The organism is Sphaerobacter thermophilus DSM 20745 (assembly GCF_000024985.1).
Lineage (GTDB): Bacteria > Chloroflexota > Chloroflexia > Thermomicrobiales > Thermomicrobiaceae > Sphaerobacter > Sphaerobacter thermophilus.
In genome coordinates this window covers 1,090,569-1,148,239 of sequence record NC_013523.1, presented here as the reverse complement: position 1 = coordinate 1,148,239, position 57,671 = coordinate 1,090,569, and the positions used below count along the sequence as shown (strand labels likewise).

The 57,671-nt window shown below is 67.3% G+C and carries 45 protein-coding genes and 1 other RNA gene (2 of these 46 cut by a window edge); 23 read left to right on the top strand and 23 right to left on the bottom strand.

All coding sequences use genetic code 11. From position 1 onward, the window contains the following. The 5 genes from fusA to rpoB all read right to left on the bottom strand — a co-directional run. Positions 1-1,493: the 5' portion of an elongation factor G gene (gene fusA, locus STHE_RS05175; RefSeq protein WP_012871516.1), read on the bottom strand. It extends 613 nt beyond the left edge of the window; only the first 1,493 of its 2,106 coding nucleotides appear in the window; its start codon is at positions 1,491-1,493; the stop codon falls past the left edge of the window. A 55-nt stretch (positions 1,494-1,548) separates the two neighbouring features. Continuing rightward, positions 1,549-2,019, bottom strand: a complete 471-nt coding sequence (rpsG, locus tag STHE_RS05170; RefSeq protein WP_012871515.1) for a 30S ribosomal protein S7 — start codon at positions 2,017-2,019, stop codon at positions 1,549-1,551. A gap of 254 nt (positions 2,020-2,273) precedes the next feature. Then, positions 2,274-2,699: a 30S ribosomal protein S12 gene (rpsL, locus tag STHE_RS05165; RefSeq protein ID WP_012871514.1), complete on the bottom strand. Its 426-nt coding sequence runs from the start codon at positions 2,697-2,699 to the stop codon at positions 2,274-2,276. A 213-nt stretch (positions 2,700-2,912) separates the two neighbouring features. Next, on the bottom strand, positions 2,913-7,352 hold the full coding sequence (rpoC, locus tag STHE_RS05160) for a DNA-directed RNA polymerase subunit beta' (RefSeq protein ID WP_012871513.1): 4,440 nt from the start codon (positions 7,350-7,352) through the stop codon (positions 2,913-2,915). A 22-nt stretch (positions 7,353-7,374) separates the two neighbouring features. Next, on the bottom strand, positions 7,375-10,743 hold the full coding sequence (rpoB, locus tag STHE_RS05155) for a DNA-directed RNA polymerase subunit beta (protein WP_483475640.1): 3,369 nt from the start codon (positions 10,741-10,743) through the stop codon (positions 7,375-7,377). 628 nt (positions 10,744-11,371) lie between these two features. Between rpoB and STHE_RS05150 the strand changes: the two genes are divergently transcribed. From STHE_RS05150 to STHE_RS05130, 5 genes are all read left to right on the top strand, one after another. Next, positions 11,372-11,983 carry a DUF2085 domain-containing protein gene (locus STHE_RS05150; protein WP_012871511.1) on the top strand — a complete coding sequence of 204 codons (612 nt, stop codon included), beginning with the start codon at positions 11,372-11,374 and terminating at the stop codon, positions 11,981-11,983. Further along, positions 11,980-13,191 (top strand): bifunctional phosphopantothenoylcysteine decarboxylase/phosphopantothenate--cysteine ligase CoaBC, encoded by a 1,212-nt coding sequence (gene coaBC / locus STHE_RS05145; protein WP_012871510.1) that lies wholly within the window; start codon positions 11,980-11,982, stop codon positions 13,189-13,191. The genes STHE_RS05150 and coaBC overlap by 4 nt, the downstream gene beginning before the upstream one ends. 68 nt (positions 13,192-13,259) lie before the next feature. Then, positions 13,260-13,583, top strand: coding sequence for a YggT family protein (locus tag STHE_RS05140; RefSeq protein ID WP_169308177.1), 324 nt, complete (start codon positions 13,260-13,262; stop codon positions 13,581-13,583). 323 nt (positions 13,584-13,906) lie between these two features. Beyond that, the gene (locus tag STHE_RS05135) at positions 13,907-15,067 is read left to right on the top strand and encodes a baeRF10 domain-containing protein (RefSeq protein ID WP_012871507.1); all 1,161 of its coding nucleotides are present in this window, start codon (positions 13,907-13,909) and stop codon (positions 15,065-15,067) included. Then, complete coding sequence (locus STHE_RS05130; RefSeq protein ID WP_273029885.1) at positions 15,064-15,972, top strand: diacylglycerol/lipid kinase family protein; 909 nt, start codon at positions 15,064-15,066, stop codon at positions 15,970-15,972. Before STHE_RS05135 ends, STHE_RS05130 begins: the two co-directional genes overlap by 4 nt. A 61-nt stretch (positions 15,973-16,033) precedes the next feature. On the opposite strand, the gene STHE_RS05125 is transcribed toward STHE_RS05130, so the two are convergent. Further along, complete coding sequence (locus STHE_RS05125; RefSeq protein ID WP_012871505.1) at positions 16,034-16,858, bottom strand: helix-turn-helix domain-containing protein; 825 nt, start codon at positions 16,856-16,858, stop codon at positions 16,034-16,036. Between the two features lie 86 nt (positions 16,859-16,944). Beyond that, a complete protein-coding gene (locus STHE_RS18720; protein ID WP_148219911.1) occupies positions 16,945-17,127 on the bottom strand; it encodes a hypothetical protein in 183 nt (60 codons plus the stop codon). A gap of 1,525 nt (positions 17,128-18,652) precedes the next feature. Here STHE_RS18720 and miaB point away from each other — a divergent pair. Both miaB and STHE_RS05110 read left to right on the top strand, forming a co-directional pair. Then, positions 18,653-20,035 (top strand): tRNA (N6-isopentenyl adenosine(37)-C2)-methylthiotransferase MiaB, encoded by a 1,383-nt coding sequence (gene miaB, locus STHE_RS05115; protein WP_012871503.1) that lies wholly within the window; start codon positions 18,653-18,655, stop codon positions 20,033-20,035. A 4-nt stretch (positions 20,036-20,039) separates the two neighbouring features. After that, positions 20,040-20,897 carry a tetratricopeptide repeat protein gene (locus STHE_RS05110; RefSeq protein WP_012871502.1) on the top strand — a complete coding sequence of 286 codons (858 nt, stop codon included), beginning with the start codon at positions 20,040-20,042 and terminating at the stop codon, positions 20,895-20,897. 108 nt (positions 20,898-21,005) lie between these two features. Here the strand turns inward: STHE_RS05110 and STHE_RS05105 are convergent, their stop codons facing one another. The 3 genes from STHE_RS05105 to mobA form a co-directional block, all read right to left on the bottom strand. Then, positions 21,006-21,275 (bottom strand): hypothetical protein, encoded by a 270-nt coding sequence (locus STHE_RS05105; protein ID WP_012871501.1) that lies wholly within the window; start codon positions 21,273-21,275, stop codon positions 21,006-21,008. Between the two features lie 106 nt (positions 21,276-21,381). Next, positions 21,382-22,191, bottom strand: a complete 810-nt coding sequence (locus tag STHE_RS05100) for an SAM hydrolase/SAM-dependent halogenase family protein (RefSeq protein WP_012871500.1) — start codon at positions 22,189-22,191, stop codon at positions 21,382-21,384. Between the two features lie 18 nt (positions 22,192-22,209). After that, a complete protein-coding gene (gene mobA, locus STHE_RS05095) occupies positions 22,210-22,884 on the bottom strand; it encodes a molybdenum cofactor guanylyltransferase (protein WP_012871499.1) in 675 nt (224 codons plus the stop codon). 313 nt (positions 22,885-23,197) lie between these two features. On the opposite strand from mobA, the gene STHE_RS05090 reads away from it, so the two are divergent. Beyond that, entirely contained in the window at positions 23,198-23,470 is a 273-nt protein-coding gene (locus tag STHE_RS05090; protein WP_012871498.1) for an SWIM zinc finger family protein, read from the top strand. A gap of 381 nt (positions 23,471-23,851) precedes the next feature. Here STHE_RS05090 and STHE_RS05085 read toward each other — a convergent pair whose 3' ends face one another. Further along, on the bottom strand, positions 23,852-24,178 hold the full coding sequence (locus tag STHE_RS05085) for a cyclic-di-AMP receptor (protein ID WP_012871496.1): 327 nt from the start codon (positions 24,176-24,178) through the stop codon (positions 23,852-23,854). A 164-nt stretch (positions 24,179-24,342) separates the two neighbouring features. Between STHE_RS05085 and STHE_RS05080 the strand changes: the two genes are divergently transcribed. The 4 genes from STHE_RS05080 (at position 24,343) to STHE_RS05065 (ending at position 29,340) form a co-directional block, all read left to right on the top strand. Further along, a complete protein-coding gene (locus STHE_RS05080) occupies positions 24,343-25,146 on the top strand; it encodes a creatininase family protein (RefSeq protein ID WP_012871495.1) in 804 nt (267 codons plus the stop codon). Then, positions 25,146-25,805 carry an MBL fold metallo-hydrolase gene (locus STHE_RS05075; RefSeq protein WP_012871494.1) on the top strand — a complete coding sequence of 220 codons (660 nt, stop codon included), beginning with the start codon at positions 25,146-25,148 and terminating at the stop codon, positions 25,803-25,805. The genes STHE_RS05080 and STHE_RS05075 overlap by 1 nt, the downstream gene beginning before the upstream one ends. A 365-nt stretch (positions 25,806-26,170) precedes the next feature. Continuing rightward, positions 26,171-27,619, top strand: coding sequence for a CapA family protein (locus tag STHE_RS05070; protein ID WP_012871493.1), 1,449 nt, complete (start codon positions 26,171-26,173; stop codon positions 27,617-27,619). Between the two features lie 116 nt (positions 27,620-27,735). Continuing rightward, a complete protein-coding gene (locus STHE_RS05065; RefSeq protein ID WP_012871492.1) occupies positions 27,736-29,340 on the top strand; it encodes a thiamine pyrophosphate-binding protein in 1,605 nt (534 codons plus the stop codon). Positions 29,341-29,501: 161 nt separating this feature from the next. Here STHE_RS05065 and STHE_RS05060 read toward each other — a convergent pair whose 3' ends face one another. Next, the gene (locus STHE_RS05060; protein ID WP_012871491.1) at positions 29,502-30,485 is read right to left on the bottom strand and encodes a GNAT family N-acetyltransferase; all 984 of its coding nucleotides are present in this window, start codon (positions 30,483-30,485) and stop codon (positions 29,502-29,504) included. A 174-nt stretch (positions 30,486-30,659) separates the two neighbouring features. Here STHE_RS05060 and STHE_RS05055 point away from each other — a divergent pair, with 174 nt between their 5' ends. The 4 genes from STHE_RS05055 to STHE_RS05040 are packed head-to-tail and all read left to right on the top strand — an operon-like array spanning position 30,660 to position 34,350. After that, positions 30,660-31,433 carry a methyltransferase domain-containing protein gene (locus STHE_RS05055; protein WP_012871490.1) on the top strand — a complete coding sequence of 258 codons (774 nt, stop codon included), beginning with the start codon at positions 30,660-30,662 and terminating at the stop codon, positions 31,431-31,433. After that, complete coding sequence (locus STHE_RS05050) at positions 31,430-32,629, top strand: NAD(P)/FAD-dependent oxidoreductase (RefSeq protein WP_012871489.1); 1,200 nt, start codon at positions 31,430-31,432, stop codon at positions 32,627-32,629. Before STHE_RS05055 ends, STHE_RS05050 begins: the two co-directional genes overlap by 4 nt. 9 nt (positions 32,630-32,638) lie before the next feature. Next, positions 32,639-33,094: a type II toxin-antitoxin system RatA family toxin gene (locus STHE_RS05045; protein WP_012871488.1), complete on the top strand. Its 456-nt coding sequence runs from the start codon at positions 32,639-32,641 to the stop codon at positions 33,092-33,094. Further along, positions 33,091-34,350, top strand: coding sequence for a beta-ketoacyl-[acyl-carrier-protein] synthase family protein (locus tag STHE_RS05040; RefSeq protein WP_012871487.1), 1,260 nt, complete (start codon positions 33,091-33,093; stop codon positions 34,348-34,350). The genes STHE_RS05045 and STHE_RS05040 overlap by 4 nt, the downstream gene beginning before the upstream one ends. A gap of 187 nt (positions 34,351-34,537) precedes the next feature. Here the strand turns inward: STHE_RS05040 and rho are convergent, their stop codons facing one another. The 4 genes from rho to STHE_RS05020 form a co-directional block, all read right to left on the bottom strand. Further along, complete coding sequence (gene rho / locus STHE_RS05035) at positions 34,538-35,791, bottom strand: transcription termination factor Rho (RefSeq protein WP_012871486.1); 1,254 nt, start codon at positions 35,789-35,791, stop codon at positions 34,538-34,540. A gap of 531 nt (positions 35,792-36,322) precedes the next feature. Next, positions 36,323-37,309, bottom strand: coding sequence for a class II fructose-bisphosphatase (glpX, locus tag STHE_RS05030; protein WP_012871485.1), 987 nt, complete (start codon positions 37,307-37,309; stop codon positions 36,323-36,325). Positions 37,310-37,348: 39 nt separating this feature from the next. Continuing rightward, on the bottom strand, positions 37,349-40,249 hold the full coding sequence (locus tag STHE_RS05025; RefSeq protein ID WP_012871484.1) for a helicase C-terminal domain-containing protein: 2,901 nt from the start codon (positions 40,247-40,249) through the stop codon (positions 37,349-37,351). Beyond that, positions 40,246-41,424: a M20/M25/M40 family metallo-hydrolase gene (locus STHE_RS05020; protein WP_012871483.1), complete on the bottom strand. Its 1,179-nt coding sequence runs from the start codon at positions 41,422-41,424 to the stop codon at positions 40,246-40,248. Before STHE_RS05020 ends, STHE_RS05025 begins: the two co-directional genes overlap by 4 nt. 303 nt (positions 41,425-41,727) lie before the next feature. Between STHE_RS05020 and sdhC the strand changes: the two genes are divergently transcribed. The 5 genes from sdhC to STHE_RS04995 all read left to right on the top strand — a co-directional run bounded on the left by sdhC (position 41,728) and on the right by STHE_RS04995 (position 45,627). Then, the gene (sdhC, locus tag STHE_RS05015) at positions 41,728-42,093 is read left to right on the top strand and encodes a succinate dehydrogenase, cytochrome b556 subunit (protein ID WP_012871482.1); all 366 of its coding nucleotides are present in this window, start codon (positions 41,728-41,730) and stop codon (positions 42,091-42,093) included. A gap of 43 nt (positions 42,094-42,136) precedes the next feature. Continuing rightward, complete coding sequence (locus STHE_RS05010; RefSeq protein WP_012871481.1) at positions 42,137-42,604, top strand: succinate dehydrogenase hydrophobic membrane anchor subunit; 468 nt, start codon at positions 42,137-42,139, stop codon at positions 42,602-42,604. Between the two features lie 3 nt (positions 42,605-42,607). Then, positions 42,608-44,335: a succinate dehydrogenase flavoprotein subunit gene (gene sdhA / locus STHE_RS05005; protein WP_012871480.1), complete on the top strand. Its 1,728-nt coding sequence runs from the start codon at positions 42,608-42,610 to the stop codon at positions 44,333-44,335. Further along, entirely contained in the window at positions 44,335-45,036 is a 702-nt protein-coding gene (locus tag STHE_RS05000) for a succinate dehydrogenase iron-sulfur subunit (RefSeq protein ID WP_012871479.1), read from the top strand. Before sdhA ends, STHE_RS05000 begins: the two co-directional genes overlap by 1 nt. A gap of 111 nt (positions 45,037-45,147) precedes the next feature. Next, positions 45,148-45,627, top strand: coding sequence for a hypothetical protein (locus STHE_RS04995; RefSeq protein WP_012871478.1), 480 nt, complete (start codon positions 45,148-45,150; stop codon positions 45,625-45,627). A gap of 117 nt (positions 45,628-45,744) precedes the next feature. On the opposite strand, the gene STHE_RS04990 is transcribed toward STHE_RS04995, so the two are convergent. From STHE_RS04990 to STHE_RS04980, 4 genes are all read right to left on the bottom strand, one after another. Continuing rightward, positions 45,745-46,383 carry a dihydrofolate reductase family protein gene (locus STHE_RS04990; RefSeq protein ID WP_012871477.1) on the bottom strand — a complete coding sequence of 213 codons (639 nt, stop codon included), beginning with the start codon at positions 46,381-46,383 and terminating at the stop codon, positions 45,745-45,747. Positions 46,384-46,617: 234 nt separating this feature from the next. After that, positions 46,618-46,881, bottom strand: an RNA gene (ffs, locus tag STHE_RS18435) — signal recognition particle sRNA large type. Between the two features lie 766 nt (positions 46,882-47,647). Further along, positions 47,648-48,445: an enoyl-ACP reductase FabI gene (locus STHE_RS04985; RefSeq protein ID WP_012871476.1), complete on the bottom strand. Its 798-nt coding sequence runs from the start codon at positions 48,443-48,445 to the stop codon at positions 47,648-47,650. Between the two features lie 122 nt (positions 48,446-48,567). Then, on the bottom strand, positions 48,568-50,526 hold the full coding sequence (locus STHE_RS04980) for a sensor histidine kinase (RefSeq protein WP_012871475.1): 1,959 nt from the start codon (positions 50,524-50,526) through the stop codon (positions 48,568-48,570). 66 nt (positions 50,527-50,592) lie between these two features. On the opposite strand from STHE_RS04980, the gene STHE_RS04975 reads away from it, so the two are divergent. Together STHE_RS04975 and STHE_RS04970 are read left to right on the top strand one after the other, a co-directional pair. Then, the gene (locus STHE_RS04975; protein ID WP_012871474.1) at positions 50,593-52,200 is read left to right on the top strand and encodes a helicase HerA domain-containing protein; all 1,608 of its coding nucleotides are present in this window, start codon (positions 50,593-50,595) and stop codon (positions 52,198-52,200) included. 6 nt (positions 52,201-52,206) lie between these two features. Further along, on the top strand, positions 52,207-53,448 hold the full coding sequence (locus STHE_RS04970; RefSeq protein WP_012871473.1) for a metallophosphoesterase family protein: 1,242 nt from the start codon (positions 52,207-52,209) through the stop codon (positions 53,446-53,448). A 131-nt stretch (positions 53,449-53,579) separates the two neighbouring features. Here the strand turns inward: STHE_RS04970 and STHE_RS04965 are convergent, their stop codons facing one another. The 3 genes from STHE_RS04965 to STHE_RS04955 all read right to left on the bottom strand — a co-directional run. Then, on the bottom strand, positions 53,580-55,577 hold the full coding sequence (locus tag STHE_RS04965) for a S9 family peptidase (RefSeq protein ID WP_012871472.1): 1,998 nt from the start codon (positions 55,575-55,577) through the stop codon (positions 53,580-53,582). A gap of 123 nt (positions 55,578-55,700) precedes the next feature. Continuing rightward, entirely contained in the window at positions 55,701-56,969 is a 1,269-nt protein-coding gene (locus STHE_RS04960) for an SHOCT domain-containing protein (RefSeq protein WP_012871471.1), read from the bottom strand. A gap of 192 nt (positions 56,970-57,161) precedes the next feature. Beyond that, positions 57,162-57,671, bottom strand: partial view of a (Fe-S)-binding protein gene (locus STHE_RS04955; RefSeq protein WP_012871470.1) — the 3' portion only. Its footprint extends 813 nt past the window's final position; 510 of the gene's 1,323 nt are visible here — the last part of the coding sequence; the start codon falls outside the window, past its right edge; its stop codon occupies positions 57,162-57,164.

The window sequence follows — 57,671 nt, the reverse complement described above, 5'->3', positions numbered from 1 at the left end:
ACCGGCTTGGCGATGGTCTCCTTGTAGGCCACCTGCGGCTTCCCGATGTTCGCGCTGACACGGAACTCACGCAGCATCCGGTCGATGATCACCTCGAGGTGCAGCTCGCCCATACCCCGGATGATCGTCTGCCCGCTGTCAGGGTCGGTGTAGACCTGGAAGGTCGGATCCTCTTCGGCAAGGCGCGCCAGCGCGATCCCCATCTTGTCCTGGTCGGCGCGCGTCTTCGGCTCGACCGCCACGGCGATCACCGGCTCTGGGAACTGGATCGCCTCCAGCAGGATGGGGTGTGCCGGATCGCACAGCGTATCGCCAGTGAAGGTCTCCTTCAGGCCGATGACGGCGCAGATATCGCCAGCCGAGATCTCCGGCACTTCCTCTCGGTGGTTGGCGTGCATCCGGAGGAGACGCCCGACGCGCTCGCGGGTCCCCTTGGTGGAGTTGTAGACGTAGGTGCCCGCCTGAAGCTGACCGGAATAGACACGGACATAGGCCAGACGGCCGACGTGCGGGTCCGCCACGATCTTGAACGCGAGCGCCGCCAGCGGCTGATCCTCGCCCACCGTGCGCTCTTCCTCCTCGCCCGTCTTCGGGTTGGTGCCCCGCACCGGCGGGATGTCCGCCGGGGACGGGAGGTAGTCGACGATAGCGTCCAGCATGCGCTGCACGCCCTTGTTCTTGAGCGCGGAGCCACACAGCACCGGGACCAGTTCGCCGGAAATAGTGGCCGCGCGCAGCGCAGCGCGCAGCTCCTCGACGCTGAGCTCCTCACCCTCGAGGTAGCGCAGCGTGAGTTCCTCGTTGGTCTCGGCGATCTGCTCGATAAGCTCCTGCCGGGCCCGCTCGACTTCCTCCTGCATATCAGCCGGGACATCCACCACGTCGATCTGCTGGCCCAGGTCATCCCGGTAGATGTACGCCTGGAGGGTGAGCAGGTCGATGAGGCCGACAAAGTCCGCCTCACTGCCGATCGGCAACTGGACCACCGCCGGCTTCGCCTTGAGGCGGTCCTTGATCATCTCGACCGTCCGGGGGAAGTTCGCGCCCGTTCGGTCCATCTTGTTGACGAAGCAGATGCGCGGGACGTGGTACTTATCGGCCTGCCGCCACACCGTCTCCGACTGCGGCTCGACGCCCGCGACTGCGTCGAACACGACAACGCCGCCGTCGAGCACGCGCAGCGAGCGCTCCACCTCGACGGTGAAGTCCACGTGGCCGGGTGTGTCGATGATATTGATGCGGTGGTCCCGCCAGAAGCAGGTGGTCGCCGCCGAGGTAATGGTGATCCCCCGCTCGCGCTCCTGCTCCATCCAGTCCATGGTGGCGGAGCCCTCATGGGTCTCACCGGGCCGGTGTACGCGCCCGGTGTAGAAGAGGATGCGCTCGGTGGTGGTCGTCTTACCCGCGTCGATGTGCGCGATGATGCCGATGTTGCGGGTCCTCGCCAGCTCCAGGCGCTGCTGCTGAGCTGTCTGCGTTACAGTGGTACTCATAATCTACAGTGTCGTCTCTCTGTCCGCCCCGGCGTCCGGCGCCGAAACGAGGCTGTTACCAACGATAGTGCGAGAACGCTCGGTTCGCCTCCGCCATGCGGTGAGTATCGTCCCTCCGCTTGATGGTGGCACCGGTGTTGTTCGCCGCGTCCATCAACTCGGCGGCCAACTTCTCGGCCATCGAGCGCCCCGTGCGAGCACGTGCCGACTGCAGCAGCCAGCGGATCGCCAGCGATAGCCGCCGGGCAGGCTCAATCTGGATCGGGACCTGGTAGGTCGCGCCACCCACGCGCCGCGGCTTGACCTCGAGCACGGGGGTCGCATTGCGGATTGCCTGCTGGAACACCTCGACGGGATCACGCCCCGTGCGCTGCTGGATGATGTCCAGCGCGTCGTAGACGATGCGCTCGGCCGTGCCCTTCTTGCCGCGCTGCATCACCTTATTGATGAAGCGCTGCACCAGCTCGCTACCGTAGCGCGGATCAGGGGGGATCTCCCGTCGAACGACCTTGGCCCGTCTCGGCATCTGTCTGTCGCCTCCCGCGTACCCGTTGTGGCGCGCGCGCCACTCATCCATCGCCCGGACTCGCCAAACGGCGGCCCGTGGAGCACTCACCACCCCGGCACCACACGTGGCGCCAGAGGCTTTTCGGCTGCTGATCACACGAAAAAGCGGTCAGCACGCGTTACACGTCGTGAGGCCGCTTTCGTACCGAACGATCTAACCGAAGACCTCGGCAGCGTCGGATTCACCGCGCCGGAGCGCAGCTCCGCCGCTGCCTAGGACTTCTGCCTTTTGGCTCCGTACTTCGACCGCCCCTGCTTGCGGTTTTCGACACCGCGGGCATCCAGGGCACCGCGAATGATGTGGTACCGCACCCCGGGCAGGTCCTTCACACGACCACCCCGGATCAGCACCGTCGAGTGCTCCTGGAGGTTGTGCCCCTCGCCCGGAATGTACGCCGTCACTTCCATACCGTTGCTGAGGCGCACACGGGCGATCTTGCGGAGCGCCGAGTTGGGCTTCTTCGGAGTCATGGTGCGGACCTGGGTGCACACCCCACGCTTCTGGGGCGACCCCTTACCGCGCCGCAGACGACCGGCATACCGACCCAGCGCGTTGTTGGTGTAGCGCAGCGCCGGCGCCTTGGTCTTCTTGATGACCCGCTTCCGCCCTTTTCGGACCAACTGGTTGATCGTCGGCACGTCCGTTACCCCTTCTCAAGACAGCCGTTCTCATCGTGTCGCCGTGCTCTGAGGAGGTGGGCTCCTCAGCTGCGGCGTCGGCTGTCCTTGAGGAAGTCTCTTCCTCACTGGAGTGGCCGTCCGTGGACGGCCACAAGCACACAGTCTAGCAAGCAACCCGCGCCCTGTCAAGGAAACACGGGCGGGTTGCGCGGGTGCGGGGAGCGGGGAGGACTACTCCTCCCCGCCCTCGCCCTCAGCGGCTTCGCTCTCCGCCTCGGCCCCCGGCTCTGCGGATGCCGGGCTGGTGTCGTCGCCCGAACCGGCCGGCAACTGCGCCTCCGGCGCCTCAGCCACCGCCACGCCGGTCGATGCAGGCAGAGCCGACGCCTGGCCCTCAAGCTGCTCCTTGACCTCCTCGATCGAGGTCGGCTGGCGTAGCTGCTCCTCCTGCATCGCGGCCAGCGACGCCTCGTCGTGCGCCGTCAGACCTTCGGCCTTGCGCTTGCGCGCCCAGAACCCGGAGCCGGCCGGGATCAGCTTGCCGATGATGACGTTCTCCTTCAGGCCGCGCAGGTAGTCGACCTTGCCGTGGATCGCGGCCTCGGTCAGAACCCGCGTGGTCTCCTGGAAGGAGGCCGCCGACAGGAAGCTCTCGGTTGCCAGCGACGCCTTGGTGATGCCGAGCAGCACCTGCTGCGCCGTCGCCGGCTCGCCACCCTCGGCGATGATCTCCTCGTTGATCCGGTTGAAGGTGAACCGGTCGATCAGCTCCCCGACCAGCAGGTCGGTGTCGCCCGGATCCTCCACCGCGACCTTCCGCAGCATCTGGCGCACGATGACCTCGATGTGCTTGTCGTTGGTCACCACGCCCTGCGACTTGTAGACCTTCTGCACCTCGTCGACCAGGTAGCGCTGCACTGCGGCGCGCCCCATGGTCTGGAGGATCTGCTGCGGGTCGAGGTTCCCATCGGTCAACTGGGTGCCCGTTGTCACCGTGTCACCGTCGTTGACCCGGATATGGGCCGATGCCGGCACCTGGTACTCGGTGGTCTGCGTCTCCTCGTGCCGCAGGACGAACTCCTGCCCGTCAAGGAAGACGACACCGTCCATGCTGGCAACCACCGGGTCGCCCTCGACGCCCTCCGGCGGCGAGGCCAGCACCTGTCCGACCGCGACGGTCTCGCCGTCGGCCACCAGCACCTGGTAGCCCTCCGGCAGCGCCATCACGTCGGTCACGATCTCCTCGCGGCTGAGCAGGATGCGGCGGCCACTCTCGTCCTCGACGATGTGGACCACACCGTCGTGCTCCGCCAGGATCGCCTTCCCCTTCGGCTCGCGAGCCTCGAAGAGCTCCTCCACGCGCGGGAGACCCGTGGTGATGTCCTCACCCGCGACGCCACCGGTGTGGAAGGTCCGCATCGTCAACTGCGTACCGGGCTCACCGATGCTCTGGGCGGCGATGATGCCGACCGCCTCGCCCAGGTCGACGAGCTGGCCGCTGGCCAGGTTCCGCCCGTAACAGTAGCGGCAGACACCGTGCTCCGCCTCGCACTGCATCGGCGTGCGCACATCCACCCGCGGGACGCCGCGCGCCACCAGATCCCGTGCGATCGCCTCGGTGATTTCCCCGTTGCGCTCGACGAGGATCTCCCCGGTGTTCGGGTCGACTACCGGCTGAGCCGCCATCCGCCCGACGATCCGCCCGATGAAGGACTCGGTGTCCGGCATCGAGTCGACCTCGATGCGCATGCCCTCCTCGGTGCCGCAATCGTCCACCGTCACGATCACGTCCTGGGCGACATCGACCAGACGCCGCGTCAGGTAACCGGAGTCAGCCGTGCGCAGCGCGGTGTCGGCTAGACCCTTCCGGGCACCGTGCGTGGAGATGAAGTACTCCAGCACGCTGAGGCCCTCGCGGAAGTTCGACCGAATCGGGAGGTCGATGATCTTCCCACCCGGGTCGAGCATCAGACCGCGCATACCGGCCATCTGGCTGATCTGGTTGATGTTACCCTTCGCCCCGGAGGTACTCATCATGTACAGGGCGTTGTTGACGCCGAGCCCGGCCTCAACAGCCTTCGCCAGCTCGTCACGGGCATCGTTCCAGATGTTGACCACCTCGCGATGCCGCTCAGCGTCCGTGATCAGACCACGGCGATACTGGCGCTCGACCTCCTCGACCTTGGCGTCGGCCGCGGCAATGATGGCTTCCTTGCTCTCCGGGATGTGGACGTCCGTCAGGCCGATCGTCAGGCCACCCTTGGTCGCATAGTTGAAGCCGATCGTCTTGATGTTGTCCGCCATCTCGGCGGTGACCTCCGGCCCGAGCTCCCGGTAGCAGGCGGCGACCAGCCGGCGCAGCGCCTTCCGGTCCATCGTCTCGTTCCAGAAGCCGAGCTCGTCCGGGATAACCTCGTTCAGCAGCACCCGGCCGACCGTGGTGTCGACCAACTGCGGGCCGGAGCCGTTCAGCTCCAGGCGCACCTTGATCTGCGCCTGCAGGTCGACCACCCCGGTCCGATAGGCCAGCTCCACCTCGTGCGGCCCGGCGAAGACCTTGCCCTCGCCGCGCGCACCCGGCCGAGGCAGCGTCATGTAGTAGCAGCCCAGCACGATGTCCTGGGTCGGTGTGATCACCGGGTCGCCGTCCGACGGGTCGAGCAGGTTGCGGGTCGAGAGCATGCGCTCCCGCGCCTCCTGCTGCGCCGCCGCCGAGAGCGGCACGTGTACCGCCATCTGGTCACCGTCGAAGTCGGCGTTGAAGGCCGCGCAGACCAACGGGTGCAACTGGATGGCAGACCCCTCGATCAGCTTGACCTCGAACGCCTGGATACCGAGCCGGTGCAACGTCGGGGCCCGGTTCAGCAGGACCAGATAGTCGGCGATAACCTGCTCCAGCACGTCCCAGACGTGCGGATCGACCCGCTCGACCAGCCGCTTGGCGGCCTTGATGTTGTGAGCGTAGCCCTGGGCCACCAGCTTCTGCATCACGAACGGCTTGAACAGCTCCAGCGCCATCCGCTTGGGCAGACCGCACTGGTGCAGCTTGAGATCCGGGCCGACCACGATCACCGAGCGGCCCGAGTAGTCGACCCGCTTACCCAGCAGGTTCTGGCGGAACCGGCCCTGCTTGCCCTTGAGCATGTCGGACAGGCTCTTGAGCTTGTGCTTGCCGCTGCCCGACACCACACGGCCGCGCCGCCCGTTGTCGATCAGCGCGTCCACGGCCTCCTGGAGCATGCGCTTCTCGTTGCGCACGATGATGTCCGGCGCTCCCAGCTCCAGCAGCCGCTTCAGCCGGTTGTTCCGGTTAATGACGCGGCGGTACAGGTCGTTCAGGTCGGACGTCGCAAAGCGCCCACCGTCGAGCTGCACCATCGGGCGCAGATCCGGCGGGATCACCGGCAGGACGGTGAAGATCATCCACTCCGGCCGGTTGCCGCTCTTGCGCAGCGCCTCGACCACCCGCAGTCGCTTCGCAGCCTTCTTGCGCCGCTGGCCGCTGACCGAATGGATCTCCTGGCGCAGCTCCGCCGAGAGCTTGTCGAGGTCCATCTTGGACACGACCTCGTAGACGGCCTCGGCGCCCATCCCGGCCTTGAACACACCGGGCGCCAGCTCCATGGCCTCGCGGTACTGCGTCTCGGTCAGGACCTGCAGCGGCTTGAGGTCGCTGATCGCGCGGACCATCGCCTCGGCCTCGGCCCGCAGCGCCTGCTTCTGCTGCTCGTACTCCTGGACGATCTGGCGCGTCTTCTCGTCGGCGTCGTACCGGAGCTGGTCCTGCTCCGCCTCGGCCAGAGCCTGACCGCTAGTCACATCATGCTCGGCCTGGCGCTCCAGCTCCTCGCGCTCTTCGTTGACCGCCTCGGAGAGGGCCTGGAGCCGATCCTCGTTGACCGCCTCCCCTTCGCGCACGATGGTGCGCCCGCGGAAGACGATCTCCTCCGGCGCCGCCTCGCCGAGCAGGCTCTCCAGCCGCTCGCGAACCGCCGTCGCCTCCTGGTCCAGCTCCGCCTTCTGCTCCGCGAGGCGCTGCTCGACCGACTGGCCGAGGGACTCAGCCCCGGCCCGCAGGTGCGACAGCTCCGCCTCGATCGCCGACGTGATGTCAGCGGTCCGAGCCTCAAGCTCCCGGTCGAGCTCCGCCAGCTCGGCCTCGAGCTCCTCATAGATCTCGCGGATCAGCGCCTCGCGCTTCTCCTCGTCCACCTCGGTCACGAGGTAGGACGCGAAGTAGAGGACGCGCTCCAGGTTGCGCGGCGAAATGTCGAGGAGCAGGCCGAGACGGCTCGGCGTGCCCTTCACGTACCAGATGTGCGCGACCGGTGCGGCCAGCTCGATATGGCCCATGCGCTCGCGCCGGACCTTCGAGCGGGTCACCTCCACGCCGCACTTGTCGCAGATTGTGCCGGCGTGGCGAACCCGCTTGTACTTGCCGCAGTAGCACTCGAAGTCGCGGGTCGGTCCGAAGATCCGCTCACAGAACAGCCCGCCGTGCTCCGGCCGCAGCGTCCGGTAGTTGATCGTCTCGGGCTTGGTGACCTCGCCGTGCGACCAACTCCGGATCGCTTCCGGCGAGGCCAGGCTAATGCGAATCGCGTCGAAGTCGTTGACGTCCAGCCCCTGATGCGAGTCTCGCGACCGCCTGCCAATGCTCATCGTCTGCATGATTCGTCGCTCACCAGTCCCACTAATCCTCGGACCGCTCGAACCCGCTCAGATTGATCCGATCGAGATTCGTCAGCAAGTCGCGCGAGGTATCCTCGGCAAAGTCGATCGTCTCCTCGTCCTCGTTGATGACCTCGACCGAAAGGCCCAGGCTCCGCAGCTCCTTGACGAGGACCTTGAACGACTCGGGCACGCCGGCCTCCACGATCGGCTCGCCCTTCACGATCGCCTCGTACGTCTTGACGCGGCCCACAACGTCGTCCGACTTGACCGTGAGCATCTCCTGGAGCGTGTAGGCCGCGCCGTACGCCTCCAGCGCCCAGACCTCCATCTCGCCGAAGCGCTGCCCACCGAACTGAGCCTTGCCGCCCAGCGGCTGCTGCGTGACCAGCGAGTAGGGGCCCGTGGACCGGGCGTGGATCTTGTCCTCCACCAGGTGGGCCAGCTTCATCATGTACATGACGCCCACCGTCACCGGCCGGTCGAACTTCTCGCCGGTGCGCCCGTCGTACAGGTCGACCTTGCCGTCGCTCGGCAAGCCGGCCCGCTCCAGCATCTCCCGGATCTGGTACTCCTTCGCGCCGTCGAACACCGGCGAGGCGATCTTCAGCCCGAGCGCCGCCGCGGCCCAGCCCAGGTGCGTCTCCAGCACCTGTCCGATGTTCATACGCGACGGCACACCGATCGGGTTCAGCACGATGTCCACCGGCGTCCCGTCCGGCAGGTAGGGCATGTCCTCGATCGGCAAGATGCGCGAGATCACGCCCTTGTTGCCGTGCCGCCCGGCCATCTTGTCGCCCTCGGAGATCTTCCGCTTCTGGGCGATCATGACGCGGACCATCTCGTTGACGCCGGCCGGCAACTCGTGATCGCTGCCTTCCTCGCGCTTGAAGCGCTTGACGTCGATCACCTTGCCGTGCACGCCGTGCGGCACCCGCAGACTCGTATCCTTAACCTCGCGGGCCTTCTCACCGAAGATCGCGCGGAGTAGCCGCTCCTCCGCGGAGAGTTCGGTCTCACCCCGCGGCGTCACCTTTCCGACCAGAATGTCGTTCGGCCGCACCTCGGCGCCGATCCGGATGATCCCGTTCTCGTCGAGGTTCGCCAGGCTGTCCTCACCGACATTCGGGATGTCCCGCGTGATCTCTTCCGGACCGAGCTTGGTATCGCGCGCCTCCGTCTCGTACTTCTCGATGTGGATCGAGGTGTAGACATCGTCGCGGACCAGCCGCTCGGAGATGAGGATGGCGTCCTCGAAGTTACCACCCTCCCACGACATGAACGCCGCCAGGACGTTTTGGCCCAGTGCCAGTTCGCCGTTGTCGGTGCTCGACGAGTCGGCGATGATCTGGCCCGGCTCCACGCGGTCACCCTTGTTCACGCTCGGACGCTGGTTGATGCACGTGTCCTGGTTCGAGCGGATGAACTTGCGCAGCTTGTACACCCGCTCGGTGCCGTCGTCCTCGCGCACCGTGATGGCCCGAGCCGTGACCGAGGTCACCACGCCCGCCTTCTCGGCCACGACGACCTGGCCCGAGTCGCGCGCCGCCTGATACTCGACGCCGGTGCCGACGATCGGCGCCTGCGGCCGCAGCAGCGGCACGGCCTGGCGCTGCATGTTGGCGCCCATCAGCGCCCGGTTCGCGTCATCGTGCTCCAGGAACGGGATGAGCGCCGCCGCCACCGACACCAACTGCTTCGGCGACACGTCCATGTAGTCGATCCGCTCCGGCGGCGCGGAAACGAACCCGTCGCCGTAGCGCGCCGACACGCGTTCCTCGATGAATTCGGCGCGCTCGTTCAGCGGCGCGTTCGCCTGGGCGATGACAAACTGGTCCTCCCGGTCAGCGGACAGATACTCGATCTGGTCGCTGACGAACGGGACGATGCGCACCATCGTGATGCCGGCCTCGGCCAGCCGAGCACGCAGCGCCTCGTCGATCTGCGTGCCCGCCGCGGCCAGCACCTCGCCCGTCTCCGGGTGCTTCACGTCGACCGCCACGATCCGCCCGAGTATCAGCTCGTGATCCTCCTGCGGGTTGAGCTGGCGATAGACCCGGCGGTACGGCGTCTCGATGAACCCGTACGCGTTGATCCGGCCGTAGGTCGCCAGCGAGCCGATCAGACCGATGTTCGGACCTTCCGGGGTCTCAATCGGGCAGATGCGGCCGTAGTGCGAGTAGTGCACGTCCCGGACGTCGAATCCGGCCCGGTCGCGGCTCAAGCCACCCGGCCCGAGAGCCGACAGGCGCCGCTTGTTGGTCAGCTCGGCCAGCGGGTTGGTCTGGTCCATGAACTGAGAGAGTTGGCTGCCGCCAAAGAACTCCCGGACCGCCGCCATCACCGGCCGCGTCGTGCTGATCAGCCCGTTCGGGGTGACCGTCTCAATATCCTGAATCGTCATCCGCTCCCGGATGCCCCGCTCCAACCGCTGGAGCCCGGTGCGGACGTGCATCTGGATCAACTCGCCAACCGCGCGCACGCGCCGGTTGCCCAGATGGTCGATGTCGTCCGGCTGATCCTGCCCGGTGTTGACCCGGATCAGCGTCCGCACGACCTCGACCAGGTCCTCGCGCGTCAGCACGCGGGTATCGAGCCCGATGTCGAGCCCCAGCCGCTTGTTCAGCTTGTAGCGCCCGACCTTCGCCAGGTCGTACCGGCGCGGGTTGAAGAAGAGCCCGTCCAAGAGCGACGCGGCGTTCTCCCGCGTCGGCGGGTCGCCCGGCCGGAGGCGCCGGTACAGCTCGACCTGGGCCTCCTCGCGCGTCTTGGTGGTGTCACGCTCCAGCGTGCTCTCGATGAAGCGGTGCTCCGGGTCGTCGACGTCTGCGAAGAGCTCCCGGATCTCATCGTCGTCGACGATGCCGATGGCGCGCAGCAGCACGGTCACCGGCAGCTTCCGCTTCCGGTCGACCTTGACCGACAGCACGTTCTTGTTCGACGTCTCGAACTCAAGCCAGGCGCCGCGGCTGGGGATCAGCTTCGCCCCGGCGAGCTGGCGCCCGGTCGTCGGATCGGTGGTCAGGTCGAAGTAGACGCCGGGCGATCGCACCAACTGCGACACGACCACGCGCTCGGCCCCATTAATGAGGAAAGTGCCGTGCGGGGTCATAATCGGGAAGTCGCCCAGGAAGACGTCGCTCTCCTTAATCTCTCCGGTTTCGCGGATGAGGAGCTGGACCCGAATCCGGAGCGGCGCTGCGTACGTCATGTCCCGCTCGCGGCAGGTCTCCTCATCGTAGCGCGGCTCGTCGAAGCGATGCTCCAGGAACCGGAGCTCCATCTTTCCGTTGTAGTCGACGATGGGCGAGATCTCTTCGAGGAGCTCGCGCATCCCCTCCGTCTTGAACCATTCGAATGACTCGATCTGGAGCTGCACCAGATTGGGCATCTCCAGGACCGTCGGAATGCTGGCAAAGGAAACCCGGTCAATGCCGAGGTTGGAGAGCACCTGCCTCGTGCCAGCGTCCGGGGCGCCTTGGGACCGGAGAGTTACGGCCATTCACCGCTCCTTTTGTGAGATTGAGAAAAACGGGGTCGCGTAGACTCGGTGCTGCCGGGTCGCCGTTACCGCGGCAGATCACACCGACCGGGATGACCGCTCGACTGGTGGGTGCGTCGGGAAGACGAAAAGCCGGGAAGGCGGCATCCACCCTCCCGAAGCATCTGATTGTTCGGTCTCAGACCCTGTGTTATCTGACTCATCCGCATGCGCGAGCGACCACCCATCCGCAAACGCCAATTATACGCTGCTGCTGGATGGCTGTCAAGGCCGCTGGCTGTCCTCCCCGCGCGAGCTGTCTCCCCGCGTCGGATCGCCCCTATGCGGCAGCCACCACCGCACGGGGCGCAAAGATGCGTGTCGCCCAGTATACCCTATCCACCCCTCCTCGGCCAACCGGCGATTCCAGGCCAGCACAAACAGGACTGTGTCCCCCTGGCCGTGTCGGAAAGGCCTCAGTTAGAATCCGGGCGCGGCGAACGCGCGCCGAGCGACGAGGACGCTGAGGGACACCACCATGTCACAGCCGAGCCACACGCTCTCTCCCGGGCAGGAGCGCCTCATCATCGCCGTGGACCGGGTTATCTATCACCTGGCACGGCATTGGGTCTGGCTCCTCAACGGGATCGCGGCGCTCTTCGTGGTCCCACCCCTCGTGGCACCGTACCTCGCCGCCACCGGGCACACCGTGGCCGCGAGCTGGATCTACCGATTCTTCAGCCTGACCTGCCATCAGAAGCCGGAGCACAGCTTCTTCATCGCCGGCCATCAGGTCGCGTTCTGCCAGCGCGACACGGCTATCTACGGCGGGCTGCTGCTCTTCGGCCTGCTCTACGCCGTCGTCCGGCACCGCGTCCGCCCCGCCTCGCTCTGGATCGGAGCCCTTCTCGCTGCACCGATGGCGGTGGATGGACTAACCCAGCTCGTCGGCCTGCGCGAAAGCACGCCCACGCTGCGTGTGCTGACCGGCGGTTTGTTTGCGCTTGGCGTCGCCTGGATCGTCTTCCCGCGACTCAACGAGGGTTTCGCAGAGATCGAGGCCGTGCTGAGGGCGCGCTTCGACCGGCTGGCTCGCGAGGGACGGGTCCGGCCGCTCGCAGCGCCCGCACGAAAGGACCACCTCGGATGACGACCATCCTGAAGGGCAAGCGTATCGTGCTCGGCGTCTCAGGCGGGATTGCCGCCTACAAGTCGGTCGAGCTGGCCCGCGAGTTGACCCTGGCCGGTGCCCAGGTCGACGTGGTTATGACGCGCGCGGCGCGGGAGTTTGTCGGGCCACTCACGTTCGAGACACTCACCCGACGACCCGTGCGGACCGAGGTCTTCGAGCAGTGGACCGAGGCAGAATCGGGCCACGTCTCACTCGGTGAGCGCGCCGACCTGATGATCATCGCGCCGGCGACGGCCCAGGTGATCGCCAAGCTGGCACACGGCCTGGCCGACGACATGCTCAGCGTGACCGCCCTGGCCACCCCTGCACCTGTCATCGTCGCACCGGCCATGGACTACCACATGTACCAGCACCCCGCGACGCAGGCGAACCTGCGCACGTTGGCCGACCGCGGCGTCCGCATCGTCGGGCCGGACGAGGGTCTGCTCGCCTCGGGGCTGGTCGGACCGGGCCGCCTCGTGCCGACGACGCGGCTGATGGACGCCATCCGCGCTACGCTGGGCTCGAACGGACCGCTGGCCGGGGTACGGGTCGTCGTCACCGCCGGTCCGACGCGGGAGCCCCTCGACCCGTTGCGCTTCCTCAGCAACCGCTCCAGCGGCAAGATGGGATACGCCCTGGTGGCAGCGGCCATCGACGCCGGCGCCTCGGTCACGCTCATCACAGGGCCGACGGCGTTAACCCCCCACAGCGAAGCCTCCGTGATCGGAGTTGAGTCCGCCGCCGAGATGGCTGACGCTGTCCAAACTGCGGTCCAGGATGCCGACGTCCTGATCATGACCGCGGCCGTGGCCGACTACCGCCCGGCCAGCGTCGCCGAGCACAAGATCAAGAAGTCGAGCGACGACCTGACACTGAACCTGACCCGGACGACCGACATCCTGGCATCGATCGACCGTCCCGGCCTCCTCAAGGTTGGGTTCGCCGCCGAGACGACCAGTCTCCTCGACTATGCGCGCGATAAGCTCCGCGCCAAGCACCTCGACCTGATCGTCGCCAACGATGCCCGTACCAGCATGGGCAGTGATGAGGGCTGGGCTTACCTCTTGGAGCCGGGCAAGGAGGCGGAAGAGGTGGGACCAACTTCGAAAGCGGAACTCGCTGAAGTGATCATCGACCGGGTCGCGAGCCTGCTCCGCTCCCGCCGGACATCGGAGCGCGACTGATGCAGCCTCCGCGCCAGCGCCGCCCGAAAGGTACGCAGCCGCTTAGCCGGCTAGGGCGTGCGGTCATCGTGGAACTCGGCGCCGTCCTCGGAGCGCTCCTGCTTGCCCGCATCGTCATCCTCGCGGTTCCGGGGCCGGAACGCTCCGAGTTCACGCGCTGGTTCGTCCGGGCCACCGAGCCCCTGGTCTGGCCCGTGGCGCAGGTGCCCGGGGGCGGGATTCATCTCATCCGCGCGCTGACGCTCGCCGATCTGGTCACGGCCGCCATGCTCGTCCTGCTCGCCGCGCTCGCCGTGGGCACCATCGCCGGCTGGGAGGCCGAGGGGGGCCATGAGCGCGACACGAATGGGCATCTCGCGCCGGTGGAACGCCGAAAGCGCATGTTAGACTGATCGCACGCATGCGCGGCGCCGCCGCCGCGCTCGGCAAGCGTCGTGCGTAAGCCCAATCACCCGGTGCCCCGGGGGTTGCCACGGCGCTGCGATAGCGGCCCGCTGGCAGAGGGAAAGGAGGGATCATGCTCCGGAACGTGGTCCGCGGCATTCTGAACCTGGTTCTGGCGGCGGCCGCAACCTGGCTGGCGAACTACCTGACCGACCGCATCTTCGGCCCGGAAGAGGAGGAGCTTCACGACTAGCCGGGTGGACGCACCACCCGCGGACGGCCAACGGGGCCGCAACCCCGAAGCGCTGCTAGTCAGGCTGGAGGTACCCTCGTGATCACGCGCGCAGACGTCGATGCCCTGAGCCGGCTCGGCTCCGACCAGTGGCCGATCGTCAGTCTGATCCTTCGGGTCGACAAGGAGCGAATCGACGACGACTACACTATCCGCCTCAAGAATCTCCTTCGCGAGGCCGCCGACACCCTCGACGATCGCTTTAATCCACAGCAACGCAAGGCGGTCCTGGAGGACCTCGAGCGGATCCGCGAGTTCTTCCGCGACGAAGGGGATCGGTTCGGGCGGGGTGTAGCCGTGTTCGCCGCCTCGCAGGCGGGCATCTGGCAGGTGCACGAACTCCCCCGGGACGTGGAGAGCCAGATCGCGATCGGCTTCGAGGCACATGTCGCCCCGCTGATCAAGATCCTGGAGCAGCTCGAACCGTTCGTGACTTGCCTCATCGCCCGCGACAGCGCGCGACTGTTCTACGGTCGGCTTGGGAAGTTCGAAGAGCTCCAGCAGATCGTCGACGAAGAGGTACCTGGCCAGCACGATCAGGGCGGTTGGTCACAGGCCCGCTACGAGCGACACATCGATGAACACGCACGCGCTCACTTCAAGCGGGTCGCCGACGAGTTGTTCCACATCTTCGAGGAGCAGCCGTACCGCTGGCTGATCCTGGGTGGCCCAGACGAAGTCGTCGCCGCCTTCCTCGAGCAACTCCACCCCTACGTTCGCGAGCGCCACGCCGGGACGGTGCGCGTTCTGATGGAGGCCAACATCAACGAGGTGCACGAGGAGAGCTGCGAGATCATCCGGCGATGGATCCTGGATGAGAAGCTGCGCGCCATCGAGATGCTCCGCAACGAGGTGCTGAGCGGTGACCGGGGCGTCGCCGGGCTCGAGCCTACGCTCATGGCGTTGCAGCAGGGCCAGATTCTCACCCTCCTGGTCGACGACAGCTACCAGGCCCCGGGTGCTGTGTGCTTGAATTGCCGATCGGTACAGAGAGAGGGTGGGACGGGTCAACAGTGCGTCTTCTGCGGCGGACCGCTCCAGGCGCTGGACAACGTGGTGCCGGAAATCGTGACCGGGGCGTTCCGGCAGGGAGCAAACCTGCTGTTCCTGACGCAGCCGGAGACGCAGGAGCCGATGCGCGACCTGGGCCGGATCGGCGCCCTCTTGCGGTTCAGCCTGACGAGCCAGAGCGAAGGCTGACAACCCGCCCACGCGCCACCGCGATCATCAACCCGCACACCGGCAGGCGGGAAGCCCACGAGCTGGAGGCCATGCTCCAGAGCACGTTGGGGCGTGTCTACGACGTGCGGGTGCTCCGCACCGGCTACCCCGGCGATGCCCGCGACCTCGCGCGGCAGTCCGCCAAGTCATCCGACGTGGTCCTGGCAGTTGGCGGCGACGGCACCGTTGCGGACGTGGCGAGCGGACTTGTGGGAAGCAACACCCCGCTCGCGATCATCCCGACCGGCTCGGCCAACGCGGTCGCGCGCTCGCTCGGAATCCCACTGCAACCGGCAGCGGCGGCACGCATCCTCGTGCGGCCGCATGACAGACGCACCCTCGATGTCGCGCTCGCCGGTGAGCGCGCCGTTGTGCACATGGCGGGCAGCGGCTACGACGCGCTGGTCATGCGAGACGCGCAGCGCTCCCTTAAGCGGCTTGCTCGCTGGCTGGCCTATGTGCCGCCGGCGCTCAAGCACCTGACCGTCCCAATGACGCGGTACCGCATCACAGTTGACGGCGAGACGACGGAGTGCGTGGCCCGGATGGTGCTTGTCGCCAATGGCGCGTTTGTCCTGGATCCCTGGCTCCGGTTCGGCGACGACATCAGGCCGGATGACGGCGTGCTCGACGTTTGTGTGTTCGATCCGCCGCACCTCGCGGCGACACTGACGCTGCTCCTCTGGTTCCTGGTGGGGCACGTTGGCCGGTCACGCTTCGCCCGGCGGCTGCGGGGGCGGCACGTCCGAGTGGAAGCGTCGCCGCCCGCCCCGATCGAGCTGGACGGGGATTATGCGGGGACCACGCCGCTGGAGATGAAAGTTTGCCCAGCAGCGATCCAGGTAATCGTCCCCCGCGGCGCCGGGGAGCCAATCGCGCGCTGAGTGTCCAACTTCGGCAAGTGGAGGACACCCGGCCCGTCGGGCCGGGTGCACTTGGTGCTGGCTACGGATAGGTTCGCGAGGCGTCCCAGGTTTCGCCCAAGAGGCCTTGATCGACCCCGTCGACCGCCACCTGGATGAACGGCGCGTTTCCTGCCGTTACATACATCTGCTCGCCCTCGAACACCCGGGTCTCCCCGCCCGGCAGCACGTCAGAGAAGACCACCTGCCCGTCGACCGTCACCTGCACCCACACGGAACTGGTGGCTGTGACGGCAAAGGTGTGCGTGGTGGATACCGGCGTCGGCTCCGGTGTCGGGGTAGGCTCCTCGGTCGGCGTCTCGGCCGCGGCAGGCACGGTCGGCTCCGGCACCGGCGTCGAGGTCGGCTCGGTGGTCGGCGTCGCGATGGTGATCGAGCCACCCTCGCTCCCGGTGGGTGAAGCCTCCGCCGACGGGGTGGGCGAGGCAAGACCCACGATGCCGGCCGGCCCGGTCGGCGGCGCATCCTCCGGCGCGAAGTAGGCGCTGTAGAGAAAAGCGAAGATCACCGCCGACATGATGACCATGAAGGCGATGATGGCGAAGTTGGGCGCCCAGTGCGACGGGATGTTGAGCGGCTTCGTGGCGGGAACCACCCGGAAGCCACCGCTGCGCTGGCCGTGGACCTCCTCGAAGAGCGCCAGCACCGCAACCGGGTCGAGGCCCAGGTACTGTGCGTAGTTGCGTACGATCCCGCGGGCGTAGATGAGTGGCGGCAGCTCCTCGAACTCCTCGCGCTCGAGGGCGGCAAGGTGATGGCGGTTGATCTTGGTGGCCCGCTCCGCCTCGCGCAGGCTCACGCCCTTGTACGAGCGGGCATGCCGCAGCAGTTCGCCGAATTCGGACATGAGTTCCCCGTCAGCTTCCCTTCCTCACCACGGCGCCCTGCCCAAGCCGCCAGGGTGAGTTCCCCGACGTTGCACCCGCGGCCCGTCTAGCGCGCTTCGCGCCGCCGAGCCTCCGCTCGCTGCTGGAGCAACTGGTGCAGGTACTCATCCACGATCGGCGTCGGTCGCGCGTGATGCGCGATATCGGCCCGCTGCAGCCACCAATCATCAGCAGGCACCCACCACGTGCCGATCGTGCTCTCGCAGGCCAGGTCGTCCGCCTGCACCATCTGCGGGTGCTCGAACGCGTATCGATTATTGCACCACCCGCGGTCTCCCGTCTCGGCCGGCCGGAAATCGCGGCATGTCCGACAACAACGTGGCAGCGTCGCCGCGGACGTCCCGGTCAGTGCCAAAGGCTCCCCCGCGGGCTGCTCATCCCCCCCTGGGGGCGCTTCCACCTCCGGGGCCGCCTGTACGCGGGGCTCCTGCGACTCCGCCATGGGCGGCACCGGCGGCTCGGCATCCGGGATGACCATGAACGGCTCCGTGGAGCCGCTGCGTGATTGTACCCAGGTTGCGCCGAACCTGCTCGGTGTGACTGGCTCGGGATCCGCCACCCGCCGCGGTGCCAGTGGCCGGGAGCGCGTCGGAGTCGGGCCTGCGGGCGGAGACGCCGCCCGCCCCGTGCCGGGCCGCGGCGTCACAGGCCGGCGAACCAAAGGGCTCTCGGGGATGGGATCCATTTCTTCTGGGGTCGCCCACTGTGCCGCGCCGCTGAAGCGCACGGGTGTTGTGCGTCGCGGCGCGGTGCCCACTCGGTTCGAGCGAGGAATGCTGGTCTCCCGTGCCGCGGGTGCGACCGATCGCGGCTCAGGCGGCTCAGATCCCATCCCGCGGCGCTCCCCGCTCGCCGACTCGCCGTTCGGGGTATGAAGTCCACGCTCAGGCGTGACCTCCTCGCGGAGATGTGAGGTCCTGGCACCGTCGGCCTCCCGGGACGCGGAAGGCAGTGCGTGATCCGCGGCCCGCCCGGACGCCGGCGCAGTCGCGCGGCTGACCGGCCGTAACGGAGCGATCGATATCGTCTCGAGCGTGTCGGTCCGCGCCGAGTCGCCTCCGTTCGGCGGGTTGGAATCGGTTGCCGCCGGCGCGCTCGCGTCACCCTTCCCGTCGGTCTGGCTGGGCTCGCGTGGTTCCCACAGGTCGTGATCCCAACCGTTTCGGCAGGCTAACTCGGTGCGGCGGACGAGGACCATGTGCTGGAGATCCTGCCTCAGCGGGTGTCGGCACCATCCCGATCCCGCCAATCCTCCCTCTTCAAAGTGACGGCAGGTCCCGCACTTGCGCTGGGTCACGTCGGTGCCCCTTCGATCGTGGTCAGTGTAGATCGACCGGCTGAGGACGGGGACCACAGAGTCCGTCCGGAGTGCGCCCACCCCCCTTGGCGACAACACCGGAGCGCCCGACTCCGCGGGTCGAGGTCGCAAAATGTTCCGAGCGCATTGTAGCACAGACACCCCGTCTCGCCAGCGTGTCCGTACAGTCTATCTCGGCGATTCGCGCATAATGGAGACATTCCATGATTTCTTGCGCATCTTGCGGTCACGCAAGAGGAGCCCACGGAGGGTCCCGCGACGCTCGGCGCCATGTGGCTGCGGGCCGGCGCTTCGGACGACAGCCACCGCCATGACGATCAATCGCCGCGTCGGTCGCGTGGCTGGGAACGGCTCCCAGTCGCAGCCGCGAACCGAGTATAATTCGCGCCCGGAGATCGCTCGCACGGTGACTGTCCCGCACGTTCGGAGGAGCCCCGTGATTCCACTGAACCCGCGCCTGGCCCGAGCGCCCGAACCCGCCGGCGTCCAAGCGGCGAAGCGCTACTGCATCTGGACGATTGGTTGCCAGATGAACGAGGCCGAGTCCGCGAAGGCCGCCGCCATGCTCAGCCAGGCCGGCTATTTGCAGACTCATCTCGAAGAAGAAGCCGACGTCATCATCGTCAACTCCTGCGTCGTGCGCCAGGCGGCCGAGGACAAAGTCGCGGGCAAGCTCGGCTCGTTGGCTCGTCTCAAGCGCGTCCGCCCAGATGTGCGCATCGCGCTGACCGGGTGCATGGTCACCGGCCAGGAGCAGGCACTGGCCGAGCGCTTCCCGCATGTTGATCTGTTCTACGGCCCGTCCCAGTTCGAGCGGCTGGTCGAGATCGCTCCGGAGCTGGCTCACGTCGACACCGACCTCGCGGAGCTACCGCACTTCTACCAGCCAGACGCGGCGGGCTCCGACGTGACGGCTTTCGTACCCATCATCTACGGCTGCAACTTCGTTTGCTCCTACTGCATCGTCCCCTATCGCCGGGGCCGGGAGCGTAGCCGGCCAATGGCCGAGGTCATAGCTGAGGTCGAGCGCCTTGCGGAGCGTGGCGTCAAGGAGGTGACCCTCCTGGGGCAGACGGTCAATGCCTACGGCCACGACCTCCCGGGGAGCCCGGACCTCGCGGACTTGCTGACCGCCGTCAACGAGATCCCGGGGATCGAGCGCATCCGCTTCCTCACCTCGCACCCCAAGTACATGTCCGACCGGATCGTCCAGGCGGTGGCGACGCTGCCGAAAGCCTGCGAGCACATCAACTTGCCGGTGCAGGCCGGCGACGACGAGGTCCTTCGGCGCATGCGCCGCACCTACACGGTCGATTTCTATCGGGAGCGGATCGCGTACATCCGTGAGACGATCCCGGGCGTGACGGTGTCGACCGACATCATCGTTGGTTTCCCGGGCGAGACCGAGGAACAGTTCCAGCGCACACTCGACCTCCTGGCCGAGCTGCGATTGGACAAGGTCCACGTCGCGATGTATTCTCCGCGCCCGCGGACGCTCTCGGCCCGCTGGGAGGACGACATCCCCTGGGATGAGAAGCGGCGGCGCCACCAGGCGGTGGAGAAGCTCCAGGCACAAATTCTCGGCGAGCGCAATCGGGGCTACCTGGGCGCCACGTTCGAGATCCTGGTCGACGGGATGGCGAAGGGCCGCTGGCGCGGACGGACCAGAGGCAACGATCTGGTGTTCTTCGAGGCGCCGGGCGACTGGAAGGGCAAGTTCGTGGACGTGCGGATCACCGAGGCCTCGCCCTGGTACTTGCTCGGCGAACCGGTGGCAGTTCGGGATCACGCTCGCGCCGGAGTAGAGAGGGTGGTCTGAAGTATTGACGACCTATCAACCTGACGGACGCAATCGCACAGTACGGCGCCAGGCCGAGGAAGCGCGACGGCTCGCAATGGAGGGCCGCTGGGAGGAAGCCGTCGAGATCAACCGCGCGATCCTGACGCAGGCCCCGCGCGACGTTGAGGCGCACAACCGCCTCGGCAAGGCGTTGATAGAGCTCGGACGGTTCAACGAGGCGATCGAGGCGTACCGCGCCGCGCTCGACATCGACCCGGGCAACGTGATCGCGCGCCGCAACATCGAGCGCCTTGAGGACATCGGTGAGCCGGCGCCACAGGTCAGTCCCACGCCTGGCTTCCGCCCGAGTGTCTTCGTTGAAGAGGTGGGCAAGACTTACGTGACCGACCTGGTCCGCCCCGGCCCGCAATCAGTCCTCCGGCTGGTGTCACCCGCTGAAGAGGTCGAGATTCGGCCGGAGAACGGCGTGGTGCACATCTACAGCCAGGACGGGCAGCGGCTCGGCCAGCTCGAGCCCCGCATCGCTCAGCGGCTGCTCGAGCTCCTGGAGGCCGGCAACCGCTATCAGGCGTACGTCGTAGCCACGAACGAGGATACGGTGCGCATTATTCTGCGCGAGGTTTACCGCGACCCCGACGCGCCCGCGCACCTCTCCTTCCCGCGCCAGGCCAAGATGCCGCCGCCGCGGCCGTACCTGCGCGACACCGGACGTGCAGAGCGCGAGCTTGAACCGGACCTCCTGCTCGATTCCGACGAGGAAGAAGAGGAACTCGACGACGAGGAGCCGGAGGAGCTCGAGGCCGTCGGCGACGATGTGGACGAGGAAGACGACTTCGTCGACGACGAGGAGCCGGAAGACGACGTCCCGCTCGACGAGTAACACCGAGTGCGGGCCGTCCCTGGTTTTCAGGACGTGCGTACGGCGGCGAACACGTCACAGCCCCGGCCAGAAGGCCGGGGCTGTCGTCTTCTTCACTCCGATATCGGATCAGTTCAGGACGAAGGTCAGCGCCACCAGGATGACCACCATCAGGGCGGAAATAATCAGCAGCCGGATGAGATCGGACCGGATCATGGCGTACTCGTCAGGAAGCCGACCCCAATGCGTCTCGGCAACCCGAGCCGGCTCCGATCCCGAAGGCGTCGGTGTCTCAGCCTGCGCAGCCTCCAGCATGGCGCGCCGCTGCCGATACGCCTGAAGTTGGGCTTCCGACAGCCGTGGACGTCCGCTTCGTCGCGTCTTGGTCTTCTTCGCCACTGCTCGTCCCGCTCCTCTGTTCCGTGGCGTCGCGCTAGGCGCGCCTGCGGCAACATCCGACCTGGGGTCGCATTCACCTGAGTATACCAGCGGCCTCTCTGGCGCCCTACTCCGCGGGCATCACCTCAACGAACATGCCCCGCGTGATTTCCCAGGCCCGCGCTGCGTTCCCCATCCGAACGGCGATCTCCAGTCCGCCGTGGCTGCCGAACAACGCCAGCGTGTGCTCCTCAGGCACCGAGCCATAGGTTTCCACGATGCCCCGCACCATGGCTGAGCCACAGCGGACCCACACCTTGTCGCGCGGCCAGGGCACATCCTCCGGGTGGATCAGCGTGCGGCAGTTGCCAAAATGGTCGATCGACACGACGGGACCGCGGACGACCCGCTCCTCGCGCTCCACCGCCGGGAGCGGCAGGCGCACGAGCGACGACGGCGGCACCTCGGTCCCCACCTCGGTCAGCTCGCGCCCGCTCGCCAGGTGGCCAGCCACCGGTGCGAAGACGTCGCGCCCGTGGAATGTCTTCGACACCCGTGGCCGGTGAAACTCGGGCCGGTCTAGCACCACCAGTTGCTCCGGCTCCTGATCCTGCAATACGAATGTGCCCAGCCCGTTGTCCGGGGTCACGAACAGGTGGCCGCAGTACGCGAAGGCGACCGGCCGCCGCGGGGTTCCCACACCCGGATCGACAACAACCAGGTGCACTGTCCCCGGAGGAAACGCCTCCCACGCCGTCGCCAACTGGAATGCCGCCTCCGCCACATCCTGGGCTGGAATTTGGTGGGTCAGATCCACCAGTTGCAGGCCCCGATCGACCGTCAAGAGCGAGGCCTTAATCTGCCCCACGTACGTGTCACTCAGTCCGAAGTCGGTGATGAGACTGACGATCCCGCTGCGCGCTCCCCCGTCGCGCATCGACACCTCCTGTCACTCTCACTCAGGCGACCCCCCCACCGGATCGCCAGCTTCTCCGCGGCCGTCCCCGGCCGCGTATCGCCGACGCACCCACTCGTACTCCTCCGGCGTATTGGCATTGTAGAAGGACAAGAGGTTCGGGTCGTACTGCCGGATCTCCTCCTCCGGGATCCGTTTGACGCGCACCTGGCTGAAAAAGCCGATCACCTTCAGGATCCCTTCCTGGAGCTGCCGCTCGATCGCGGGAAGGCACGACTTGCCGTAGATAGCGTGGAGCGTCTCAAGCGTCTCCCGCTCGCCCTGCGTGCTCCGCTCGGCCGCCAGGGATGGCACGAGCACATCGTAGTCCCGAGGCACGGCAGCCATGTAGCGCAGCAGATCGGTATTGACGAACGGCATGTCGCACGCGAGCACGAGACAATGAGGGTGCTCGGCCTCAGCAATCGCCGTGTAGATCCCGCCGAGCGCCCCACTCTGCGGGCAACGATCCGGAACCACACGCAGGCCGAACCGTGCGTAGGCCGGTCGGTCGCTGGCGATCAGCATCATCTCACTGGCCACGGGCCGCGCGCGTTCGATCACGTGCTCGATCAGCGCGCGCCCAGCGACATCGAGGAGCGCTTTGTCCCGGCCCATCCGGCGGCTCTGTCCACCAGCCAGGATCGCCACGCTGAGCGGTTCTAGTGCAGTCACCCGTCCGTCCTTCCGCTGCTGGCCCGTGGCCGCTCCGGACGATTCCCGGGCATTGTACTAAAGGGCCAGGTCGCGACCTTTGACCCACTCGTCGCCCAGGGGGTATACTTCTGCCGAACAACCTCTGGTGGCGACGAAGGGACGACGGAACCATGCAGGGTCGTCCAGACATCAGAATAGGTTCAAGGGAGAGCACCCGGCAGCGCGCCGCGGTGCTCGTTTGTTATTGGCGAGATTTGGGAGCGCGGACGATCGGGTGACGCGCGGCCATACGGGGACAACGCCCCGTCAGCCGCGGAAAGGAGTGAGGCTCGTGAACTCGAGCATCATCGGGAAGATCGAGAAGGCGCGCCGCTATGCGGAAGAGCCCGAGCGGGCTGCTATCCGATCGCTCCACATCGTGTTCCGTGGCGACCACGATGTGTACGACGTCCGGCTTCAGGACGCCCGGTGGACCTGCACGTGCCACTCCTATGAGGCACTCGGCCTCGGCACCTGCAGCCACATCATGGCGGTAGAGCGCCTGCTCGGCCCGATGCTCCCTGAGGACGTGCCCGTGAGCGGGCAGCTCGCTGGGGCACGCTAAGGTCGTTCCCTCGGTCACGCACCCCCGGCGGCGGGTAGCGGGCGCCCGCCGCCGGTTCGCCGAGCCGCATTAGCGTAGGGAACTAGTTCGCCGACACGAACGATCCCCTGCGTACCGCGACGACGCCGTCATACGGCACACAGTCCCGCACGACGACACCGGGGCGCGGACCCGTCACGAGTTCCCCCGGAGCCCACGGCCCGGTCTCGGCTGAGGCATGGAGCGTTCGGACATACGGAACCGGCGCGAAACGCGCCCGGCTACCGCGGGGTCCGTTGACGAGTTCAAAGTTGATCGCAGCTGCGGCCATCCAACTGGCCACCCAGCGGCGCAGCCCGCGTCGTGATCGTGACTGGGACATCCCCATCCCGGTCGCTGCCATCACAAGCGCTCGAATCGCTCGACATCGAGGACGAAGACGGTCGCACCGCCGACGGTTACTTCGACCAGCTCCGGCGGGTACCACTCGTGGATATCCCCGATAATCTCGGGCTGTACCACCTCGGTCCGCTCGCGGCAGTTCGCTTCGATGAGCCGCAGCACACGGCCGACCTGGTAGTCTTCGACGCCGATCAGGAGGGTCGTGTTGCCCACCCGGAGGAAGCCACCCGTACTGCCGATGCGCGTCGCACGGAAACCTGCCCGCGTGATCGCATCCAGCAGTTGATTCGCGTCGTAGTCTTGGACGATAGCGACTACCAGTTTCATCCGCCTCGCTCCGCTCCTCGCCGGGGTGGCCGTATCGCGTGACGGACTATAGCATAACCGGCACGCAGGAAACCGCTTTGGCCCAGAACGTGGCAACATCTGTGCGCAAGGAACCCCATTGGAGAGATGTACGCGTGCGCCAGAGGTGAGCGACGGGAGTGCCAATGAACAACGTCCACCATCTCCACAGCCTGGCAGCCCTCACCTGGCAGGAGGCGGCCGATCTCTTGAAGCAGCGCCCGGTTGGGATCCTGCCGATCGGGGCGATCGAGGCCCACGGGCCGGACCTACCCCTCGGCACGGACGTCATCATCGCCACGGCCATCGCCGAGCGGGCCGCCGCGTTGCTGACCGAGGAAGGGCTCCCTGTCCTGGTCCTCCCACCGCTACCGTACGGCGCCAGCTTTATCGCTACGTGTTTCCCTGGCACCTCCCCCGCCGAGCCCGACGCGTTCCGCGCCTACTTGACCTCCGTGCTACTCAACCTGTTGCCGCAGGGATACCGGTGCATCTGCATCTGCAACGCCCACCGGGAGCCGGCGCATGCCGAAGCGGTGTGGGCAAGCGCCCGCGCCGCGGCCGCCGCGACCGGGGTGCCGGCCGTCTTCCCCGATGTGCGCGACTCCCGCTGGGCAAGTGTCCTCGGCGATGAGTTCCGCAGTCGCCCGCGACACGCCGGTCGCGCCGAGACATCGATTATGCTGGCAGCACAGCCCGGTGCCGTCCTGCACGACGGTATGGCACACTTGCCTGAAGTGCCAATCGATCTTCCCGCCCGGCTCCGCAAGGGCGCCCGGACGCTCTCCGAAGCCGGCGGCACGCTCGGTTACTTCGGTGACCCGGCCCGCGCCAACGCGGCCGAGGGCGAGCGTCTGCTGGCCAGCCTGGCAGGCATCGTCCGCGCCGCGGTCCTTGAGGCGCTGGCAGGGCATCGGGAGCCCGTTCGAGGATCCAGGAGGAGCGTCTGATGGAGCCCCGGATCACCTGGTTTGCCCAGTCCGCAGTGCGCATCGAGGTGGGTGACCTCACCATCTACATCGACCCCTACCACCTGCCCGACGACGTGACACCGGCCGACGTCCTTCTCGTCAGCCACCACCACGGCGACCACCTCTCCCCGGACGACCTGGCAAAGGTCCGCACCGAGCAGACCACGGTCGTGGCCAGTCCGGCGGCTGCGAGCCGGCTTGAGCAGCCGGTTCAGGTTCTCGCGCCTGGCGAGACAACGACCGTCGGGTCGCTCCGGATTCGGGCGGTTCCGGCCTACAACATCGACAAGTTCAGATCGCCCGGCGTACCTTTCCACCCGCGCGAGGAGCAGCACACCGGCTTCGTGCTCGAGATCGACGACCTGAGCTTCTACTTCGCGGCTGACACCGACGTCATCCCGGAGATGGACGAGATCGGCCCGGTGGACTACGCGTTCCTGCCGGTGAGTGGCACGTACGTCATGACCGCCGAGGAAGCTGCCGAGGCTGCCCGGCGCGTGCAGCCGAGCATCGCCATTCCGATCCACTACGGCGCCGTTGTGGGGTCAGTCGAGGACGCCCGTCGCTTTGCCGAGCTCGTCCCGGACCAGGTGCGCGTCTGGATCATGGAACCGGCGGGGAGCGCGGGCGGCGCGTGACGCTTCGGCGTCGGCCCGGCCGCGCTTGACACCCTTCACCGCCTACCCTACCCTCTCCCCGCGCGGCAATAGTAAGGGGGATGCGAGGGGAAATGCTCAGCCGGCGCGCGTTCGTGACCGCGGTGGCAACGGCCTTGGCCGGGGCAGTGGCCGCCGCTTGTAGCGGTCCGTCGTCGGCAGGCCCGCGTTCGGAGGTTGCGTCGGGGCAACGGTTCCCGACTCCTCCATCGTCCCCGGCGTCCCCCGCGCCAACTCCATCCGCGACGCCAACACCGACTCCGACCGCGACGCCAGAGCCGCCCCGCGTTTCGATCTGGGTCGACCCCACACTCCCTCCGCACTTCGCCCACGTGGCGCAAGAGGCAATGACCACCCTCCAGACGACGCTGAGCGACGCGCGGCTGACCCCGGTGACCAGCCCGGACGACGCAGACCTGCGGGTCGTCCTCACGACCACACCAGGGGACGACGCCATTACCGTCGCGCGTGAGCCGCTCGTCGTCGCTGTCTCGCCACGCCTACCGCTACACGCCCTCAGCGCCGAGCAGGCGCGTAGCCTCCTAAGCGGCGCCACGAGTGACTGGGTCGAGGTCGGTTCACCGACTCCGGGACCGGTCGTGCGGCTGCCGCTGGATGCTCCCGGCAGCGTGGCATCCGACTACGAGGCTCTCGTCGGGCAATTCGCGAGCGAACCGGGCGGCGTCGCGCTGGTACCACTCTCGACGGTCGACTTCCGCGTTGGAACCCTGCCCGTCGATGGGCTCGATCCCGTGCGCTATCCGGACCAGGCCGAACCCTACCCGTTCCACCGCTATCTCGTCATCGAAGGCGCCGACCCCGCCTCAGCGGACGACGTCGGCCCCCCGGCCCAGCTCCTGCCCGGCAACGCCGTCACCATCACCATGGTCGGGGACATCATCCTGGGACGGACCGTGCACACCATCATGACGCGCCTTGGCGATTACACCGCGCCGTTCCACCTCGTCGCCGACGAACTCAAGGCCGCCGACCTGACCGTCGGCAACCTGGAGTGGACCCTCTCAGACACCATCCCACCACCGACCGACCCCTATACGTTCTCGTTCATGACGCGGGCAGCGGGAGTCGAGGGCCTCCGCCTCGCCGGGATCGACGCCGTCTCCCAGGCAAACAACCACAGCATGAACTTCGGGGAAGCCGGCATGGCGGACACGTTAGCCGCACTCCAAGGAGCCGGGATCGTCCCGTTCGGCATCGGCCCCGACCTCGCCACCGCACGTGCTCCGGCGATCTTCGACATCCGCGGTGTGCAGGTCGCCTACCTGGGATACGACGGCATCACTGGCCACGTGCACGGCGCCACCGACGTGAGCCCGGGCACAGCGCCAATGGTGGTGGACTACATGGTGGCTGACATCGAGCAGGCGAGCCAGCAGCCCGACCTGGTTATCCCCTTCATCCATTGGGGCATCGAGTACACCCTGACCCCGAGCGACGAGCAGCGACTGATCGCTCGCCGTGCGATTGACGCCGGCGCGGCGCTGGTGGTCGGGTCACACCCGCATTGGGTCCAGGGTATGGAGATCTATCAGGGAAAGCCGATCGTCTATTCGCTGGGCAACTTCGTATTCGATCAGGAGTGGTCGCTGGAGACGAAGCAGGGGCTCATCATGCATCTCGCCTTCCACGGCAGCCGCCTCGCCGCCGTGCGCCTCGTCCCGGTCCTCATCGAGAACTACTACCGCCCGCGCATCGTCGACGGGCAGGAGATGACCGCGATCCTCGACCGAGTCTGGGCCTCAACCGACCAGCTCCTGGCCGCACCGCTCGAATGACGCGAGGCGCACGGCACCACCTTGTCGTAGAATGGCGCCCGGTCTTGCCATGCCAGGGTCCTAGTGCGCGATTGGCTGCCCAGCAGCCGACGCTTCGGAGGAGAGGGCGACGACACATGGGTGAGCGCATAAAAGGCGGTCAGGCGGTGGTCCGGGCCCTGGAGGCCCACGGGGTCGATGTTGTATTCGGAATCCCGGGAGTGCATACGCTCGAGATCTACGATGCGCTCCGCGACTCGCCGATCCGCCACATCCTTGCCCGCCATGAGCAGGGCGCCGGCTTCATGGCCGACGGCTACGCCCGTGCCTCCGGGCGCCCCGGCGTCGCGATCATTATTACCGGTCCCGGCATCACAAACGTCGCGACCCCCATTGGCGAGGCCTACTCCGACTCCGTCCCGGTGCTGGTCGTCTCAGCGAACGTCGAGCAGCAGTGGGCCGGGAAGATGCTGGGCCACCTGCACGATCTCAAGGACCAGCTCGGGGTCATGCGCGCGGTGACGAAGTGGAACGACCGTGCCACCACCGTGTCCGCCGTTCCCCAGTTGATCGCCGAGGCCTTCCGCCAGATGACGACCGGCCGACCGCGCCCGACGCACGTCGAGGTCCCGCTGGACGTCCTCCGCGCCTTCGGCGAGGCTGAGGTGACACCGCCTGAGCCGATCGCCCCGGTCGCTCCAGATCCACAGGAGGTCCAACGCGCCGTGGACGCCATCGAAGCAGCCGAGCGCGTGGTGATCTACGCGGGCGGCGGCGCCGTGGCAAGCGGGGCCCACCAGGCGATCACGGACCTGGCCGAGCGCCTCGGCGCGCCGGTCCTCACCTCGATCATGGGCAAGGGCTCGATCGCTGAGGACCATCCGATGGCCTTGGGCAACCTGTGGGAGCCGGGCAGCCCCGTTGAGGAGGTGCTGCGCAGCGCCGACCTGGCTCTGGTCTTCGGCTCGAAACTGGGTGCCCAGGACACCGAGTACCAGCGCATGCCACTTCCGTCTACGATCGTCCGGGTGGACATCGACCCCGAGGAGATCGGGCGCAACTACACGCCGACCCAGGCGATCGTCGCCGATGCAGCGCTCACCGCTCGTGCCCTGGTGGAGCACCTGGCCGCACGGGGAGTTAGCAAGGAGGGCTGGACGCCCGTCCAGGTGGCCGACATCCGGCAGCGGGCACGCGCCGTTGCATGGGGCGCCGAACAGCAGCCGTACATCGACGCGCTGCGGTCGGCCATTCCCCGGGACGGGATCCTCGTCACCGACATGACGATGATGAGCTACGTCGCCTGCCGCTTGTACCCGGTCTACGAGCCGCGCACGTTCTTCTTCCCGGCTGGATACGGCACCCTCGGCTTCTCCCTCCCCGCCGCCATCGGCGCCAAGATCGCCCGGCCCGATGCGACGGTGGTGTCGATCGTGGGCGACGGCGGCTTCCAGTTCACCATGCAGGAGGTAGCCACGGCCGTCCAGTTCCGCCTTGGGCTGCCCATCGTGATCTTCAACGATTCAACCTACACGGCAGTGAAGGAAGCCCAGGCACGCGAGTTCGACCGCCGCTTCATCGCGGTGGATCTGGTGAATCCGGATTACGTCAAGTTTGCGGATGCTTACGGCATTCCCGGCGTGCGCGCCGAGTCACCCGACGCACTGGCCGAGGCGATTCGTGCTGCGGCCCAGCGCGACCTTCCAACCATCATCGATACGCCCATTCACTTCGAGTACTAGGTGCAAGAATCGGCCGCTCCGGTGAGGCACACCGTGCCCTCTCCCGGAGCGGCTCTCGCGGCAAGGTTCGTGAACCGAAGCGGGCGAGTAGGCGCGCGACGCTCCTCGGCCTCGCAGCACGCCGCTTGTTGTTGTGTCGCACAAGGGGCACAGCGGCTGCGTCACGAATGAGCCGCCGTGGTACTCAGGTCGATCCCGGGGCGGATCTCTTTGCGGTGCAGGACGTAGCGGTGCTTGACGTGCATCCCCGCCCTTCGGTAGAGCCGAGGGGCGCCCGTCCGGCTCTCCGCGTCCACGCTGAGCTCCACCTCTCGCACGCCACGTCGGTAATAGACGCCGAAGACTTCCTGCAGAAGGGCAAGCGCGATGCCCCGACCACGCCATGGGCGCCGCACGCCGACCGAGCCGATCCATCCCTTCCCCGCGGTCTCCTGGCCGAGACAGGTTCCGACAATGTGCCCGGAATCCGTTTCGACCGCCAAGAGCCAGAGCTCTGGATCCTTCCGCTCCGACTGCGTCATTGAAAGCCAGCGCTCGAAGGTGCTGGGCGGCCGGCCCCAGATATCGCCGAATGCCTCCTCAACCGCTTCGTAGGTCGCTCGCTCGTCCAGGCCGGGCACGAATGTCCGCGCCGTGATGCCCTCCGGCCATTCCGGCGCGGGCGGGGGCTGATCGAGCGTGATGGCCATGACCCAGATGTCTCGCACCGGTCGGTAGCCGTGCTGCTCCATGAGGCGGAGGGCAGAGGTGCTAGAGGCCCGGATGTAGTGTTGGACGGTGACCTGCGCCTCCGCGGGTGCCAGGTGCATCCGGTCCTGGATCCATTCCTCGCCCCACTGAACCAGCCAGGTGCCCAGCCCCATGCCCCGGAACCGCGGATGGACGTACCCATACACCGAAAGCTGGACATACCGGCGGTTGAGCACATCGGCGTACGCCGCGGCTTCTCCGTCGGGCGCGACCACGAGCACCGCCTCCTGCCCGAGATCGAGCCCTTCCCAGTCGCGCAGTACCTCCTCCGCCGACGCATCCGGCTCGTCGCCGTCGGCCTCCTGGCACGCCGCGATCAGCCGGGCGATTGCAGGGGCATCGGCCGGCACGGGCGCACGCGCGATGAACCTATCGGGGAGTGTGCGAGCAGCCACGGTCTTGCCTCCTTGCCACATTGTCATTCCCTCGGCCAGCATCGCGGCCGCGCCGGGCAATCATGGCGGTTGCGCCCGCGCAAGGCAATCCCCAGCGCGCCGCTGGCTCGAAAGCTGCGATACATGCCACCCTGACCGGGAACGACCAGCTTCCGCGAGCGGTGGGAGTGCCTGATGGACATCGGGTCCAAGCGCCAGAGACCGCTGCACATCCCTACCCGGCTGTCACGCAGCCGGATGGGCTGGTCGATGCAGCGCCTGCCGTGTGCCGACCGGCCCGAGTTGCTCGACCTCCCCGATGTGGACCCTGCCGCGCTTCAGGGCAACCTTGAGGATCTCGCCCGGGTCAATCGCCTCCTGGGTGGCATCCAGCTCTCCGAGCGCGCGCTCTCTCGCCTGTTCGCCTCCTGCACGCCGGGGGACACGGTTCGCCTGCTCGACGTCGGGACCGGTGCGGGCGACATCCCCACCGCGATGATCGACTGGGCGCGCAGCAGGAAGATCCCCCTCGAGGCCTTCGGCGTCGATCGCAGCGTCGCGATCCTCCGGCACGCACGCGATGCGGGGCCGAACCTCGGGCTCGTCGCCGCAGAGGGACGCAGTCTCCCTTTGCGAGATGGCGCCGTCGATGTCGCGCACTGCTCGCTGCTGCTGCACCACATCGACCCGCCCGACGCGGTCCCGCTCCTCGCCGAGATGGCCCGCGTCGCCCGCCGGGGCGTGATCGTCAACGACCTTGTGCGCAGCCGGATCGGTCTCGCAGGAGCGTGGCTCCTCGGGCACGTGGCCACGAGGAACCCGCTCACGCGCCACGACGCGCCGCTCTCCGCGCGACGCGCCTACACGCTGGCCGAGATGACCGATCTGCTCACGGCAGCCGGGCTCCGCGTCGTGGCCGCTGATACCTTTCTCGGCTACCGCGCGGCCGTGACGGCGGTGATGCCATGAGCCGGATGGATGCGGATGTGATCGTCGTCGGCGCCGGCCCGGCCGGCGCGGCCACCGCGGCGCGCTTGGCACGGGCGGGCTGCGACGTACTCCTTCTTGACCGCGCCGCCTTCCCACGCGAAAAGCCCTGTGCCGAGTACCTCAGCCCTGGAGTCGTCGAACAACTCGACGATCTGGGCGTGCTGGACGCGGTGGCCGAGAAGGGTGGAAAGTGGCTGAGAGGCATGCGGGTCGCCACCGCCCGCGGAAAGATCCACCTCAACTTCGCCTCGGCCGACCCGCCACGCCGCGGCCTTGGAATTCCGCGGGTCGTCCTCGACCAGATCCTGGTCGACCATGCCGTGGCGGCCGGAGCGCGCATGTGCGAGCGTGCCCGCGTCCGCGGCGCGGTCGTGGAAGAGGGCCGCGTCGTCGGCGTCACGGTGTCCGGGATCGGGCCTCAAGGGGGCGATTCGGTGCTCCGCGCCCGCTTCGTCGTCGGCGCCGATGGGGTCCACTCAACCATCGCCCGGTCACTGGGTCTCACCCGTCCCGTCCGCTGGCCCCGCCGCCTGGGCCTCGTCGCACGCTACGCGGGCGTCACCCGCCTCGACAGCACCGGGGAGATGCGGGTCGGCCCAGACCTGTACTGCGGATTGGCGCCAGTCGGTGAGGGCGTCGTGAACGTCGGTCTGGTCGGACCGCTGGGCAGGAAGCCGCCCGGTGAGCCGACTGCAAGCTACTTCGAGCGGAGCCTGGCGGAGGTGCCGGGGGTTCTGGAGGCACTGCAGGGTGGGGAGCGGGTCACCCCCGTCCGCGGAGTCGGCCCGCTGGCGAGCCGCGTCCGCCGTGTGGCGGGCCCGGGCTACCTGCTGGTCGGGGATGCGGCGGGATTCCTCGATCCATTCACCGGCGAAGGGATCTTCCGGGCACTTCGGGGTGCCGCGCTGGCCGCAGACGCAGTGCTGTCCGCTCTTGCGCGCGACGTCGTTGCAACCGGGTATGCCGAGGCCCGGCGCTCCACGTTCCGCGACAAGGCCGCGCTGTGCCTGTTGATCCAGGGCTTCCTCGGGGCGCGGCCGCTGCTCGACTATGCCCTGGCCCGCATCGCGTCACGCCCGGAGATTGAGGCCGGGCTAACAGGCGTGCTCGGCGACTACGCACCCGCCCGCCCGGCGCTCCACCCGGGGTTCCTCTGGGCACTGCTGAAACCGTAGGGGGAGCCAATGCACACCGCGAATGAGATCGTCATCCATGCCGATGCCACCACCGTCTACGAGCTTGCCGCTGCGGTCGAGCGCTGGCCCGAGATCCTCCCCCACTACCGCTGGGTTCGTGTCCTGCGCGACGACGGCCACGAGCGCCTGGTCGAGATGGCCGCCCGACGGGACGCGATCCCCGTGAGCTGGCGCGCGGTACAGGTGCGCGAGCCGGCGATCCCGCGTATCAGGTTCCGGCACGTCGGTGGGGTCACCAAGGGCATGGAAGTCGCCTGGCTCTTCGAGCCAGGACCGGACGGCCTGACCGTCCGCATCGTGCACGATTTCGATCCGCCCTGGCCCGTGGTCGGCGCGTTGGTAGCAGACCGCATCATCGGGCCGCTCTTCGTGGCGAACATTGCCGGAAAGACGTTGCGGCGGATCAAGGAGCTGGCTGAGATGAAGGCGGAGGTGCCCGGATGAGTGAGCCTGGCGCCGGACGCCGCGTTGTCGTGACCGGGATCGGCGCCGTCACGCCGATCGGCTGCGGACGAGAGGGTCTGTGGGACGGGCTGCGCTGCGGGCAGCCGCGGGTGCGGACGATCTCCCGCTTCGACCCTACGCAATTCCGATCTCAGGTCGCAGCCGAGATCGACGGCTTCGTGCCCTCAGACCACGTGTCCGCCGAACGCGCCCGGCGCGCCGATCGCTGCACGCACCTGGCCATCGCCGCGAGCCGGATGGCGCTCGCCGACGCCGGGCTTGATGGCGCTCGCGACCGGGCCACTCGCCGCGCGGCGGTGTTCGTCGGCAGCGCGCTCGGCGGTGTCCCGTTCGGCGAGGAGCAGCATGTTCGCTTCCTGCGTCGCGGCATCCGGGCCGTTGAGCCCGCACTCGCCCTGACCGTGTTCGGCGGTGCACCCGCCGCCGGCGTGGCGATGGAGTTTGGCCTGACCGGTCCGATCGTTGGGAACGCCAACTCCTGCGCTTCGGGCGCGGTCGCGATCGGGGAAGCCGCCCGCGCGATCCGGCACGGGACGGTCGACGTGGCCCTGGCTGGCGGTTCCGAGGCTCCCCTCGCGCCGCTAACGTTCGGCGCCTTCGACCTCATCCGGGCCCTGTCGACCCGCAACCACGACCCTGCCGGCGCGAGCCGCCCCTTCGACCGGGAGCGAGACGGGTTCGTCATGGCCGAAGGAGCGGCCATCGTCGTTCTGGAGTCCCTGGAGCACGCTCTGCGTCGTGGCGCTCAGCCATACGCAGAGATCCTCGGCTACGGGGCGACGAACGACGCCTACCACATGGTCCGCCCGCTGCCCTCGGGACACCAGGCCGCGCGGGCCATGGTCCTCGCGCTGCGGGAAGCGCGACGATCCCCGAGCGAGGTCGGCTACGTCAACGCGCACGCTACCTCGACACCCCTCGGCGACGCGGCCGAGACTCGCGCCCTGCGCCACGTCTTCGGCGCTACCCCCAGGCAGCCGGCGGTGAGCGCCACCAAGGGCCTCTACGGGCATCCGCTGGGCGCGAGTGGTGCGATCGAGGTTGCCATCACCGTTCTAGCCATCGCCCGCGGTTGGCTCCCGCCGACCACGAACCTCGACGATCCCGACCCCGCCTGCGCACTTCGGCACGTCCCTCCCACGGGGTGCACCGCCCAGGTCGCGGTCGCCATGACCAACTCCTTCGGCTTCGGCGGCATCAACGCCAGCCTGGTCTTCAGCCATTTCTTGGAGTGACAACATTCGAGGTTCGGACGACAGGCACGAGTCCCGCGTGCCGCGGAGACGGCTGGAATACCCGCCTATCCGCGAGTGCGCCAAGCAGGTCGAGGCAACCAGTCCACTCCGGGCTCCCGAACATGATTCGAGGCGGGCACAGTGCCCGCCTCGATATCGATCGTTCGCTGCTGGAGCCGCGCTCGGACTAGAGATCCTTGGTGAGCGTCGCCAGGAACTCGGCGTTGTTGGCCGTCTTGGCCAGCCGACCCAGCACCAGCTCGGTGCCTTCGGTCCCGCCGAGCATCGACACCATGCGGCGCATCGTCCACACCTGACGCAGCGTCTGCTCGTCGAGGAGCAGCTCTTCGCGCCGGGTACCCGACCGCTGGATGTCGATCGCGGGGTAGATGCGGCGCTCCGCCAGCTTGCGGTCCAGGTGCAACTCCATGTTACCGGTTCCCTTGAACTCCTCGTAGATGACGTCGTCCATGCGGGAACCGGTGTCGATGAGACACGTCGCGATGATCGTCAGGCTGCCGCCCCCCTCGATATTGCGGGCTGCGCCGAAGAAGCGCTTGGGCGGATACAGCGCCACCGGGTCGATACCGCCGGAGAGCGTGCGGCCGCTCGGCGGCACCGCCAGGTTGTAAGCCCGGGCCAGGCGCGTGATCGAGTCCAGCAGGATGACCACGTCGCGACCCGACTCCACAAGCCGCTTGGCGCGCTCGAGGACCATCTCCGCAACCTTGGTGTGGTCCTCCACCGGCTCATCGAAGGTCGAGCTGATCACCTCGCCGTCGACCGACCGCTTCATGTCGGTCACCTCTTCGGGTCGCTCGCCGATGAGACAGACGATCAAGTGGATATCTTCGTAGTTGGTGGTGATGCCGTTGGCGATCGCCTTGAGCAAGATCGTCTTACCGGCCTTCGGCGGCGACACGATCAACCCGCGCTGACCGCGCCCGATCGGGGCGACGAGATTGAGCAATCGGGTCGAGAGGATGTTGGGCGAGGTTTCGAGGTTGATCAGCTCGAGGGGGAAGATCGGGGTCAGGCTGTCGAAGTTCGGCCTTCGTCGCGCTGTCTCCGGGTCCATGCCGTTGACGGCTTCGACCCGCAGCAGGCTGTAGTATTTCTCGTTCTCCTTCGGCGGTCGCACGTGCCCCGAAACCCAGTCACCCGTGCGCAGTCCGAAGCGGCGGATCTGCGACTGCGACACGTAGATGTCATTGGGGCCAGGGAGGTAGCGCTCCCCGCGAAGGAAACCGAAGCCGTCCTCGATGATGTCGAGCACGCCCTCGCCGTAGATGTTCCCCTGCTGCTCGGTCTGCGCCTGGAGCACGCGGCTGATCAGTTCCTGCTTCTTCATGCGAGAGAAGCCGGTGATCTCCAATTCGCGCGCGAGCTCATGCAGCTCATCGATTGTTTTTGACTCAAGTTCGTTGATGGTTACGGTCATTCCGTTCCTCTTCCCACACCAGCCGCCGCCGTGGAGGCTGAGCGGGCTGCGTGTTGTCCCTGAATCTCTTGTGGTGGTGCGTGGTGGTAATTCGGTTGACGGCGGCCGGGAGCGGGCGCTCACGGTGATGATGGGGATCGCACGCTCAGTTCCGGCGCGGCCGCGGCCACAACCGGCACTCGCTCCCGAGCGCGGCCACGACATTGCCGCCCGGTGGAGCGAGTCTCCGGGGCAGGGGTGCAGGCGGTCCGGCACCACTTGTCCGGCAGCCATGCGCATGTCGCGTGACCACGTGTGGTTGACCTCTCATGCGCTGATGATAAGTGCTCGTGAAGTGCTCCAGCCTCAGTGTCAGGCAAACACGTCGCGCGGGTTTGGGTTGCAGTACGGCCCCGGCTGGGTTGCGCAGTGGACTCCGAAGCGTTACAGGGTGCCCTTCGGGCCGTTCCATACGGGAATCGCCAGCGGCGGGGATGAGGTCGCGGCACCGATCCCACCGGTGCCGCGACCAGTATATCATGATGTCCTGCGCTAGTCAAATGGAACAGCGGCAAAGTCCTGGAGCTTGCTCAGCCGGTGTGTCGCTGTGATCCGCCGCACCGTCCCCGAGCGCGACCGCATCACCAGCGATTCCGTCGTCGCCCCCTCCGACGTGTAGTGCACCCCGCGCAGGAGTTCCCCGTCGGTGATGCCCGTGGCGGCGAAGAAGACGTTGTCGGACCGCACCAGGTCATCGGCTGTCAGCACCTGCTCCAGATCCAGCCCCGCCTCCTGCGCCGCGCGGCGCTCGTCGTCGTTGCGCGGCCACAGCTTGCACTGGATCGCGCCACCCATGCACTTCAGCGCGGCCGCGGCGATGACCGCCTCGGGTGCCCCGCCGATACCCATCAGGACATCGATACCGGTCCCCGGCATCGCCGCCATCAAGGCGCCGGCCACGTCACCGTCGGTGATCAGCTTGATCCGCGCCTGGGTCGCCCGAATCTCGGCGATCAACTGCTCGTGGCGCGGGCGGTCCAGCACGACCACGGTCAGGTCACGTACGCGCATCCCCTTCGCGTCGGCGATGCGCTGGAGGTTCTCCGCCACCGGCGCGTTGATGTCGATGGCGAACGCCGCCTCAGGCCCGACCGCGATCTTGTTCATGTACACGATTCCGGGCGGGTAGTACATCGAACCGCGGTCCGCCAGTGCCACGACGGACAGGGAGTTCGGCATCCCGTTCGCCAGGAGCCGGGTCCCGTCGATCGGATCGACTGCCAGGTCCGCCTGCGGCGGATCCTTGGTGCCGACCTCCTCCCCGATGTACAGCATCGGGGCCTCGTCCTTCTCACCCTCGCCGATCACCACGACCCCGTCCATATGGACGGACTGGAGCATGGTGCGCATGCCGTTGACGGCCGCCTGGTCCGCCGCGTTCTTGTCGCCGCGCCCCATCCAGCGCGCGGCCGCGAGCGCCGCGGCTTCGGTCGTCCGGACCAGCTCCAGCGCCAGGTTCCGGTCGATACTCGCACTCATGCGGCTGCCTCCACTCCCTCGGGCTTTGCCCGATCCCGATCAGACCGAGGCCGATGCCGGCCGCGCCTGCAGCCACTCGCTCGCGCGCGCCGGCAATTCGGACGTCGGTCCCACCACCACCGTGCAGTCCGGCAGGGACCGCACGAACGATGACCCATAGCGTCGGCTTACCGTCCGTCGGTCGAGCACCACACAGACACCCCGGTCGGTGCTGCTGCGGATCAGGCGTCCGAATCCCTGCTTGAAGCGCAGCACCGCCTGAGGGATAGCGTAGGAATTGAAGGGGTCTTCGAACAACTCGCTGCGGGCCGCGAAGACCGGGTCGCTCGGCACTGAGAAGGGTAGTCTCGTGATCACGAGCAGACTCAGGGCGTCCCCGACGATATCCACCCCCTCCCAGAAGCTGTTGGTGCCGAGCAGAACCGTCTCGGGGTGGCTCTTCAGTCGGTCGATCAACTGGCGCGGGCTCCCGTCCATGCGCTGCGCCAGCACCAGAATACCCTCCGCCTCCAGTGGCCGCTTGATGGCCCGGTAAGTGGTCTGGAGCGCGCTATGCGAAGTGAAGAGGACCATGGCCCGGCCCCGCGTCGCCTTGCAGAGGTCGATCAGCGCCTCTTGCACGTGGCGCTGGTGTCCCGGCTGACCCGGTTCCGGCACGTCGTCGGCCAGGTACAAGAGCGTCGTCGCCGGGTAGTCGAACGGCGACGGCACCTGTAGCTCGTGCGCCTCGTCGATCCCGAGCCGTTGCCGGACGTAGTCGAACGAGCCGTCTGTCGTGAGCGTCGCCGAGGTCAGGATCGTCGTGCGGCAGCGATCGAAGAGATGCTCGCGCAGCACATCCCCCACGTGTAACGGCGCGGCCGAGATCGCGACGTCGCCAGTGGCGACGTTGCGCGTGAGCCAGTAGATCATGTCGGGGCTCGGGTTCGCGATCGCGCCGAGCACCCTTTCGATTAGTTCGTGCCCGGTGCGGATCAGGACCTCCAGCTCGGTCGCCACTTCGTCACGTTCGGGGATCTCCTCCTCACTGATCCCCTCCCACTGCCCCGCGGCCCAGACCAGCACCCCGACGATCTCACGCAGCCGTCCCGCCACCTGGTCCCACGAAATCTCGATCGTACTCCAGCCCGGATCGTGCCGCACAGCGTCGGTCAGGCGCAGGCGCCGGTCGTGCTCACTTTGGCCCGCCTGGTAGCGCTCCACGAAGTCCCCGAGCGCGTGGAAGAAGCGTTCGATCTCCTCGCTGGCCTCACGGGCCGTGCGCACCAACCCGTCCAACTGCGGCTGCAGTGACGCCGCGATATCGCGGGCCAGCGGCACGCGGGCATTCGCCACAACGCTCCACAGGCCGCCGAGCGCACCACCTAAGGCGCCGTCGTCGTCCCGCGCGACGCAGCGCGACACGAAATCGAGGATCCGGTGGCGGCTGATGCTGAAGCCGAGCTGCGTCGTCGCCTCGTCCTCCAGATTGTGCGCCTCGTCGATGATGAGGTGGCGGTACGGCGGCAGGACGTTGTTGGCCGCCAGCATGTCTGACAGCAGGAGCGCGTGGTTGACGACGATGACATGTGCGCTCTCGGCCTTGTGGCGCGCCCGGTAGAGGAAGCACTGGTTTCGCCGGTGGAAGATGCACCGGCCGGGGACGCAGCTCCCCTCCTCCTCGGCCAGCGCCAGCCAGTACACCTGCTCCTCCGGTGATAGGTGCAGCTCCGCGCGGTCCCCCGTCTCTGTCTGTTGGAGCCAGGTCAGGATCTTGGCGTAGAGCGTGGCCCGCTCGGGCGACACGGACGGCTCACGCTGTGCCAGGAACCAGCGCCGCAGGCAGAGGTAGTTCGAGCGGCCCTTGAGGAGAGCCGCTTCGAAGGACGCCACGCGCTCGAGCTCCGGCTGCGTGCGGGCCATCTCTTTGAGCGCCCGTCGCAGATCCGGCAGATCCTTGCGGAAGAGCTGGTCCTGCAGGGCAATGGTGTTGGTCGAGATCACCACCGGCTCGCCGCGGTTCACGGCGTGGAGGATGGCCGGGAGCAGATACGCCAGCGACTTGCCGGTCCCGGTCCCGGCTTCGATGAGGTACGTCCCGCCCTGATTGAAGCCCTCGGCCACGGCCGCCAGCATCGCGACCTGCTGCGGCCGCGGCTCATAGCCGGGGAAGGTCTGCGCCAGCGCCCCACCCGGTTCGGTCCAGGCCCGGAGCGCCTCCACATCGATCGGCGCGTCGGAGCCGGTCGGCTCCAGGCGCGGTGGTCGCTCCCGCTGGAACAGGAACAGCACCTCGGGCCCGCCGCGGGTCATCCCGGTCTTCGCCATAAGCTGGGCTGCGATCGTCCCGTGGCCCATGCCGTCCAGGCTAGCCACCTCGCGCCGCGCCTCGGCGAACAGTCGCGCCAGCGGCGACCCGGCCACGCGCGCCAGCTCCGCCAACCGCGCCAGGGTCTCCGCATCGTGGCTGAGGAGGATGTCCTGCAGCCCCAGGAAGACCGCCATGGTCGTCTCGACGTCGGCCATCGCGCGGTGCTGGTGCGGGACCGACACTCCCAGCCGAGCCGCGATGGTTGCCAGATTGTAGGCCGGGAGGTCCGGGATCAGGATGGTGGCAAGCTGGAACGTATCGTAGAGCGGGTTCTGCAGCCGCAGCCCTGCCCCGGCGAGCATCTGGATGTCGAACTCCGGCGATTGCCCCACGATCGGATGGTTGCGCACGAAGTCCCGCAACCGGGGCGCCACTACGGGGAATATCGGTGCGCGGCGCACATCCTTGGCGCCGATGCCGGTCAGGCTGGTGATGTTGAACGGGATCGGGCCGCGGGGACGCACCAGGCTCTCCCAGCGGTCGAGCACCCGGTCGTTGCGGAACTTGATCGCGGCGATCTCGATGATCTCGTCCCGCTCCGGGTCCATCCCCGTCGCTTCGAGGTCCAACGCGACGTAGATCCCGCTCACTGCGACGGCCTCTCCCCGTCGACACCCCCGGTGCCCTGTGCCTCTCCCACAAAACGCTCGGCGATCAGCGCCAATTGCACCAGCCCGACCGCGGCCGGCGCGATCTCGATCTGCTCGTCGGTGCGATGAGCGCGCACGCCGTGGCTCAGACCCACGCACACCGCCGGTATCCCGCGGGCGATCGGGATGTTCGCATCGGTGCTCGACGCGTTCAGCTCCGGCTGGAACCCAAGCTGCTCCAGCACCTCGACCGTCAGGCGGACGAGTGGTGACGAGGGCGGCACCGAGCCGGCCGGGCGCTCACCCAGCACCTCGATCTCGGTCGACACTCGGTCGGTCCGGCGGCGCTCGACGATGCGCGTGACCTCCTGCGCCAGCCAGGCGAGCCGGTCCGGGTCGGTCGAGCGCATGTCGATCACGGCCGAAGCGTGCGGCGCGATCGTATTAACCGACACCCCGCCCTCGATCAGTCCCACGTTGTAGGTCGTCTTGGGCTGGAGCGGTACCGGAATCATCGAAATCTCCTGGACGATCCCGGCAAGCTCGTGGATCGCGCTCGGCTCGCCGAAGGCGCCCCAGCTATGCCCGCCCGGCCCGGTGACCGTTACCCGGATGCGCTTGGAGCCGACCGCGATGTGCGTAACGCGACCCAAGTTGTGCCCTTCGACCGCGATGACCCCGCCCAACTCAGGCTCGAAGCGATCGACGGCCGCCTTGATGCCCCGCAGGTTGCCGAGTCCCTCTTCTCCGACATTGGCGACCAGGAGCACGTCGCCCGGAGTGGTAATGCCCGCTGCCTCCAGGAGATCCACCAGCACCAGGAGACCTGCGACGCCGAGGCTGTTATCACCGATCCCGGGCCCGGTCAGCACCCCGTCGGATCGCTCAACCGTGATCGGCGTGCCCGGCGGGAAGACCGTATCCGTGTGCGCCGCGAGCATCAGCGTCGCCCCACGTCCGCTCCCCGGGCGGCGGGCGTAGACGTTGGGGAGGTCATCGACCTCCACAGCCAGCCCGCGCTCCTCCAGTGCGCGCGCCACCCAGCGGGCGCGTTCGGCTTCGTGGTAGGTCGGGGCTGGAATCAAACAGATCTGCTCGGTCAGATCGGCGAGGCGCGGCAGCAGGCTATCGGCAAGCCGCCGAAGCTGTGCGAGCCTGGCTTCCCATTCGGACACGTGTTGTCCCTCTCACCGCTTCGCTCGCCACGCGAGCCACAGGGGTGTGCGAGATGCCGGCTCCGGGCATCCGGCCCAGGAGACGGAAGGAGCCGCCACCGGTTCCGGTCGACCATGCCGGCAGGCAAGACGCTGGCATTATAGCAGCAGAGGGTCGTACCCGCGCCTCCGGATCGGGCGCAGCGCTTGTTGACAGGTCCGGCGAACAGCCGTAGATTTGCGACGGCTACCGCAACGGGAGCCGGCGACGCGGCGTGGGCCGCGCGCTGGGGCCAAGAGGACGCTGGAGCAGGGGGACCGCGAGTGGCATCAAACTATCGCGGATACCGGCCGCCACAGGGGATGGTGTCGTGGGCACTCCATCGCCTGGCCGGTCTCGGGGTGCTGGTCTTTTTGTTACTGCACATCGTTGATATCTTCGCCGTAGGCTACGGCCCGGAGGCATTCAACGACCTGTTGTTCATCTATCGTCATCCGATCTTTCGCGCCGGAGAGGTGATCCTGGTTGCCGGGCTTTATTACCACGCGCTGAACGGAATCCGCATCATTCTGGTGGACTTCTGGTCGAAGGGCTGGAAGTACGAGCGGCAGATGTTCTACGCGGTGGTCGCCCTGTTTCTCATCGCCTTCATCCCCACCGCGATCTTGATGATTCGGCCGCTGTTCTAGCCGAGTTGCGGCCATAGGGCCGCGGCACATGGGAGGTTCAACGGTGGTTCAAGTCCCCACGGGTAGCGGTCCGGATCAGGTCAGCGCCGCCCCACGATCCGCGCGGCGTGCACCGATCCCGCGCGTCGGCCGGGAACGCCCTACTGGCAGCAACTTCGAGCTGTATTCCTGGTACTTCTTCCGGGTCAGTGGCCTGTTGCTGATTCTCTTGGCCATCACTCACGTCGTCATCATGCACGTCATCAACACGGTCGATGAAATCGACTACGACTTCGTGGCCGACCGCTGGAACTCGCCGTTCTGGCGCGCGTTCGACTGGCTCATGCTCGTCCTGGCACTGCTGCACGGGCTGAACGGTGCGCGGATCGCGGTGGACGACTATGTGCGGCCGCGCGGGTGGCGCGTATTCGCCCACTCGGTCCTCTGGAGCACCGCGATCATTTTCTTGATTATCGGTTCGATCGCGGTCGTCACGTTCAACCCGGATGCCGCCGTAACGGCAGGGAGATGAGGCATGTACCATCGATTTGACGCCGTCATCGTCGGCGCCGGCGGAGCCGGGCTCATGGCCGCCGCCCAGCTCGCCGGGAAGGCCAACGTGGCAGTCATTAGCAAGCTATACCCCACGCGGTCCCACACCGGGGCGGCTCAGGGCGGGGTGGCGGCCGCGCTGGGCAACCTCGAAGAGGACCACTGGATCTGGCACATGTTCGACACGGTCAAGGGGGGCGACTACCTCGTTGACCAGGATGCGGCCGAGGTCCTTGCCCGCGAGGCCATCGACGCGGTCTACGAACTGGAGCACATGGGCCTCCCCTTCAACCGCACGCCGGACGGCCGGATCGACCAGCGGCGTTTCGGTGGGCACACCCGCAACTTCGGTGAGGGTCCGGTACGCCGCGCCTGCTACGCCGCCGACCGCACGGGCCACATGATCCTCCAGACCCTCTACCAGCAGGGCATCAAGCATCAGGTCACCTTCTTCAACGAGATGATGATGCTGGACCTGCTGATCACCGACGACGGCGTCTGCACCGGCGTCGTGGGGTACGACATCCACTCCGGCGAGATCCACGTCTTCCACGCCAAGGCAGTCCTGCTGGCGACCGGCGGCTTCGGCCGCGTCTTCAAGGTCACCAGTAATGCGCTGTCCCTCGCCGGGGACGGCTGCGCCATCGCCTTCCGGCGTGGCCTGCCGCTGGAGGACATGGAGTTCTTCCAATTCCACCCGACCGGGATCTACAAGCTCGGTATCCTCTTGTCCGAGGCCTGCCGTGGCGAGGGCGGTATCCTGCGCAACGACAAGGGCGAGCGCTTCATGGAGCGGTACGCGCCCACCCTGCTCGACCTCGCCCCACGCGACATGGTCTCTCGCAGCATCTACATGGAGATCCGTGAGGGCCGAGGGATCAACGGGCAGGATTACGTCCACCTCGACCTGACGCACCTGCCCGCTGAGGTCATCGAGACCAAGCTGCCGGACATCACCGACTTCGTCCGCACCTACATGGGCCTCGATCCGGTCAAGGACCTTATCCCGATCCAGCCGACGGCCCACTACGGCATGGGCGGCATCCCCACCGACGTGGACGGCCGGGTCACGATCGACGAGGAGAACACAGTCCTGCCCGGGCTCTACGCGGCCGGCGAGTGTGCCTGCGTCAGCGTCCACGGCGCCAACCGGCTCGGCACCAACTCGCTGGTCGACCTGATCGTCTTCGGCCGGCGCGCCGGGCGGCACATGCTCAAGACCATCAACGAGAACGACTTCCACCCGCTGCCCAAGGAGCCCGACTTCCGCGCCCGCGCCGAGGTCAGCGCCCTCCTCGAAGGCGACGGCACCGAGAACGCCAACGTCATCCGCGAGGAGCTGCAGGAGGCCATGTTCCGGGACTGCGGCGTCTTCCGCACCGCGGAGGGTCTGATCTCGCTACGAGAGAAGCTGACCGAGCTGCGGCATCGCTACAGCCGGGTCGGCGTGCGGGACAAGAACCGCACCTTCAACATGGACCTCGTCGAGACGATCGAGACGGGTTATTTGCTGGACATCGCCGAGGCCGTCGTCGCCGGGGCACTCGCCCGCGAGGAGAGTCGCGGCGGTCACTTCCGTGAAGACTTTCCCGAGCGCGATGACGTCAACTGGCTCAAGCACACATTGACCTATCGTACGTCGGGCGGCATTGAGATGCGCTACAAGCCGGTCGTCATCACCCGGTTTGAGCCCAAGGAACGGAAGTACTGATGCAGGTACACCTGCGGATTCAACGCTTCAACCCTGAGGTCGACAGCAAGCCGTACTTCGAGGAGTACGACGTCGAGGTCGAGCCGACTGACCGCGTCCTCGATGCGCTCAACAAGGTGAAGTGGTTCCGCGACGGCACGCTCACCTACCGCCGGAGCTGCGCCCACGGCGTCTGCGGCTCCGATGCCATGCGTATCAACGGGCGCAACCGGCTGGCGTGTAAGGTGCTCATCCGCGATGTAGGCACCGACATCACGATCGAGCCGCTCGTCGGCTTCCGGGTCATCCGCGACCTGGTCGTGGACATGGAGCCGTTCTTCAACGCGTACAAGTCGGTGATGCCCTTCCTCATCAACGACGACCCAGAGCCGACCACGGAGCGGCTGCAGTCACCGGAGAATCGCGAGCGCTTCGACGACACGACGAAGTGCATCCTCTGCGCCTGCTGCACCAGTGCCTGCCCGATCACCTGGACCAACGACGAGTTCGTCGGTCCCGCGGCGATCGTCAACGCCCACCGCTTCATCTACGACAGCCGCGACCAGGGTGCAGCCGACCGGCTGGCCGTGTTGAACCAGAAGTCGGGCGTCTGGCGCTGCCGCACCGTCTTCAACTGCACCGAGGCGTGCCCGCGCGGGATTCAGGTCACGCGTGCCATCGAGGAGGTCAAGCGCAGCTTGCTGACCGGCGACGTCTCGTAGCGGCATCCTCGGGCACGGGCACCGGCGCGCGGCAGGTCCGCGTCACCGCCCACCCTGCGGACTGCAGAGGTACACGACATCACTGAACGCTGGGGAGCGAGGAACACGCGGATGCGGAATCCGCTGAGCTGGGACTATCTGAACGCACCGCTCTGGGACACGCCCGTCTGGGGGCCGTTCTCGATCGCCTTTGTCGCGCTCTGCGGCATCGGCTTCGTCGCGTCGCTGTTGGTCTACTACGACGTGATACGGCTTTCCCAGCGCTACCCGATCGCCCGCGCGGAGATCCAGCGCGGTGCTGCCATCGCCGCGGTGCTGTTCGGGCTAGGACTCTTCTTCTTCACGTTCCGGTTCCTCCACGTGAGCGCCTTCGGCTTCTACAAGCGCTTCTGGCTCTATCTGGTTCTCCTGGCGCTGCTGGCTGAGGCCGCCTACTACATCTGGTGGGCCCGCACCGTGTATCCGGCCAAGGTGCGCGCTGCAGCCGCCGAGGAGCTCAAGCGCCGCTACCTCGAACCGGTGTCCAGCGGCCGCCGCCGCGGTGCGCGCCGGCGGAAGCGGTCGCCGTCCCGCGAGCGGGTGCGCTCGTAACCCCAACCCGCTGTCGGAAGCGATTGAGCCTCCCGGACCTTGCCGAATCATCGAGCGAATCGGCAGGGCCCGAGGAGGCTCCTCGTTTCTACCTTCGCGTTTCGCGATCGGGGTACCTTACGGCGCGCCCTCTGGAGTCGTCGGTTGGTCCTCCAGGGCGAATGAGCCGTAGCGAACGTCGCCGGCGGGCTCGTAGGTGGCAATGATCACGCCGGTGGTCGACTCCTGGGAGTCCACGAGGCGCAGGTTGCCGGGGCGTACCCCATCGCCAAAGAGCTGCTTCCCACTTCCCAACGTTAGCGGGAAGATCATGAGGCGGTACTGGTCGACCAGGTCATTGGCCATCAGGGTCTGGACCAGTTGCGAACTTCCATGCACCTGGAGGTCGGGCCCGTCACCCTGCTTGAGCCGGGTGATTTGCTCGACAACGTTGTCTCGGATCACGACCGCGGGACCCCAGTCTGCGCTCGCCAGGGTGGTGGACACGACGTACTTCGTCGCCGCGTTCAGCGGGCCGGCTGCCTCGTCAGTGGCATGGGGCCAGTGGGCCGAGAAGATGTCGTAGGTCTTTCGCCCGAGAAGGAGGTCGAACGGCTGGCTCAACCCCTCGCCCACAAACTGGCCCATGCGGTCGTCCCAGTAGTTGACCGACCAGCCTCCATGCTCGAAACCACCCTCTCGGTCCTCGTTTGGCCCGCCTGGGCCCTGCATGACGCCGTCCAGGGTTAGGAAGGTATTGACAACGATCTTCCGCACGGGGTGCCTCTCCCTCTGTGGGTCGATCCGGGCACCCGACCGCCTGGCCGGGCTGTACGCAACGGGTCCCACATCTTGGTCGAACGGCCATCCTCGAAATCGACAGCACTGCCCGACCATGCGTGGGATAGCATCCGGCTCACGAATCATGCCCAGAGTTATGTCGCGAGGGCTTCGGGCAAAAAGAAGAGCGGACCGCCCAACGGGACGGTCCGCTTCTGTGTTCGAAGAAGGTCGTGCACCCTCTGTCGATCACGACCCTCCGGCTTGCACCGGGCCAGTTAGCTCCAGCCAGGCACCCCCACGTCACCCAAGGATGGCCACTTACGGCTGCTTCCTTCCGGACCTGACCGGGTTCGTGGGTCCTTGCCGCGTGGGACCCAACCTTCCTCACCACTTAGCCCGAGCAGTCCCACAAGGCCGGACCTCGAGAGGGAACTCAGCCCCGCTATAGCGGATTGCGGGTACAGGGCACCGCTAGTTCCCCGCCTAGCACGACCAGGACTTTATGATACCTGCCCCCAACCATCCTCGCAAGGGTACGGACACCCGGGGGTATCCCACCCCTTCGTAGTCGCGTCCTGCCGCTGAGTGGTCGGCGGAGGGGATCCTCGGGGGTCCGTGGCGCTTTATGTTCCCACTCAGCCGGGAGCCGGGGACGGCGACAGCGACGGCGGGGGACGAGCCTGGCTCAAGCCTATTGGGCGTTATCCCGGTCGCACAGCACCGGCAGTTCGAAGACATCGGGGTGACCGTCCACTCCCTCGAGTTGTACCGGGATCGGTTCCAGGCCGTCGCCAGAATGGACGGGGGAAGTCGGGGCGGGTTCCCCCGCATCACCTGGCGCGGTGGACGATCGAGGTGGTGTCTACAATGCATTGCCCGCAGCGGGGAGCGGCGGGGGCAAGCCACCGGAGCTCTTCTCCTGGCGCCGCGTCTGTCCATTCACCCCGCAGCGCGATCCCAAAGCCCGCCAACTGACGCTGGAGATCGCAACATTGCAGTGGGGCTCCGGAGCCATTGTCCAGGTGCCGGACGGCACGCAGCGATTCTCGGTTGAGCTGCCATAGCCGATTACCCGTCAACCCACCGGAGGCACGTCCCGTGGTATTTGGCTGGCCTGCGACGGGCCACCCAGATGCGAGCGGCGGCCACACGATGGCCGCCGCTCTGCCGGATATTCGCATGTTCGATAACGGATGACGCTTAGGTGGGACCGCCCGCGCGTAACCAGAGCGACTCGGCGTGTCCCGTGCCCGTCTCGCTACGGGACGATTGCCTCGCCACCGTCGACGCGGATGACGTTCCCGGTGATCCAACCGATGCCGGGCGTGCTGAGCACGCGGATCGCCCGTGCCACGTCCTCCGGCGTCGTCACGCGGCCACCAGGGTTCCGCGCCTTTGCCCCCTCCAGCATCTCGTCAGCACCGGGGATCTTCGACTGCGCCGGGGTCGGCGTCACACCGGCCTGAATGCTGTTGGCCGCGATGCCGTGCGGCGCAAGCTCCACCGCGAGCTGGCGGATGTGCGCCTCCAACGCCGCCTTGGCGGCCGAGACCGCACCGTACCCGGCCCAGACACGGGTCGATCCCTCGCTGGTCATGGCGAAGATCCGGGCGTCCTGGTCGAACAGCCCGGCGTGGAAGAGGTCCTGCGTCCAGTAAACGAGCGAGTTGGCCATGACGTCGAGCGTCATCTCGAGCTGCTTCTGGGTCAGTTGTTGAGCGGGATCTGGCTCGATGTACCGGCGCAGGGTGCCGAACGCCAGCGAGTGCATCAGCACGCGGACGCGCGCCCCACGCTCCTTGAGCGCCTGAATCACTTCAGCGCGCTTCTCGGGGTCGGCCGCGTTCACGTTGAAGAAGGCAGCTTCGCGCCCGGCCGCCTGGACGTCGGCGATCACCGCTTCGGCCAGTGGCATCGTGCTCCGCCGATCCAGGTGGACCCCGCAGATATTGAACCCGGCCGCGGCTAGCTCACGGCTGGTCGCCGCACCAAAGCCGCTCGACGCGCCGAGGATCACCGCCCAGGGCGTACCAGTCGCTGTCTCGGTTCCGGCCAACCCTCCGCCTCCCTTCCCGGCAGTAGCCGCCCACGACGGACGGTAAGGTCACTGCTGTCACTCCGCAGATTATGAGAGCGGGCGGCAAGCGGGGTCAAGCCGACGCATCCGACTCTGTGCCGCTACCCGGACTCGACGCCGGAGGGAAGGGGAAAGCGCACACAGACCACAGTGCCGCCACCCTCGCGGGCGCGTAGGTGGAGCGAACCGTGCAGGTCTACCTCCACGAGCGTCCGTGCGATCTGGAGGCCCAGCCCGGCGCTGCGAACCGGGTCGAAGCCGGCCGGCAGTCCGACGCCGTCGTCACACACCTCCAGCACCGCCTCGTCCCCTTCGCACCGCACCGCGATGGTGACCTCACCTCGCTCGCGCCGGCCGACACCGTGTACTACCGCGTTGGCCAGGAATTCGTTGATCAGGAGGGCGAGGACCGTCGCCTGTCGTGACGGGACGTGGACCGGCGACGGCTCGATGACGAAGTTCACCTGGGTCCCCGGCGGCACGACGTTGATGATCGCCTCGTCCACCACGTGCTTGGCGATCCGCTCCACAGTCGTCTCGCGCAGGTTCCCGCTTGAGAGCAGATCGTGGATCGCCGCAATGCTGCGGATCCGGCTGACGGCCTCCTGCAGCGGCTGGGTCCACCCCTCGTCGGCAGCGTGTCTCGCCTGCATAGAGAGCAGGGCTGCGACCATCTGCAGGTTGTTGCGTACCCGATGGTGCATCTCCTGCAGCAGAGTCGAGGCGCGCGTGAAGCCACGCAGCGCCTCCTCGTACAACTCGGCGTTCTCGATCGCGATTGCCGCCGAGTCGGAGAAGGCGTCCAGCAGCCCTTGCATGTCTTGGACATCCTGCGGTCGTTCGCCGAGGTAGACGCAGATCGCACCCACTGCGCGACGCGCAGTCACCATCGGGACGACGTAAAGGAACGTGCTCGGCTCCTCCGCCGGCAACCGGCGCCAGATGGCCGCCCCGGTCTGCATCGCCTCCTCAACCACCGGCACCACGACGGCACGATCGGCTACGGGCGCCACGTCATCGGACGGGTGACGCGCCATCAGTTCGAGCCGGGCCGGGTCGTGCCGCGGCCGCCGATAGATCTCCGCCGCCGTCGCCTGACTCAACTCCGCCGTCTGGCGACTGATCAGCCGCAGCACCTCCGACAGGTCGAGCGTCGACGCGACCATGCGCGACATCTGCTGCAGCGTGGCGAGCTGGCTGATCCGGCGGCGCAGTTGGGCATCGGTCTCGCTGTACAACCGCGCGTTCTCGATGGCGATGGCGATCTCACCGGCCGCCGTTTCCAAGAACGCCAGCTCGTCGGCGTCGAACTCACGCCGGGCGGCCGAGAGGATGTTCAGCACCCCGACCAGCCGATCGGGCGCCCCCAGCGCCAGCGGCACCGACACCTGGGACGTGTAGATCTGATCGCCGATTCGCGGGTGGTCCAGGTACGCCGGGTGGGAGCGCGCCTCGGCCACCGCCAGAATGCGGCGCGTCGCCGCCGCCTCACCGGTGATGCCCACCCCGAGCGGCAGGCGGAGCTGGCCCACCTCCTCCTGGTTGAGCCCGACCGTGGCCCGCAGTACCAGCGTTCCGCTTGTCTGGTCGTAGAGGAAGATCGAGCAGGAATCCGCCGCGACGGTCTGCTTCACCACATTGACGACGGTCTGCAGCATCGCTTCCAGGTCGAGACTCGCAGTCGCCGCCTGGTTGATGCGGTGCAGACCGGCCAGCCGCGCGACATGGCTCGACAAGGGCCCGGTGCCGCCCCGCCGCACCAGCCCGCGCAGCCGCACCATGTAGTCGGTGTAGCCGCGCACCGTGGCGCCCAGCACCGCCGGGTCGGCCGGCACGTCGGCCTCCCGCCAGGCGTCGAGGAGCATGGCGAAGGCGTCTTCCATGCGGAAGTGGTCGGCCGCGACCGCCTCGCCGAAGTCGATTGCTGCCAGGAGCAGGCGTGTCTGCCCGCCGGGTGCCCCCTGCTCCCGCATTGCCTCCAGCAGCGCGTTGAGCGCGTCATGGCGGCGCGCCACCGTGCCCTCAGCCGCCTCGCCTGGCCCGGCTGTCTCGTGCTGCATCTGATCCCCGCTCAGGTGGTACAATCGTTCTATACGTACGCGTGGCTCGACCGCGAGGGAGATGAGATGGGTGTCCGGTCGCAACCACTCGGCGTCGTCACGGAGGGGAGCTTCACCGGCGGCCTGACGGTTCGCCTGGCTCCGGATTGCCCCACCGAGGCGCTGCGCGTCGGCAGCTTCGTCGTCCTCGAAGGGAACGACAACCGTTATTTTAGCCTGATCGCCGACATGCGGCTGCGCGTGACAGACCCATCGCTCACGGCTCACCCACCGGCCGGTGGGTCACCCTTCGTGCGCCAAGCCCTGGCCGGTACCCACACGTACGCCACGGTCGAGGTGCGCCCCAGCCTCATGCTCGAGAACGCATCCAGGCTCACCGGCGCTCCACCGGGCCCGGTGCGCAACATCCCGATGCATTTCGCGGTCCTCCGCGAAGCCCGGCCGGAGGACTTCGATCTGGTGTTCGGCTCGGAGGGCGGCACGCGCTTCGCGCTCGGCACCCCGCTGACCATGGACATCCCCATCCCGATCGACTTGAAAGCGTTCATCGAGCGCAGCAACGGGATCTTCGGCCAGAGCGGTACCGGCAAGAGCGTCCTGACCCGCCTCCTGCTCTTCGGCCTGATCAAGAGCGACGTCGCCTCGGCGCTGATCTTCGACATGCACGACGAGTACGCCTATGCCCGGCGTGACCCGGAGATCGCCGGCCTGGTGGAACTCTTCGGCGAGTCGCGCGTCAAGGTCTACACGCTCGACAAGCGCACGGGCGGCAGCCGTGACGTCGTGATCGGGCTCAACCAGATCGAGCCGGAGGACATCGAACTGCTCGCGGACGAGCTGAACCTGCGCGAGACCTTCCCTGCCGTCGCCCACCAGCTTCAGCAGGCCTTCAAGAGTCGCTGGATGCAGCGGCTGCTCGCGATGGATTCCGAGGACGTTGCCGAGTTCTGCCAGCAAACCGGGGCGCACCCCGGCGCCGTCGACGCCCTTCGGCAGAAGCTGGCCCTGATTCGCAAGCGGGACTACGTCGTCGAGGAGGCCGGGTTCTCCTGGGTGGACGATATGCTGCGCCACATCGAGGATGGCAAGCACATCATCCTCCAGTTCGGCCGCCACGACTCGCTGCTCGACTACATGCTCGTGGCCAACATCGTCACCCGGCGCATCCACCAGCGCTACACCGAGAAAGCCCTCGCCGCGCAGGCAGACGGAGCGTTGGGCCAGGAGCCGCGTCACTTGGTGATCGTGCTGGAGGAGGCGCACAAGTTCCTGACGCCGGAGGCCGCCCGCCAGTCGATCTTCGGTACCATCGCCCGGGAGATGCGCAAGTACTCCGTGACGCTCCTGGTCGTCGACCAACGACCGTCCAGCATCGACCCCGACGTGCTCTCGCAGCTCGGCACACGCATCACCGGCCTGCTGGCCGACCAGCGCGACATCGACGCCGTCCTGACCGGCGTGGGCGACCGCAACCAGCTCCGCGGTATGCTTGCCAGCCTGGAGCCGCGCCAGCAGTGCCTCATCGTCGGCCACGCCATCCCGATGCCGATGCTGCTCCGCACTCGCCAGTACGACCGCGCGAGCCTGATAGCCGAGTTACGCGCATCCAAGATCCGGACCGTCGACGGCCACGAGCTGCTGGCTCGTTACCGCAGCTTTGACGAGGACGAATAGCACCACATGCGACTCCTGCACTTCGCCGACCTCCATCTCGGCATGGAGAACTACGGCACGCTCGACACGCGGCTGGGCTACTCGAGCCGTGTGCGCGACTACCTCGCCGCCTTCGATCAGGTGGTGGACCACGCGATCGAGCATCGGGTCGACGCCGTGCTCTTCGCGGGCGACGCCTTCAAGCACCGCGACCCCAGCCCGACGATCCAGCGGGAGTTCGCCAAGCGCATCCGCCGCCTGGCTGCGGCCGAGATCCCGACTGTGCTGCTCGTCGGCAACCACGATCTGCCGAGCATCGACGCCCGCGCCACGCCGATGGACATCTATGCGACGCTCGATATCCCCTTCATCTACGTAGCGCGCAATCCGGACGTGCTCCGGATCGAAACCCGTGGCGGGCCGCTCCAGGTCGTGACTCTCCCGTGGCTCTCGCGCCAGCGCCTGCTCGACCCCGAACAGCGCCGCAACCCCGACCCGGGCGCCGTGAGCCGTGCCGCGGCGGAAGCCACCTCGGCCATCCTCAGCGCCCTCGTCGACCAGCTCGACCCCGATACGCCGGCCGTGCTCCTTGCGCACCTGAGCATCGAGGGAGCGCGCCTCGGGTCGGAACAGTCGATTATGCTCGGCGAGGATCTGGTGCTCGACACCGACGAGTTGCGCGTACGCGCCTTCGACTACGTGGCGCTAGGGCACATCCACCAGCACCAGCAGATCACGGCGCGTCCGCCCACCGTCTACGCCGGGAGCCTAGAGCGCATCGACTTCGGGGAAGAGCGCGAGGAAAAGGGGTTCGTCCTGGTTGACATCCAGCCCGGCCCCGCCGGGGAGCGCCGCGTCGAATGGACCTTCCAGCCGGTCCGGTCACGCCCCTTCGTGACCCTCCGGATCAAGACGCTGCACGAGGACCCCATGGTCGATGTCGAGCGCGAGATCGAGCGGCGCACTGCAGACTTGGACGGGGCGATCGTCCGCGCCTTCATCGCCGTCCCGCCAGAGCGCGAGGAACTGCTGCGCATCGACGAGGTGCGCCGGATGCTCCTCCAGCGCGGTGCCGCCTACGTCGCCAAGGTCGTACGCGACGTCGACCTTCAGGTCCGTCCCCGCATAGAACTGCGCGACCACGAGACACTCGACCCCGTGGCCGCGCTCGAAAAGTGGCTCTCCCTCCGGGACCTCACCGAAGACCAGCGCCGCCGCATCCTCGAAGCCGGCAAGGCCCTGATCCAGGCCGAGCGGGATGGGGAGTGAAGCGTGATGCGTCATGCGTCAACCGTCCCCCTCACCCCCGACCCCTCTCCCACCAGGGGAGAGGGGAGGAATACGCAACACGGAATACGCAGTACGCACTCCAGGTGACGGATGACGCATGACGTATTACGTCAAAGATATCGCTGGAACCACCCCAGGATGAACTGGAGGCGCTCCACCCGGTGCTTGGGCTTGCCGCTGCGCGAGAGGTTGTGGTTCTCATTCGGGAAGCGGACGAACTCCACCTCCCGCCCCAATATCTTCAGCGAGATGAACAACTGCTCGGCCTGGGCGATCGGGCAACGGTAGTCCTCCTCGCTGTGAATGATGAGCAGCGGCGTCTTCATGTTCTCGACGTAGGTGATCGGTGACAGGCGCACGTAGTTCTCGCGCACCTCCCACGGCACCCCGCCCCACTCGTAGGCGCCGAAGTTGAACCCGATGTCGCTGGTCCCGAAGAAGCTGTAGAGGTCGGAGACGCAGCGTTGGGTCACCGCGGCGTTGAAGCGGTCGGTGTGCCCAATCACCCAGTTGGTCATGTAGCCGCCGTAGGAACCACCGGTGACGCCCAGGCGGTTGGGATCGACGTAGCCCTGCTCGATGACATAGTCGACCGCCGCCATGAGGTCCGGCATGTCTTTCTCGCCCCAGGCCGCGCGGGTGTAGGAGGCGTACTCCGTGCCGTAGCCCTGGCTTCCCCGCGGGTTGGTGTACACCACGACGTACCCCTGGGCTGCCAGGAGCTGGAACTCGTGGAAGTAGTGGTTGGCGTACATCCCGTGCGGTCCGCCATGGATCTCCAGCACCAGCGGGTACTTCCGGCCCGGCTCAAAGCCGATCGGCTTCATCACCCAGCCGTGGATCTCCGCTCGATCATCCGCGTGGCTCGGGACCCGGAACTCCTCCGGCTGGCTGAGCGCGACCGAGCTGAAGAACTCCTCGTTGACCGCCGTCAGCCGCCGCTCGTCGGAGCCGTCCGCGCGGCAGACGTACACGTCGCACGGGTTGAGCGGGTCGCCCGCCACGAACGCGATACGACTGCCGTCCGGGCTGAGACTGAAATCGAGCACCCGCCGCTGGCCGCCGACGACGAGGGACGGATCACCGCCCCCGGCCGGCACGCGGTACACGTGCGTATTCCCGCTGTCGCTCACCTGGAAGTAGATCCAACCATCTGGGGTCCAGGCGAGGCCGGGGTTCGCTGACGCGAAGGTGTCGTTGATCCCGGCATCCCCAACCGTGCGCCCCAGGCCCTCGGTCAGGCACCGGGTCGCACCACCGTCAGCGACCCAGACGTGGGAGTCGATCGCACCGCCCGCCTCCGGCTGGCGATGCCCCGCGAAGGCAATCGCCGCGCCGTCGACCGACCACACCGGCCGGCCGAAGTAGGCGTCATCACCCGTCGCGATCGGCCGCGCCTCACCGCCGCGCGCGGGGACCGCCCAGATCTCGCTCACCGTGTTGTACTCTCGGTCTTCCGTGCGGTTCGAGACGAAGGCGATCTCGTGCCCGCCGGGCGACCACACGGGCCACGCGTCGTCGAAGTCACCCGATGTCACCTGCCATGGGTCACCGCCCGCGGCCGGGATGCACCAGATGTGCGAGCGCTTGTCGTCGAGGAAGCCGGAGACGCCGTCGGCGCGGAAGCGGATGCGGGTGATCCGCACCACGTCGCTCTTCTCCTCGTCTTCCTCATCCCCCTCACGCTTCTCGAGCTGAGCCGCCTCGGTCTTGCTGACCAGAGCAAGGGTCGAGCCGTCCGGCGACCAGGCAAAGTAGGTCACGCCTTCGGGCAGATCGGTTACCTGGGTCGCTTCGCCACCATCGACCGAGATCATCCAGACCTGTGACTTGCCCGTGCGGTTCGAGAGGAATGCGATCCGTGACCCGTCAGGCGACCAGCGCGGGAAACTATCCCGCGCGTCCGCTGATGTGAACCGACGCGGCGTACCCCCGTCGACCGGCACCACGAAGATCGACGACCGATAGTCGTTCTTCTCTTTGTCGAGGATCGTCTGCGTGTAGGCGACGTGCCGGCCATCGGGTGAGATCTGCGCGTCGCTGACCAGCGTGATGTTGTAGATGTCCTCCGGGGTCAGACGACGCTTCGCCCCCGTCGATGCACCCACGATCTTCCTCCTCCCTCTCGACGAACAACCGCCTGCGCATAGTAGCACAGGCGGTTTCTCGGTGCCCTGGTTGCGACATCCCCTCGGAGCTTGGGGGTGTTGATCCTCATCTCTGTGAGGGGCTCAGGCGCCGGAATCCTCCAGGCCGCGCATTCTGCGGGAGATGGCGCGCAGTTCCTCGAGGATCTCGGCCCGCTCCTCCTGGTACGTCTCCTCGTCGATCTCGCCCCTGGCCCGCTCCTCCTCAAGCCGGTTCAACTCCGCCGCCAGCTCCAGCCGCTCGGCCTCAAGCCCCTCAGGGTCGTCGGGGAGATCACGCGCGGCGTCCCCTGCCACGGCCGGTGCCGGCTGGCGGCGGCGACGGACAGCCTGGACCGTGAGCCCTCCGGCAACGGCCAGACCCACCACCGCGGCGATGCCCGCGTAGAGCGGCCCACGGTCGGAATCCGAAGAGCCCGGCCTCGGCAGGCCGTCCACCGTGACGGCGATCACGTCCCCGACCACCGGCTGCTCGGCCGAGATCACGCGGTACATGGTCCCGGCGATATTGGCCGTCCCGGCGTCCTGCATCGAGGGGGACGAGATGTTGTAGGTGTCGTTCTCAATCAGCACGCTGAGCCCGTCGGTCGGCTGGGCGGTCCCGATCTCCAGTGTCGCCTTTGTCCCCTCATAGGGTACGAGGTAGGCAAACATGGCGTCGTGGCTGCCGGGCGTGATGATACCCGTGGTGATCAGGTGGCCATCCTCGAACCGGAGCTGGCCGAAGTTGAAGCCGGACTGCGGCTGCTGAATGATCTGTGTCGCACCGGGAGGCAGCGGAATACGGAGCACTGTCCCGTCCTGGCCCACGTAGGCCCGATCGCTACTGTTGTCGAGCGAGATGATCTCGAAGATCTCGAGGGCACCCACCTCACTGTTGGCCCCGGCGATGATCACGCCACGTGAGGCGATCTCGATGACGCTCGGGTCATCCGTCGGCTCGTAGACGGTGAGGTCGGCGGTCGCCTGCGGCTCCTCGGTCAGCAGCAGCAGCGGACTAAAGTAGTCATAGCCCTGGTACGTGACTGCCGCGATAAAGCCCTCGCCCTCGTTCACCGGCAGGTTCTCGAAGCGGAAGGAACCATCCTCACCCGTCGTCGTCGTGTACTCGTCGGTTGGCTGCATCTCCTGGTAACGGGTGAGCTTCACTTCCAGGCCGCCCACGCTCCCGCCGCCGGGCGTGCCGTTCGTCACCGTGCCGGAAATGACCCCGTCGCCGGTCGCGGCGGGTGCAGCGGCAGGCGTGGCGGCGCCACCGGTTGTGTCTGGCGTGGCGTCTTCCGCGAGTGCCGTGAACGGGATCATCAAGGCGAGGGCGACGAGCAAGGTGACAAGAGACCGGCGCAGCGTCATGGACCTGGGACTCCTCCTCCAGGCGGGGCGTCGCGCCCCGACCAACTCCGCGCCGAAGTGTAGCAGATGATGTTCTGGCCGTCCGAGCGTCCCCGCCGCTGGACACAACCCTCACGGCCCTCTTCCACCGGAAAGAGCGCCAGAGCCACGATCCGACTCGAGCGACGCACGGTACGAGGCTGGTGCCCTCGATCAGGCCCGTACCTCGGCCGCGGCGTATGCGCGGTCGAGCAGCTCGACTAAGTGGAGCACGGGCCGCGCGTCACCGCGAGCCCGGAGCCCGCTCGTGAGCTGGAGCATGCAGCCGGGGTTCGCCGAGACGATCGCCTCAGCGCCGGTCGAGAGGGCATTGTCGAGTTTCCGAGCCAGCAGCTTGCTCGACATGTCGGGCTGGAGCAGGTTGTAGATCCCGGCACTACCGCAACAGAGGGATGACTCCGGCATCTCGACGACCCGGAGTTCCGGGATCGCCTTGAGCAACTGCCGTGGCTGCTTGGAGATCCGCTGCGCGTGGGCCAGGTGACACGGCTCCTGATAGGTGACAGTCATCGGGAGCGGCCCCGGTTCCGCGCTCAATCCCTTCGCCGCCAGGAACTCGGTCACGTCCTGCACGCGTTCGGCAAAGCGCGCCGCGCGGTCGGCGTACTCCGGGTCGTCCTTAAGCAGGTGCCCGTACTCCTTCATCGCCGCACCGCAGCCGGC

What these genes read in the sequence shown, in the direction of transcription:
- STHE_RS05075 (WP_012871494.1), top strand. Translation starts at nt 25,146, where the DNA reads ATGGAGCCCCGGATCACCTGGTTTGCCCAGTCCGCAGTGCGCATCGAG.
- glpX (WP_012871485.1), bottom strand. Translation starts at nt 37,309, where the DNA reads ATGAGTGCGAGTATCGACCGGAACCTGGCGCTGGAGCTGGTCCGGACG.
- rpoB (WP_483475640.1), bottom strand. Translation starts at nt 10,743, where the DNA reads ATGCCCAATCTGGTGCAGCTCCAGATCGAGTCATTCGAATGGTTCAAG.
- rho (WP_012871486.1), bottom strand. Translation starts at nt 35,791, where the DNA reads ATGACCGTAACCATCAACGAACTTGAGTCAAAAACAATCGATGAGCTG.
- STHE_RS05080 (WP_012871495.1), top strand. Translation starts at nt 24,343, where the DNA reads ATGAACAACGTCCACCATCTCCACAGCCTGGCAGCCCTCACCTGGCAG.
- STHE_RS05125 (WP_012871505.1), bottom strand. Translation starts at nt 16,858, where the DNA reads ATGTCCGAATTCGGCGAACTGCTGCGGCATGCCCGCTCGTACAAGGGC.
- sdhA (WP_012871480.1), top strand. Translation starts at nt 42,608, where the DNA reads ATGTACCATCGATTTGACGCCGTCATCGTCGGCGCCGGCGGAGCCGGG.
- STHE_RS05065 (WP_012871492.1), top strand. Translation starts at nt 27,736, where the DNA reads ATGGGTGAGCGCATAAAAGGCGGTCAGGCGGTGGTCCGGGCCCTGGAG.
- STHE_RS05000 (WP_012871479.1), top strand. Translation starts at nt 44,335, where the DNA reads ATGCAGGTACACCTGCGGATTCAACGCTTCAACCCTGAGGTCGACAGC.
- STHE_RS04980 (WP_012871475.1), bottom strand. Translation starts at nt 50,526, where the DNA reads ATGCAGCACGAGACAGCCGGGCCAGGCGAGGCGGCTGAGGGCACGGTG.
- STHE_RS05040 (WP_012871487.1), top strand. Translation starts at nt 33,091, where the DNA reads ATGAGTGAGCCTGGCGCCGGACGCCGCGTTGTCGTGACCGGGATCGGC.
- STHE_RS05055 (WP_012871490.1), top strand. Translation starts at nt 30,660, where the DNA reads ATGGACATCGGGTCCAAGCGCCAGAGACCGCTGCACATCCCTACCCGG.
- STHE_RS05150 (WP_012871511.1), top strand. Translation starts at nt 11,372, where the DNA reads ATGTCACAGCCGAGCCACACGCTCTCTCCCGGGCAGGAGCGCCTCATC.
- STHE_RS04995 (WP_012871478.1), top strand. Translation starts at nt 45,148, where the DNA reads ATGCGGAATCCGCTGAGCTGGGACTATCTGAACGCACCGCTCTGGGAC.
- rpoC (WP_012871513.1), bottom strand. Translation starts at nt 7,352, where the DNA reads ATGCAGACGATGAGCATTGGCAGGCGGTCGCGAGACTCGCATCAGGGG.
- STHE_RS04970 (WP_012871473.1), top strand. Translation starts at nt 52,207, where the DNA reads ATGCGACTCCTGCACTTCGCCGACCTCCATCTCGGCATGGAGAACTAC.
- STHE_RS05045 (WP_012871488.1), top strand. Translation starts at nt 32,639, where the DNA reads ATGCACACCGCGAATGAGATCGTCATCCATGCCGATGCCACCACCGTC.
- STHE_RS05070 (WP_012871493.1), top strand. Translation starts at nt 26,171, where the DNA reads ATGACCACCCTCCAGACGACGCTGAGCGACGCGCGGCTGACCCCGGTG.
- coaBC (WP_012871510.1), top strand. Translation starts at nt 11,980, where the DNA reads ATGACGACCATCCTGAAGGGCAAGCGTATCGTGCTCGGCGTCTCAGGC.
- STHE_RS18720 (WP_148219911.1), bottom strand. Translation starts at nt 17,127, where the DNA reads ATGGTGCAGGCGGACGACCTGGCCTGCGAGAGCACGATCGGCACGTGG.
- STHE_RS04975 (WP_012871474.1), top strand. Translation starts at nt 50,593, where the DNA reads ATGGGTGTCCGGTCGCAACCACTCGGCGTCGTCACGGAGGGGAGCTTC.
- rpsG (WP_012871515.1), bottom strand. Translation starts at nt 2,019, where the DNA reads ATGCCGAGACGGGCCAAGGTCGTTCGACGGGAGATCCCCCCTGATCCG.
- STHE_RS04960 (WP_012871471.1), bottom strand. Translation starts at nt 56,969, where the DNA reads ATGACGCTGCGCCGGTCTCTTGTCACCTTGCTCGTCGCCCTCGCCTTG.
- STHE_RS05050 (WP_012871489.1), top strand. Translation starts at nt 31,430, where the DNA reads ATGAGCCGGATGGATGCGGATGTGATCGTCGTCGGCGCCGGCCCGGCC.
- STHE_RS05100 (WP_012871500.1), bottom strand. Translation starts at nt 22,191, where the DNA reads ATGCGCGACGGGGGAGCGCGCAGCGGGATCGTCAGTCTCATCACCGAC.
- STHE_RS05085 (WP_012871496.1), bottom strand. Translation starts at nt 24,178, where the DNA reads ATGAAACTGGTAGTCGCTATCGTCCAAGACTACGACGCGAATCAACTG.